Annotated in this window: 52 protein-coding genes and 1 pseudogene (1 of these 53 running past the window's edge); 36 read left to right on the top strand and 17 right to left on the bottom strand. The window is 64.3% G+C overall.

Translation table 11 applies throughout. The features are described from left to right. Nucleotides 1–785 carry the beginning of a beta-galactosidase gene (locus tag F8G81_RS19005; RefSeq protein WP_267276196.1) on the bottom strand. Its footprint begins 1231 nt before the window's first position, so only the first 785 of its 2016 coding nucleotides appear in the window; the start codon lies at nucleotides 783–785; its stop codon lies beyond the left edge, outside the window. 170 nt (nucleotides 786–955) lie between these two features. Here F8G81_RS19005 and F8G81_RS19000 point away from each other — a divergent pair, with 170 nt between their 5' ends. The 6 genes from F8G81_RS19000 to F8G81_RS18975 are packed head-to-tail and all read left to right on the top strand — an operon-like array spanning nucleotide 956 to nucleotide 7523. Beyond that, a complete protein-coding gene (locus tag F8G81_RS19000; RefSeq protein ID WP_267276195.1) occupies nucleotides 956–2245 on the top strand; it encodes an ABC transporter substrate-binding protein in 1290 nt (429 codons plus the stop codon). 45 nt (nucleotides 2246–2290) lie between these two features. Then, on the top strand, nucleotides 2291–3241 hold the full coding sequence (locus F8G81_RS18995; RefSeq protein ID WP_267276194.1) for a carbohydrate ABC transporter permease: 951 nt from the start codon (nucleotides 2291–2293) through the stop codon (nucleotides 3239–3241). After that, nucleotides 3238–4155 carry a carbohydrate ABC transporter permease gene (locus tag F8G81_RS18990; protein ID WP_267276193.1) on the top strand — a complete coding sequence of 306 codons (918 nt, stop codon included), beginning with the start codon at nucleotides 3238–3240 and terminating at the stop codon, nucleotides 4153–4155. Before F8G81_RS18995 ends, F8G81_RS18990 begins: the two co-directional genes overlap by 4 nt. 21 nt (nucleotides 4156–4176) lie before the next feature. Continuing rightward, nucleotides 4177–4881 (top strand): Poxvirus protein I5, encoded by a 705-nt coding sequence (locus F8G81_RS18985; RefSeq protein WP_267276192.1) that lies wholly within the window; start codon nucleotides 4177–4179, stop codon nucleotides 4879–4881. A gap of 52 nt (nucleotides 4882–4933) precedes the next feature. Next, complete coding sequence (locus tag F8G81_RS18980) at nucleotides 4934–6208, top strand: MFS transporter (protein ID WP_267276191.1); 1275 nt, start codon at nucleotides 4934–4936, stop codon at nucleotides 6206–6208. A 28-nt stretch (nucleotides 6209–6236) separates the two neighbouring features. Beyond that, nucleotides 6237–7523 (top strand): pyridoxal phosphate-dependent aminotransferase, encoded by a 1287-nt coding sequence (locus F8G81_RS18975; RefSeq protein ID WP_267276190.1) that lies wholly within the window; start codon nucleotides 6237–6239, stop codon nucleotides 7521–7523. A gap of 120 nt (nucleotides 7524–7643) precedes the next feature. Here F8G81_RS18975 and F8G81_RS18970 read toward each other — a convergent pair whose 3' ends face one another. Further along, the gene (locus F8G81_RS18970; protein ID WP_267276189.1) at nucleotides 7644–8918 is read right to left on the bottom strand and encodes a Gfo/Idh/MocA family protein; all 1275 of its coding nucleotides are present in this window, start codon (nucleotides 8916–8918) and stop codon (nucleotides 7644–7646) included. Nucleotides 8919–9198: 280 nt separating this feature from the next. Here F8G81_RS18970 and F8G81_RS18965 point away from each other — a divergent pair, with 280 nt between their 5' ends. Further along, on the top strand, nucleotides 9199–9948 hold the full coding sequence (locus tag F8G81_RS18965; RefSeq protein ID WP_267276188.1) for a rhamnogalacturonan acetylesterase: 750 nt from the start codon (nucleotides 9199–9201) through the stop codon (nucleotides 9946–9948). On the opposite strand, the gene F8G81_RS18960 is transcribed toward F8G81_RS18965, so the two are convergent. From F8G81_RS18960 to F8G81_RS18945, 4 genes are all read right to left on the bottom strand, one after another. Next, on the bottom strand, nucleotides 9904–10686 hold the full coding sequence (locus F8G81_RS18960; RefSeq protein ID WP_323809208.1) for a GAF and ANTAR domain-containing protein: 783 nt from the start codon (nucleotides 10684–10686) through the stop codon (nucleotides 9904–9906). The two genes, F8G81_RS18965 and F8G81_RS18960, sit on opposite strands and share 45 nt — an antisense overlap. Before the next feature lie 474 nt (nucleotides 10687–11160). Then, entirely contained in the window at nucleotides 11161–11553 is a 393-nt protein-coding gene (locus F8G81_RS18955) for a hypothetical protein (protein WP_267276187.1), read from the bottom strand. Between the two features lie 12 nt (nucleotides 11554–11565). Then, nucleotides 11566–12285: a GAF and ANTAR domain-containing protein gene (locus tag F8G81_RS18950; RefSeq protein ID WP_267276186.1), complete on the bottom strand. Its 720-nt coding sequence runs from the start codon at nucleotides 12283–12285 to the stop codon at nucleotides 11566–11568. Nucleotides 12286–12577: 292 nt separating this feature from the next. Continuing rightward, nucleotides 12578–13621, bottom strand: a complete 1044-nt coding sequence (locus tag F8G81_RS18945) for a LacI family DNA-binding transcriptional regulator (RefSeq protein WP_267276185.1) — start codon at nucleotides 13619–13621, stop codon at nucleotides 12578–12580. A gap of 153 nt (nucleotides 13622–13774) precedes the next feature. On the opposite strand from F8G81_RS18945, the gene F8G81_RS18940 reads away from it, so the two are divergent. The 8 genes from F8G81_RS18940 to F8G81_RS18905 all read left to right on the top strand — a co-directional run bounded on the left by F8G81_RS18940 (nucleotide 13775) and on the right by F8G81_RS18905 (nucleotide 22146). Next, nucleotides 13775–14119, top strand: coding sequence for an L-rhamnose mutarotase (locus tag F8G81_RS18940; RefSeq protein ID WP_267276184.1), 345 nt, complete (start codon nucleotides 13775–13777; stop codon nucleotides 14117–14119). 67 nt (nucleotides 14120–14186) lie between these two features. Then, nucleotides 14187–15365, top strand: a complete 1179-nt coding sequence (rhaI, locus tag F8G81_RS18935; RefSeq protein WP_267276183.1) for an L-rhamnose isomerase — start codon at nucleotides 14187–14189, stop codon at nucleotides 15363–15365. 5 nt (nucleotides 15366–15370) lie between these two features. After that, nucleotides 15371–17410, top strand: coding sequence for a bifunctional aldolase/short-chain dehydrogenase (locus F8G81_RS18930; RefSeq protein ID WP_267276182.1), 2040 nt, complete (start codon nucleotides 15371–15373; stop codon nucleotides 17408–17410). Next, nucleotides 17407–18933, top strand: coding sequence for a rhamnulokinase (locus F8G81_RS18925; RefSeq protein ID WP_267276181.1), 1527 nt, complete (start codon nucleotides 17407–17409; stop codon nucleotides 18931–18933). Before F8G81_RS18930 ends, F8G81_RS18925 begins: the two co-directional genes overlap by 4 nt. A gap of 137 nt (nucleotides 18934–19070) precedes the next feature. Next, nucleotides 19071–20090 carry an acetylxylan esterase gene (locus tag F8G81_RS18920; protein ID WP_267276180.1) on the top strand — a complete coding sequence of 340 codons (1020 nt, stop codon included), beginning with the start codon at nucleotides 19071–19073 and terminating at the stop codon, nucleotides 20088–20090. 311 nt (nucleotides 20091–20401) lie between these two features. Then, complete coding sequence (locus F8G81_RS18915; protein ID WP_267276179.1) at nucleotides 20402–21529, top strand: 3-deoxy-7-phosphoheptulonate synthase; 1128 nt, start codon at nucleotides 20402–20404, stop codon at nucleotides 21527–21529. Nucleotides 21530–21670: 141 nt separating this feature from the next. Next, entirely contained in the window at nucleotides 21671–21883 is a 213-nt protein-coding gene (locus F8G81_RS18910) for a helix-turn-helix domain-containing protein (protein ID WP_267276178.1), read from the top strand. A 164-nt stretch (nucleotides 21884–22047) separates the two neighbouring features. Continuing rightward, nucleotides 22048–22146, top strand: coding sequence for a 30S ribosomal protein bS22 (locus F8G81_RS18905; RefSeq protein WP_003792170.1), 99 nt, complete (start codon nucleotides 22048–22050; stop codon nucleotides 22144–22146). A 146-nt stretch (nucleotides 22147–22292) separates the two neighbouring features. Here F8G81_RS18905 and F8G81_RS18900 read toward each other — a convergent pair whose 3' ends face one another. After that, nucleotides 22293–23111, bottom strand: a complete 819-nt coding sequence (locus F8G81_RS18900; RefSeq protein WP_267276177.1) for an HAD family hydrolase — start codon at nucleotides 23109–23111, stop codon at nucleotides 22293–22295. 89 nt (nucleotides 23112–23200) lie between these two features. Between F8G81_RS18900 and F8G81_RS18895 the strand changes: the two genes are divergently transcribed. Next, nucleotides 23201–23455: a glutaredoxin family protein gene (locus F8G81_RS18895; protein WP_267276176.1), complete on the top strand. Its 255-nt coding sequence runs from the start codon at nucleotides 23201–23203 to the stop codon at nucleotides 23453–23455. 89 nt (nucleotides 23456–23544) lie between these two features. Continuing rightward, a complete protein-coding gene (locus F8G81_RS18890; protein WP_416377069.1) occupies nucleotides 23545–24342 on the top strand; it encodes a redox-sensing transcriptional repressor Rex in 798 nt (265 codons plus the stop codon). Between the two features lie 83 nt (nucleotides 24343–24425). On the opposite strand, the gene F8G81_RS18885 is transcribed toward F8G81_RS18890, so the two are convergent. The 3 genes from F8G81_RS18885 to F8G81_RS18875 form a co-directional block, all read right to left on the bottom strand. After that, complete coding sequence (locus F8G81_RS18885; RefSeq protein WP_267276175.1) at nucleotides 24426–25325, bottom strand: hypothetical protein; 900 nt, start codon at nucleotides 25323–25325, stop codon at nucleotides 24426–24428. 296 nt (nucleotides 25326–25621) lie between these two features. Further along, on the bottom strand, nucleotides 25622–26389 hold the full coding sequence (locus F8G81_RS18880; protein WP_267276174.1) for a hypothetical protein: 768 nt from the start codon (nucleotides 26387–26389) through the stop codon (nucleotides 25622–25624). 268 nt (nucleotides 26390–26657) lie between these two features. Continuing rightward, nucleotides 26658–27206 carry a YceI family protein gene (locus F8G81_RS18875; protein WP_267276173.1) on the bottom strand — a complete coding sequence of 183 codons (549 nt, stop codon included), beginning with the start codon at nucleotides 27204–27206 and terminating at the stop codon, nucleotides 26658–26660. A 215-nt stretch (nucleotides 27207–27421) separates the two neighbouring features. On the opposite strand from F8G81_RS18875, the gene F8G81_RS18870 reads away from it, so the two are divergent. From F8G81_RS18870 to F8G81_RS18825, 10 genes are all read left to right on the top strand, one after another. Continuing rightward, nucleotides 27422–28102, top strand: a complete 681-nt coding sequence (locus F8G81_RS18870) for a histidine phosphatase family protein (RefSeq protein WP_267276172.1) — start codon at nucleotides 27422–27424, stop codon at nucleotides 28100–28102. Nucleotides 28103–28104: 2 nt separating this feature from the next. Then, nucleotides 28105–28731 (top strand): TlpA family protein disulfide reductase, encoded by a 627-nt coding sequence (locus F8G81_RS18865; RefSeq protein WP_267276171.1) that lies wholly within the window; start codon nucleotides 28105–28107, stop codon nucleotides 28729–28731. Between the two features lie 15 nt (nucleotides 28732–28746). Next, a complete protein-coding gene (locus F8G81_RS18860; RefSeq protein WP_267276170.1) occupies nucleotides 28747–29502 on the top strand; it encodes a cytochrome c biogenesis CcdA family protein in 756 nt (251 codons plus the stop codon). Continuing rightward, entirely contained in the window at nucleotides 29502–31241 is a 1740-nt protein-coding gene (gene resB / locus F8G81_RS18855; protein WP_267276169.1) for a cytochrome c biogenesis protein ResB, read from the top strand. The genes F8G81_RS18860 and resB overlap by 1 nt, the downstream gene beginning before the upstream one ends. After that, nucleotides 31241–32362 (top strand): c-type cytochrome biogenesis protein CcsB, encoded by a 1122-nt coding sequence (gene ccsB, locus F8G81_RS18850; protein ID WP_267276168.1) that lies wholly within the window; start codon nucleotides 31241–31243, stop codon nucleotides 32360–32362. The genes resB and ccsB overlap by 1 nt, the downstream gene beginning before the upstream one ends. Nucleotides 32363–32519: 157 nt before the next feature. Then, nucleotides 32520–34484 (top strand): Hsp70 family protein, encoded by a 1965-nt coding sequence (locus F8G81_RS18845; RefSeq protein WP_267276167.1) that lies wholly within the window; start codon nucleotides 32520–32522, stop codon nucleotides 34482–34484. Nucleotides 34485–34679: 195 nt separating this feature from the next. After that, complete coding sequence (locus tag F8G81_RS18840) at nucleotides 34680–36707, top strand: LuxR C-terminal-related transcriptional regulator (RefSeq protein ID WP_267276166.1); 2028 nt, start codon at nucleotides 34680–34682, stop codon at nucleotides 36705–36707. Between the two features lie 166 nt (nucleotides 36708–36873). Continuing rightward, nucleotides 36874–37947: an IniB N-terminal domain-containing protein gene (locus tag F8G81_RS18835; RefSeq protein WP_267276165.1), complete on the top strand. Its 1074-nt coding sequence runs from the start codon at nucleotides 36874–36876 to the stop codon at nucleotides 37945–37947. Between the two features lie 205 nt (nucleotides 37948–38152). Next, nucleotides 38153–39982 (top strand): dynamin family protein, encoded by a 1830-nt coding sequence (locus F8G81_RS18830; RefSeq protein ID WP_267279291.1) that lies wholly within the window; start codon nucleotides 38153–38155, stop codon nucleotides 39980–39982. Continuing rightward, on the top strand, nucleotides 39979–41463 hold the full coding sequence (locus tag F8G81_RS18825; protein ID WP_267276164.1) for a dynamin family protein: 1485 nt from the start codon (nucleotides 39979–39981) through the stop codon (nucleotides 41461–41463). The genes F8G81_RS18830 and F8G81_RS18825 overlap by 4 nt, the downstream gene beginning before the upstream one ends. Before the next feature lie 45 nt (nucleotides 41464–41508). Here F8G81_RS18825 and F8G81_RS18820 read toward each other — a convergent pair whose 3' ends face one another. After that, nucleotides 41509–41937: a hypothetical protein gene (locus F8G81_RS18820; protein WP_267276163.1), complete on the bottom strand. Its 429-nt coding sequence runs from the start codon at nucleotides 41935–41937 to the stop codon at nucleotides 41509–41511. A 462-nt stretch (nucleotides 41938–42399) separates the two neighbouring features. Then, a pseudogene (locus F8G81_RS18815) lies at nucleotides 42400–42756 on the bottom strand (PLD nuclease N-terminal domain-containing protein); the annotation flags it as partial. A gap of 61 nt (nucleotides 42757–42817) precedes the next feature. Between F8G81_RS18815 and F8G81_RS18810 the strand changes: the two are divergent. After that, entirely contained in the window at nucleotides 42818–43174 is a 357-nt protein-coding gene (locus tag F8G81_RS18810; protein ID WP_267276162.1) for a DUF4229 domain-containing protein, read from the top strand. A 9-nt stretch (nucleotides 43175–43183) separates the two neighbouring features. Here the strand turns inward: F8G81_RS18810 and F8G81_RS18805 are convergent, their stop codons facing one another. The 4 genes from F8G81_RS18805 to F8G81_RS18790 all read right to left on the bottom strand — a co-directional run bounded on the left by F8G81_RS18805 (nucleotide 43184) and on the right by F8G81_RS18790 (nucleotide 46799). Beyond that, on the bottom strand, nucleotides 43184–44065 hold the full coding sequence (locus tag F8G81_RS18805) for a 1,4-dihydroxy-2-naphthoate polyprenyltransferase (protein ID WP_267276161.1): 882 nt from the start codon (nucleotides 44063–44065) through the stop codon (nucleotides 43184–43186). Between the two features lie 85 nt (nucleotides 44066–44150). Continuing rightward, a complete protein-coding gene (locus tag F8G81_RS18800) occupies nucleotides 44151–45371 on the bottom strand; it encodes an AMP-binding protein (protein ID WP_416377068.1) in 1221 nt (406 codons plus the stop codon). A 12-nt stretch (nucleotides 45372–45383) separates the two neighbouring features. Beyond that, nucleotides 45384–46337, bottom strand: coding sequence for a 1,4-dihydroxy-2-naphthoyl-CoA synthase (locus tag F8G81_RS18795; RefSeq protein ID WP_267276160.1), 954 nt, complete (start codon nucleotides 46335–46337; stop codon nucleotides 45384–45386). Nucleotides 46338–46358: 21 nt separating this feature from the next. Next, entirely contained in the window at nucleotides 46359–46799 is a 441-nt protein-coding gene (locus F8G81_RS18790) for a VOC family protein (protein ID WP_267276159.1), read from the bottom strand. A 230-nt stretch (nucleotides 46800–47029) separates the two neighbouring features. On the opposite strand from F8G81_RS18790, the gene F8G81_RS18785 reads away from it, so the two are divergent. Genes F8G81_RS18785 through F8G81_RS18770 form a run of 4 tightly spaced genes read left to right on the top strand, consistent with a single transcriptional unit; the run spans nucleotide 47030 to nucleotide 52050 of the window. Beyond that, nucleotides 47030–48307, top strand: a complete 1278-nt coding sequence (locus F8G81_RS18785) for an ABC transporter substrate-binding protein (RefSeq protein WP_267276158.1) — start codon at nucleotides 47030–47032, stop codon at nucleotides 48305–48307. Between the two features lie 3 nt (nucleotides 48308–48310). Then, nucleotides 48311–49255, top strand: a complete 945-nt coding sequence (locus F8G81_RS18780) for a carbohydrate ABC transporter permease (protein WP_267276157.1) — start codon at nucleotides 48311–48313, stop codon at nucleotides 49253–49255. 3 nt (nucleotides 49256–49258) lie between these two features. Then, entirely contained in the window at nucleotides 49259–50176 is a 918-nt protein-coding gene (locus F8G81_RS18775) for a carbohydrate ABC transporter permease (protein WP_267276156.1), read from the top strand. A gap of 26 nt (nucleotides 50177–50202) precedes the next feature. Then, nucleotides 50203–52050: a hypothetical protein gene (locus F8G81_RS18770; RefSeq protein ID WP_267276155.1), complete on the top strand. Its 1848-nt coding sequence runs from the start codon at nucleotides 50203–50205 to the stop codon at nucleotides 52048–52050. 30 nt (nucleotides 52051–52080) lie between these two features. On the opposite strand, the gene F8G81_RS18765 is transcribed toward F8G81_RS18770, so the two are convergent. After that, a complete protein-coding gene (locus F8G81_RS18765; RefSeq protein WP_267276154.1) occupies nucleotides 52081–52827 on the bottom strand; it encodes a CPBP family intramembrane glutamic endopeptidase in 747 nt (248 codons plus the stop codon). A gap of 155 nt (nucleotides 52828–52982) precedes the next feature. Between F8G81_RS18765 and F8G81_RS18760 the strand changes: the two genes are divergently transcribed. The 4 genes from F8G81_RS18760 to F8G81_RS18745 all read left to right on the top strand — a co-directional run bounded on the left by F8G81_RS18760 (nucleotide 52983) and on the right by F8G81_RS18745 (nucleotide 57612). Beyond that, nucleotides 52983–53984, top strand: a complete 1002-nt coding sequence (locus F8G81_RS18760; protein WP_267276153.1) for a metal ABC transporter substrate-binding protein — start codon at nucleotides 52983–52985, stop codon at nucleotides 53982–53984. 5 nt (nucleotides 53985–53989) lie between these two features. Beyond that, complete coding sequence (locus F8G81_RS18755) at nucleotides 53990–54751, top strand: metal ABC transporter ATP-binding protein (protein ID WP_267276152.1); 762 nt, start codon at nucleotides 53990–53992, stop codon at nucleotides 54749–54751. 12 nt (nucleotides 54752–54763) lie between these two features. Then, a complete protein-coding gene (locus F8G81_RS18750) occupies nucleotides 54764–55630 on the top strand; it encodes a metal ABC transporter permease (protein WP_416377151.1) in 867 nt (288 codons plus the stop codon). Nucleotides 55631–55929: 299 nt separating this feature from the next. Further along, on the top strand, nucleotides 55930–57612 hold the full coding sequence (locus tag F8G81_RS18745) for an ABC-F family ATP-binding cassette domain-containing protein (RefSeq protein WP_267276150.1): 1683 nt from the start codon (nucleotides 55930–55932) through the stop codon (nucleotides 57610–57612). Nucleotides 57613–57671 lie beyond the last annotated feature (59 nt).

Below are 57671 nucleotides of genomic sequence, written 5' to 3'. Positions count from 1 at the left end.
GCCATCAGGTTGGTGGTGGCCGGAGTGCCCGGCGTGACCTCCCGCAGGACCGCGACGAGTTCACAGTAGTAGTCCATCAACGCCCAGGAGCTGAACCGCTTGAAGTCCAGCTGCTGCCCTGGATTCAGGGTGGAGGGCGCCGCTCCGGGCGGGAGGATTTCGTCGAAGGATCCGTAGTTTTGCGACCAGAATGCAGTTCCCCAGGCGGCGTTGAGGGCGGAGATGCTTCCGTGCCGCCGCTCCAGCCAGGCCCGGAAGGCAGCGGCGTCCTCCGGCCCGTAGAACTCACTGACATGGCAGCCCAGCTCGTTGTCCACGTGCCACAGCGCCAACGCCGGGTGCTCCTTGTACCTCTCCGCGATGACGCGGGTGATGCCCGTTGCATACCGCCTGTAAACAGCCGACGACGGCGTGTAGTGCCGCCGCGATCCGGGTCCCAGCACGGTCCCGTCAGCCGTCACCGGCAGGATTTCCGGATGCTTGCGCACCAGCCAGGCCGGGGGAGCAGCGGTTGCCGTTGCCAGGGCTACTCTGATTCCCGCGGATGCAAGGTTGTCCATCACCTCGTCCAGCCAGCCGAAGTCGTACGTGCCTTCGGTCGGTTCCAGAAGGGCCCAGGAAAAGATCCCCACGCTGAGGAAGGTAACGCCGGCTTCCTTCATCAATTCCAGGTCTTCAAGCCGGACGCTCTGAGGCCACTGCTCGGGGTTGTAATCGCCGCCGTAGGCGATCCCTTCCACCTTGCTCCAAACACTCTCCGGGCCAGGGGTTTGCTGCAAAGTCATAGGACTCCTTGTTTAGGGGTAAGTAAGAACGTACCCGAAATCGGATGTTTGGAAAACGCTTGCCCATCACGGGAATTGAAGATATTGTATCGTTTCAGAAGGTGTGTAAGCCAGCTCACTGCTCCCAATGGGGGAATAGGGTTTGCACCATATCGAGCAAGGAGGCTCTCATGATCAACCGAAGGAATTTCCTCACCACTGTGGCTGTAGGCACCGCATCTGCCGCAGCTTTGGCGGCCTGTGGCACAGGTTCCAGCACGTCCGGGGAGACGGGCTCAGCGGAAAACCCGGTCAACATTGACTACACCTGGTGGGGCAACGACGACCGCGCCGAGCGCACCCGCAAGGCCATCGCCCTGTTTGAGTCGAAGAACCCGGACATCAAGGTCAACGGCAACTTCACCGACTTCGCGGGCTACTGGCAGAAGCGTGCCACCGAGGCAGCCGGCGGCGGCCTGCCTGACGTGATGCAGTGGGACCTCTCCTACCTGCGTGACTACGGCCAGCGCAACCAGCTCCTGGACCTGGGCACCGTCAAGATCAACACGGACGCCTTCGACAAGTCCCTCCTGCCCTCCGGCCAGATCAGGGGCAAGACCTACGGCATCCCCACCAGCACCAACGCCTTCGCTGTCTACTACGATCCGGCCAAGCTGGCTTCCCTCGGCATTGCCGAGCCGGACGGCAGCTGGTCCTACAAGGAATTCAACGAGTTCCTGACCCAGGTGGGAAGCAAGAGCAACGGCGCGATCTTCGGCGGCACCGACTACACCGGTGTGTGGTGGATGTTCAACATCTGGCTGCGCCAGAACAACATCGAAGCGTTCACCGAAGACGGCAAGCTCGGCTTCACCAAGGACGATATGAAGAAGTGGTGGAACACCACCGCAGGCCTCCGCGGTACGCCGGCCATCGTTTCGGAAGAGCGCGTTACCCAGCTCGCGCCGAAGTCCCCGTTCGGTTCCAACGTGACCGCAACGGAAGTCACCTGGGACAACTTCATGGCCGGCTACCTTTCGGACAGCGGCGCCAAGGAACTGAAGCTGGTTCCGGTCCCCTCGGATGACCAGGACAACCTGGGCCTCTTCCTCAAGCCCTCGATGCTGATGGTGGCCAGCGCCAAGACCAAGAACAAGGACGCTGCAGCACGCTTCATCGACTTTATGGTCAACGATCCTGAGGTCGGCCAGATCTTCAAGACTTCCCGTGGTGTTCCGGCGTCCAAGACCCAGCGTGACGGCACCACGTTCGAAGGCACCGACAAGCTGGTTGTTGACTACGAGAAGTCCATCGAGAAGTACCTCAAGGATGCGCCTGAGCCGCCCATCGTCGGTTTCGGCACGCTGGAGGCTTCCTTCAAGCGCATCAGCTCTGACCTGAACTACGGCAAGGTGACGATCGACGGCGCCGCGGACGCATGGTTCAAGGAAGCCGAAGACCTCATCAAGCAGAACGCCTGAGCAGCAGACTGGCTGCCAGACCTTCACAACTGACGGAATGAACTCGTGACTCAAAGCCCAACCCTGAGCAGGCGTTCGACGCCGTCCGCTCCCACGCTGCGTAAGTCAAAGCAGCGCGGGGCGGACGCCCGCGCCGGCTACACTTTCCTGCTGCCCTGGCTGCTGGGATTCATCGCACTCACCGTGGGCCCGATGATTTCCTCGCTGTACCTCTCCTTCACCAACTACAATCTCTTCGAGCCGCCCAAATGGATCGGGCTGGACAACTACACCACCCTGTTCCAGGACGAACGGTTCCTGCAGTCGGTGGGCGTGACCGTGTCCTACGTGGTGTTCGGTACCCCGCTCAAGCTGGCCGCCGCGCTGGCAGTGGCCATGCTGCTCAACAGCAAGCGCAAGGGCCAGGGCTTTTACCGCTCGGCTTTCTATGCCCCCTCCCTGATCGGCGCGTCCGTCTCCATCGCGATCGTCTGGAAGGCGATTTTCGGCGACGCCGGCCCGGTGGACCAGGGCTTGTCCTTCTTCGGAATCAACCTCGGTGGCTGGGTGGGCAACCCTTCCATGACCATGCCCATGTTCGTCCTGTTGACTGTCTGGCAGTTCGGCGCTCCCATGGTGATCTTCCTCGCCGGCCTCAAGCAGATCCCGGCAGACCTCTACGAGGCAGCGTCCATGGACGGTGCCGGACCGGTGCGGAAGTTCTTCAACATCACCTGGCCCATGCTCTCCCCGGTGATCTTCTTCAACCTGCTGATGGAAACCATCCACGCGTTCCAGATCTTCGCCTCGGCCTACATCATCTCCAACGGTGAAGGCGGACCGGCCGGCTCCACACTCTTCTACACCCTTTACCTGTACCTGCGGGGCTTCAGCGACTTCCGGATGGGCTACGCCTCGGCAATGGCCTGGCTCCTGGTGATCGTCGTCGGCATCATTACCCTGATCTTCTTCCGCACGTCCAAGTCCTGGGTCCACTACAGCGGTGATGCAAAATGACAACCATGGCAACCCCCACCCAGTCGGCGCCCCAGGCGCCGGCCGAACACTACAACCCGAAGTCCGAATCAGCCGGTGCCAAACGGATGAAGAGCATCATCTTCCACGTCGTGGCCCTTGGCCTGACGGCTGTGGTGCTCTACCCGGCACTGTGGATGGTCGCATCGTCGTTCAAGCCAAACTCCGAGATCGGCGGCGCCACGACTGCGTTGTGGTCGAACAACTTCAGCTTCGACAACTTCGTCACGGCCATGGAGGGAATCGGTGGGGTCACCACCCTGCAGTTCTTCACCAATTCCCTGATCCTGGCCCTCGGTGCCGTGGTGGGCACCATCGTGTCCGCCAGCGTCTCGGCCTACGCTTTCGCCAGGATCAAGTTTCCCGGCCGCAACGTGTTCTTCGGCATGATGATCGCCACCTTGCTCCTGCCGTTCCACGTGGTCATCATTCCGCAGTACATCGTCTTCCAGCAGCTGGGCCTGGTGGATACGTACATCCCGCTGCTGATCGGTAAGTTCCTGGCTGCTGACGCGTTCTTCGTGTTCCTGATGGTGCAGTTCATGCGCAACCTTCCGTCTGAACTGGACGAGGCAGCCCGGATCGACGGCGCCGGACACGTGAGGATCTTCGGCTCCATCATGCTGCCCCTGATGAAACCGGCGCTGATCTCCACGTCGATCTTCTCCTTCATCTGGAGCTGGAACGACTTCCTTGCTCCGCTGCTGTACCTGAACACCCCGGAAAAGTACCCGCTGCCCCTGGCGCTGCGCCTCTACCAGGACCAGACCCAGAGCTCGGACTACGGCGCAATGATCGCCATGTCCGTCCTGGCCCTGCTGCCGGTGCTGATCTTCTTCCTGGTGTTCCAGCGCTACATCGTTGAAGGCGTCTCCACCCAGGGCCTCAAGGGCTAGAGAACCGAGGGCTGACAGAATATGAGCATCATGGACAGCACCACACCCGCATCCGGCCGCAATGAACCCATCCCGGTCAACCGCTTCGCGCTGTTTTCCGAGACCCTGCTGGCCGGGCTGCTGGTGCTGGTGCTGTCCATTCCGCTGGTCACCATTCCCGCCGCCTACGCGGCAGGCATCGCCCACTTGGAACGCCACCTCTCCGGCCGTGACGATTCCCTCCGCGCCCTCTGGGGCACCTTCCGCTTAGCCCTTCCGGGCAGCTGGAAGCTGGGAATCACGACGGCGGCAGCCGCCGTCGTGATTGGGCTGAACCTGTTGCTCGCACTGGTGGGGCAGTTGCCCGGCCGGGCGGTCATCCTTCCGGCCACCCTGGTTCTTGCCGCCGCGGCGGCGGTCCTGCTTCTGCGCACCGCAGCAGCGTGGTCCGACTTTTCCGGCGACGCCGCAGGGTGGGGAGCCACAGGGCCAGGAGTCACAGGGGCGGGACCGGCAGTGTCCGGACCAGCAGCGAAAGACACAGCATTGAAAGATACATCTTGGACGGCGGCGTTGGCGACGGCGAAAGTGCTGTCCCTGCGTGACTGGACAGGTTCCCTCCTCCTCGCCGCTGCTCTATTTGCCGCGGTGGTGTTCGTCTGGATGCTCGCGGCCCTGTTTGTGGTGGTTCCGGGCACCCTGATCCTGGCTTCCGCTTCAGTCAAGATGCGCTCCACCCGCACCTAGCTTCCCGGGTGCTTTCCACGCCCTTCCCCATCACTACCGAGTTGAGTCCGACGTGTCTTCCGACCGCCACCAGTCCCCAGAGTCCCTCCGCGTTCCAGAGCCTCCGCCCCGCTGGTATCACCCGCTGGCGCACCGCAATTACCGCCTCTTTCTCGGTGTACAGCTGACCGGCAACGTTGGCGTGTGGATGCAGCGGCTGGCCCAGGACTGGCTGGTGCTCCAGTTGACCGGAAGCCCCGCTGCCGTGGGTGTAGCCGTAGCCCTGCAGTTTCTGCCCATGCTCATTGTTGGGCCGCTGGCTGGATTGCTGGTGGATGTCTTTCCGAAGCGCCGCATCATGCTTATCTGCCAGGCCGTGATTGCCCTCCTTGCGATGGGCCTGGCCGCCTGGGCAGCCAGCGGCACCATCACTGTCTGGGCCGTGTACGCAAGCTGCGTTGCGCTGGGTGTTACCGCCGCAATCAACCAGCCTGCAAGCCATGTGTTCGTGAACGAGGTGGTGGGCGACGCCGCCCTGCAGCCTGCCATCGGCCTCAATAACGCCATTGCCCAGCTGGGAGCAATGGTCGGTCCCGCATTAGGCGGCGTGATCATCGCCCAGGCCGGATCTGCAGTGGCCTTCGCTGCCAATTCCCTCCTATGCCTGCTGGTGCTGGCCATGATTGCAGCCATCCGTCCCGCACAACTGCATCACAGCACACCGGCCGTCCGTGGGCGCGGCCAGCTCCTGGCCGGGTTCCGTTACGTCAGGGACAGGCCCTCACTCCTGCTGATCATCGCCCTGGCCGGCCTCATGGGGGCATTTGGCATGAACGGCCCCGTGGTGCTGGCGGCCTTCGCCGAGCGGGTGTGGCACAACGGTGTGGCCGGATTTGGCATGTTCAACACACTCAGTTCCTTGGGCGCACTGGCCGGAGCACTGCTGGCGGCCCGCCTCAAAAACATGGGCCGCAGGGGGATCGTTGCCGCTGCCGGACTTTTTGGGCTTACCCAATTGGTGGCCGCCCTGATGCCCTCCCTGGTGCTCTTCGCCATCATGCTGGTCATTGTGGGCCTCATGACGCTGCTGTTCCTCACCAGTGCGGTCACCGCCGTGCAGCTGGAGGCCGGTCCGGAAATCCGCGGAAGGGTGATGGCGCTCTACTTGCCGCTTCTGCTGGGCGGGCATGCCCTGGGTGGCCTTTTGGCGGGCTGGCTCACCGAGGCCTTCGGCGTTCGGACGGGACTGGTTGTCACCGGGGCGCTGGGCATGGCGTCGGCCGCGGTCATTGGCCTGCTGTTGTGGATGAATGCGCGGCGCGTTGCGGTCCAGACGGGCCCCTCCTGACCGGGCCTCCGCTGTGAAATGATGAGTCATGCCTCCGATGCAATATTCCAGCAAGCTCCAGAACGTCAAGTATGAACTCAGGGGTCCCATCCTCCAGGCGGCACGAAAGATGGAGGCGGAGGGGCACCGTATCCTCAAAATGAATCTTGGAGACACAGCTCCCTTTGGCCTGGAAGCGCCTGAATCCGTCGTGGTGGACATGATCCACCATCTGCGTGGAGCGCAGGGCTACAGCGATTCAAAGGGCATATTCTCGGCCCGGACTGCCATTTCGCAGTATTACCAGACGCGCGGGCTGATGCAGATCGGCGTCGAGGACATTTTCATTGGCAACGGTGTCAGCGAACTCATTTCCATGACCCTCCAGGCGTTCCTGGAAAACGATGACGAAATCCTGGTCCCCGCGCCGGACTACCCGCTCTGGACAGCTGCCGTGACGCTGACTGGTGGGCGGCCTGTCCACTACCTCTGTGATGAGGACCGGAACTGGTGGCCGGACATGGCAGACGTCGAGTCCAAGATCACCAGCCGGACCAAAGGGATCGTCATCATCAATCCCAACAATCCCACAGGCGCGGTCTATCCCAGGCGCATCGTGGAAGAGTTTGCTGCCCTGGCCCGCAAACATGACCTGGTGCTTTTCTCTGACGAGATCTACGAGAAAGTCAGGTATGAGGATGCCGAGCACATCCATACCGCTGCCGTGGCAGAAGATGTTTGCTGCCTGACGTTCAGCGGACTTTCCAAGGCTTACCGCATGCCGGGATACCGGGCGGGCTGGGTAGCCATCACCGGTCCCCGCACGGCCACTCTGGCGTACCGGGAAGCGCTGGAATTGCTGGCCTCGCTGCGGCTGTGCCCCAATGTGCCCGCCCAGCACGCCATCCAGACGTGCCTTGGCGGCTACCAGAGCATTGATGAACTGATCCGGCCCGGTGGCAGGCTCCGGGAACAGCGGGACTTGGCCCTGGAACTCCTCACTGCCATTCCGGGCGTGACGTGCGTTCCCGCTGCCGGTGCCATGTACCTTTTCCCGCGGCTGGACCCGGAGGTTTACCCCTTCGAAAGCGACGAGCAGTTTGTCCTTGACCTTCTGCGGGAACAGAAGATCCTGGTGTCCCACGGCTCGGCGTTCAATTGGCCCAGGCCCGATCATTTCCGGTTTGTGATTCTGCCGGCTGTCCAGGACATCAGGGAGGCGGTTAGACGGATTGCAGCCTTCCTGGCGTCCTACCGGAACTCGGAGGCTGTGACGGAACGGCTGCCGCAGCCGGAGCTCACGCCGGTTCTTGCTGCGACGCCTGATCCGGCGTGAACTTCCACCTTCCCGGCTGATCCTCAAGCGCCGCGCCGTTGCGGCCCTTTGAGGTGACGCCTGAAGGGCGCCGCTTAAGGCAGCGGCCGCCGTCGTACAGGCAGTTACTGCCGCTGGACGTTATCTGGGGCCGGACGCTAACTGGGGCCGGGCAGGATGGGGTGCTGCGCCGGCCGTGGCCTTTCCGGGGAGTGCCCAGGGGAGCCCGAGTTCGCTGAACGTTGCCTGCTCCTGCACGGCACGTTCCAGCGCGTCTTCGATCCCGACCACCACCGCGTGGGCGGCCTCGCCGTCGCCTTCCCAGCGCACGAAACCGGGATCTATCGGGGCCGGAGGTGGTGCGGTGCGGATGGCCTCAAGGACCAGCATGAAGGCACCGCTGTCCAGGAGCGGGCTGATGAGTGCAGTGCCATGGTTGCGGTGGGCGATCAGATTCTCGGTCAGATCGTCACGGCTGAACACCTGCTCGGTCCAGCTTTCTTTGGTGCTGACTGTGAGCCGATCCTCCGTGTAATGGAAGATGGCCGTCCCCGCCGATCCCTGCAGGGTGATGTACGGTTCCACGGATTCGCTGGCGCACAGCGTCAGCGCGCAGGTGACTGAGATCCCGGACGCCGTGCGGATCCGGATGACAGAGGTGTCATCGGATTCGATCTGGTTGGCGTGGTACAGGTCTGTTACCACCGATGCGACGTCATCCACCGTCCGTGCGCCAGCAATCCGCAGGGCGGTGGCTACCCCATGGGCCAGCGGGTTGGTGGCCACACCGTCCACCACGTCAACACCGTCCAAGCGCCGCTTTCCTGCCCAGCGGGAGCGCTGGTAGTAGGCGCGGTCCCGCACCCACCGGCCTGTTGCCGAGACGCCCTGGAGGGAGCCAATGGTCCCGGCCGCCAACAATTCCTCGATGGCCTTTAGTGCCTGCGAACCGAGGCTCTGGAAGCCAATCTGTACGCTCCGGCCTGAGGCCGCGGCAGCGTTCCGCAGCTTGTTGAAGTCTGCCAGGGAGGCAACGGGCGGCTTCTCCAGGTAGAGATCTGCAGCCGTTGCCAGCGCGGCAAGGCCCAGCGGTGCGTGGGTTTGGATAGGGGTGGCCACGATAATGACATCCAAGTCCGGGGTTTCCGCCAGGAGTTCAGTGAGCCCGGGAAAAACAGCAGCTGTTGCGGGCACGGAACCTGGTGAGGGCGGCTGCGGATCGGCCACAGCCACGAGGTCCACGAGGCCTTTCGCCTGTAGGCGTTCAAGATTGCGCAGATGATGGGTACCAAAGCCATGGACGCCTACCAGCGCAACGCGGGTTGCCGGCCTGCCCTCCCGCGTGGTGGGCTGGGTGCGGGCCGAGTGTGGCTCCGCGAAAGTTGGCTCGGCGTCGGCGCCGGATGGCGTTCCCATGGGTCTCCGTTTCTCCCCGGCAGGGGCACAAGCTTCAGTACCTGCGGCTGATGCGGCTTCAGGACGATGTGCTTCAGGACGAATTGCTTCAGGGCTAGCCGTCTCTTAGGTTCGGCAAGCGCTTTCCCTCTTTTCCAGTGTGAACCAGGGGATGGCCCCGAGTCCAGTCCTGTAACGATTCAGAATGTGCTTGACGTTCCGGCGTTTCGAGTTTAGTTTCTTGTGAGAAACCGATTACCCGCCGGGTGGCTGCTAGCCGTCCACCAACAGAGGGCACCTGATGAAAATCCTGCTGGCTGGAGATTCCACGGTGGCGAACTGTCCCACCCACGAGTACCCCATGAGTGGCTGGGGAGCTCAGCTACCCCGGCACGTATACACCTGGGCTGCCGTGCACAATTTCGCCAAGGGCGGTGCCAGCACGGAGTCTTTCCGCGCGGAGGGGCTGTGGCGCCAGCTCCTGGAGTCGGTCGAAGAAGGGGATCTGGTCCTGATCCAGTTCGGCCACAACGACCAGAAGAAGATCCATCTTGCGGCCCGGACTGGATATGCCGCAAACCTGCGCACCATGGTGGCGGAGGTCCGCGCGCTGGGGGCCAGGCCGGTGTTGTGCACGTCGGTGGAGCGCCGGCACTTCCTTCATGACGCCGGCGCTGGCGCAGAGCTGGACGAGACCCTGGAGGACTATCCGGAAGTGGTCCGCGAGATTGCCCTCGAACTGCAGCTGCCCGTCGTCGACCTCAATTCCTGGACCCGTGACCTGTATACAGACCTCGGCGTTGAGGGATCAAAACAGCTGTTCTGCCATTTCGGACCTGGTGAGCACGCCTTTTGGCCGGCAGGGCTGACCGACAACACCCACTTTTCCGAGCGAGGGGCAGCCCTGGTGGCTGAGCACGTCGCCAACCAGATCGCCTTGCTGGGCCTCGCCCCTGAGAGCGGGGAACCTGAGAGCGTGGGAACCTTCCGCTCGCAACTTCCCGCGCTAGGCGTCGAAGTGGGTGAGGACGTTGGGATCCCGGGACACTGAGGTGACGATTGAGTTTGCGACGTCCCGGAGTTTCATGTTGCGCGAACTCGATGCGATTCTCAGGATCTGGAATGCCGCATCCTGGCTGCAGCGGTTCTGGGCCATGATCGCGCCGGCGGCAAGATCGATGGTGGTGCGGGATTCCATTGCCGCTTTCAGGTTATTCCGGTCGTCGGTGAGCCGGGCGATTCGGACGGCCAGGCGCAAGGACTTGGAAGCCTGTTCGGCGTAGGCTTCGGCTTTTTGAATCTCCTCGCCGCTGAAGGCGTGCGTCTGAGCCGAATAGACGTTCAGAGCGGCGTTCGCTTCGCCCTCGAGGGGGAGCGGAACAGCCAGGATTGAACCGACTCCGTGCTTCCAGGCTGCGGCGATGTAGCCGGGCCAGCGGTGTTCCTCCCTCAGATCCGGGACGTGCATCGTGGTCAGCTCCCGGATTGCAGTGAGGCAGGGTCCGTCGCCAAAGCCGTACTGCAGTTCATCCAGGGGAAGGGCGCGGTGATCGCTGGCGGCTACGGTGGCTGCCTTCTTTTTCCGCATCAACGTGACGCTGCAGAACACCTCATCACGAGTGGAAAGGCTGGAGGCCGAGAAGGCCGCGAGTTCGTTGAGGAGCTCCTCGACGTCGGCGCACTGAAGGACTAAGTCCTGGAGCTGCTCCGCGACGTCCATTTGGGGCAAGCTGTTGGGTTCCTGGGCCATGGTGGCCTCGATCCTGGTTGATCCCTTCGGGAGCGGCACTTGGACCAAATATCCGTCAGGGTGACGAAATCCCAGTCTACGCCCGTGCAGTTGCGGTGAGATTGGTACACAAGAGAGGTGGCAGAAAACCCATTGTCTTCGGGGCCTTCAAGTGCTATCACGTTGGTATCAAAAGTTGCAGCGAAAAATTCGATACAGGTCAGCAGAGACGGATTTCAGCGGCATCGCCGCCCCACACGGGAGCGGCCAGTTGATCGGAGTCCCGATGGGTGCAGAGTCGATCCTCGCGTTGATCGGCGGGTATCTCGCAACGGCCATCACAGTGTTCCTGTTGTACTCGCCCGTATTGATCCTTGTGGTTTTGCTGCTGTTGATAGCGGGCGTTCTGCAGCTTATTGCTTTGCCTTTCATCGTCCTGTTTCACAGACTCCGGCGACGGGGAAAGTCCGAATCGCCGTCGGACGGAACGTGGCTTTTCCGGTGATGCCTTCCGGGCCGGGCTGGAGGCCGTTCCTACGTCCGGGGCGGTTCCTGGCCGTGTTCGTCCTCGCCCGTGCCCTGATCCTTGCCCGGCTGGCTCAGTTCTCCGCCCAAGCCGGTTTGGTCCCGTTCGCCACGATTCTCTTCGGTTGGTGCGGTGAGGTCGTCTGAATCAAGGTCGTCTGAATAAGGTGCGTGGATCCGCGGAACCCTGTCGATGAGTTCGTTACCCGCCATGGCCAGCAGATCCCGTTCAGTGGGCGGGAGCGACAAAAGGCCCTGCAAGTAGGCCTCGACTTCATATTCGCCCACACTGCCGCCAAGGCTGAAGTAATTCAGCCATAGCTCCCCGATGCCGAGGTCTGAGGCTTTGAGCGCTTCCCGAAGCCGGCGGCTTTGTTCAGGTTCATGGGGATCGAAGCCCACGGCGGTACACCTTTAGTTCCGGTTGGCCGGCGTTCCGGCGATTGTGTCAGAGCTGGTCTGCGGCAGGGTTTGTCCTGCGTCGCGGGCCTGACGCATGAGCTGCTGCAGTGCCTGCTCGTAACTCATGCCATGCCGTTCCATCAGGATCCCGCAAGCACGGTTGACTGCATCCCTGCTGCGCAGCGCGGCCTGCAGCCCAGCACTCAAACGGTGTGGTGATTCGTTGGTTTGGATGTGGGACAGCAGTGTCGCCGCCGGGGCCGCAAACAGCTCAAGGAGTTGGCCCGTGCCGGAATCGTAGACAGAGGGAAGGGCGGCGTAGACCTTTAGGGCGCCGACGCATTCCTTCCCTGAGACGAGCACTGTACTGACCACAGAGCGGACCGGCAGGGCTTCCACTGCAGCACTCCAGTCCGGCCAGCGGGGATCAGCCCGGACGTCATCAACAAGCACAGTTTCCTCGGCTGCCCAGGCAGTCAGGCAGGGGCCCTGTCCAAGCTCATACTGCAGGGCATCCACACGTTCGACAATCCGATCCGTAAATCCGGCACTGGTCCTGCGGCCCTGACTGTCCAGAAGGGAGACGCCTGCCCCTATGGTCCCTGGTATCGCGTCCTTGATCGCCCGGGCCAGAAGGTGCACAGCGCGGTCTACTTTTTCTTCCGTGAGAAGCAGGCCCGTGATCCTGCCAATCACAACGGAGAGTTCATCAAGAGGGAGATTCTGCTCCATCGCCTTTCCTCCGGCCAGTGTTTGGCGAACCAGCACTCGGAACGATCCGCCAGACGACGCCTGTACACAAAACACACGTTATCTTCAGGATAACCTTCCCCGGCCTGGCGGGACCGGTGAAGCGATCAAGTGCGGCTGGTGTGCGGGCTGTAGTCCGGCGATGAGCCGGTCCGGTAGCACTACCGGCCCGGTTCCTGCTGGAGGGTACCGGAAGGAACCGGGCGGCACTTTAAGCTAAGCACCCTTACTATTTTCTCACAAGAGGTGGTTGGTCACTGTGCCGACGGGCCAATCAGTGCGGGTGAGCCAGGGGATTGAGCCCCGTGGTGGGTCCGGTGCTCTGGCGGATCACCAGCTCCGGTGTAAAAATCACTGCGCGGTGCCTGGGGTTTTCGGATTCCACTTCCTCGGCCAGCAGTTCTATGGCAGTGCGGCCAAGAGCTTCGGTAGGCTGCCGGATGGAGGACAGCGGGACCACGGCCGAGACTGCAAAATCGATGTCGTCATAACCGATCAGGGCGATATCTTCCGGGATCCTCAGGGAGTGGGTCATGGTGAGGGACTGCATCACTCCCAGGGCGAGGAGATCGTTGGCGCAGAAGATCCCGTCCGGCAACTCCGCCCCGCTGCGCTCTACCAGGGCATTGCCCACACTGCGCCCAGCCAGCACTGTCTGCCCGTCTGAATCCAGCACCTCAAGCGTGGCGTCCGGCTCCTCCTTCACGGCTCGTTGGGCACCTTGCAGACGGTCCGCCACCTGACGGATCGATGCCGGGCCGCCCACAAAGGCGAGCCGACGGCGGCCGGTGTCCAGCAGGTGCCGGGCAGCGAGGTAACCTCCGGCGTCGTCGTCAACGGAGACTGAACTGTACTTGCTCTCATCGGCGAGCCGGTCCACCAGAACGGTGGGAACCCCGCGCTCGCGGAGCAGGTCCAGCCGCTCGGTGATGTCGCCCACGGGGGAGATGAGCAGGCCCTGGACACGTTGTTCCTGGAAAAGATCGATGTAGTTGGACTCACGGCTGGCATCATGCCCGCTGTCGCCCAGCAGCACCGCGCTGCCCTGCAGCGCAGCGGCGTCTTCCGCGGCTCGCACCACGGACGTGAAGAAGGGGTTGCCCACGTCCAGGACGATCAGGCCGATGGTCCGGCTATGGCCGGCGCGAAGCTGCCGCGCAGCATCATTTCGGACGAAGCCCAGCTCGTCGATGGCCCGGAGTACCCGCTCCTTAGTCCGCTCGGATACGCGGTCAGGGTAGTTCAGGACGTTGGATACGGTACCCACTGCCACGCTCGCATGGTTCGCGACGTCCTTGATACTGGCTGAACGATTCATGGTTCTCCGTGCTTGTATGCCACGTGCTGCAGCGGCCCCAGGCCCGGCTTTCGGCCGTGCGCTGGAATTTGCTTGACACCTACTTATCTACCAGAGTACTTTGAATCGTAACAATGAAACGATTCAAAAAAGGGGAAGTTCGGTGAGTTGCAGATGAGGGTGTGTTTCCGCTCCTCGGTCAGGCCGGAGGTGATCGACGAATACCGGCGTCGGCATGCCGCCGTGTGGCCGGAGATGCTGGCGGAGCTCAAGCAGGCCGGCTGGAACAACTACTCGCTGTTCCTTGGATCTGACGGCCTCCTCATCGGCTACGTCGAATGCGACGATTTCGACGCCGTCCGCGCCAGAATGGCGCTGACAGAAATCAATGCCCGCTGGCAGGCGGAAATGGCCGCTCTTTTCAACAACCCGGACCAGGCGCCCGATGAGGGGTTCCAGGTCCTGGACGAAGTTTTCAATCTTGATGACCAGCTCGCCGCGGCAGCTGCTGAGCCCTAGCGGCTCCGGCCGCCACCGTACTTGAACCCAGACCGCAGCAATAAAGACACCGGAAAGAACCATCATCATGAATGACGTAGCAACGGCGCTGGGCAGGCTCGGGGAGCTTGCCATCGAGGTCCCCTCGTGGGCTTATGGAAATTCAGGCACGCGTTTTAGGGTGTTCGGCACGCCCGGCACGCCGCGGACGGTGCAGGAGAAGATCGCGGACGCCGCCAAAGTACACGAGCTGACCGGTCTGGCGCCCACCGTTGCCCTTCATATTCCGTGGGACAAGGTGGATGACTACGCCGCGCTGAAGGAGTACGCGGCCGGGCTGGGTATGGGCCTGGGCACCATCAACTCCAACACCTTTCAGGATGACGAGTACAAATTCGGGTCGCTGACGTCCTCCAACGAGTCAGTTCGCCGCCGCGCCATCGACCACCACCTGGACTGCATCGAGATCATGCACGCCACGGGTTCGAAGGACCTGAAGATCTGGCTGGCGGACGGCACCAACTACCCGGGCCAGGATGACATGCGTGGCCGCCAGGACCGCCTGGCCGAATCGTTGCAGGAGATCTACGCCGCCCTGGGCGATCAACAGCGGCTGGTGCTGGAGTACAAGTTCTTCGAGCCGGCTTTTTACCACACCGATGTCCCGGACTGGGGCACGTCCTACGCCCAGACCCTGGCCCTGGGCGAGAAGGCTTTCGTCTGCCTGGACACCGGCCACCACGCCCCGGGCACCAACATCGAGTTCATCGTGATGCAGCTGCTGCGCCTGGGCAAGCTGGGCTCCTTTGACTTCAACTCGCGCTTCTATGCCGACGACGACCTCATCGTGGGTGCCGCGGATCCGTTCCAGCTCTTCCGCATCATGTATGAGGTCATCCGCGGCGGTGGCTTCGGAAGGAATTCGGACGGAAATTCCGCTGTCGCGCTGATGCTGGACCAGTGCCACAACCTGGAGGAGAAGATTCCGGGCCAGATCCGGTCCGTGCTGAATGTCCAGGAGATGACGGCCCGGGCGCTGTTGGTGGACACCGAGGCCTTGGGCGAAGCCCAGCGTGCCGGTGATGTCCTGGCAGCGAACGGCATTTTCAACGATGCCTTTTACACTGACGTCCGGCCCCTGCTGGCCGAGTGGCGTGAATCCCGCGGGCTGCCTGCGGACCCGATGGCTGCCTTCAAGGCCAGCGGTTACCAGAAGAAGATCAACGAGGACCGCGTGGGCGGCCAGCAAGCCGGATGGGGCGCGTAACTGCAATGACAACCAATAAGACTGTTGAAGAGCTGATTTCCCGTTCCAACCGCCTGGGCGCGGACAAGCGGAACACCAACTTCGCGGGCGGCAACACCTCCGCGAAGGGCACGGCAAAGGACCCGGTCACGGGCGAGGACGTCCAGCTGCTGTGGGTCAAGGGCTCCGGCGGGGACCTGGGCACCCTGAAGGCGGAGAACCTTGCGGTGCTGCGCCTGGACCGGCTGAACGCGCTGAAGAACGTCTACCCGGGCGTGGACCGTGAAGACGAGATGGTGGCCGCCTTCGATTACTGCCTGCACGGCAAGGGCGGTGCCGCTCCCTCGATCGACACCGCCATGCATGGACTGGTGGACGCCGCGCACGTTGACCACCTGCACCCGGACTCCGGCATCGCGATCGCCACCTCAGTGGACGGCGAGGCACTGACCACCAAAATCTTCGGCAACAAGGTTCTCTGGGTTCCCTGGCGCCGTCCCGGTTTCCAGCTGGGCCTGGACATCGCAGCGATCAAGGAAGCCAACCCGCAGGCCATCGGCACCATCCTGGGCGGGCACGGCATCACCGCCTGGGGCGCCACCAGCGAAGAAGCAGAACAGAACTCGCTGTGGATCATCGAACAGGCGGAGAAGTACATCCGCGACAACGGCAAGGCCGAGCCCTTCGGCCCGAACCTGCCCGGTTACGCGGCCCTGCCGGAGGCCGAGCGCAAGGCTAAAGCCGCAGCCCTGGCACCCGTGATCCGCGGCCTGGCCTCCACGGACAAACCGCAGCTGGGGCACTTCAGCGATGACGCCGTCGTCCTTGACTTCCTGGAAGCCGCCGAGCACCCGCGCCTGGGCGCCCTGGGCACCTCCTGCCCGGACCACTTCCTGCGCACCAAGGTCAAGCCGCTGATCCTGGACCTGCCCGCCGACGCGTCCATTGAGGACTCGATTGCGCGGCTGCACGAGCTGCACGCGGACTACCGCGAGGATTACCAGGCCTATTACGACCGCCATGCGGACGAAAGCAGCCCGGCACTGCGCGGCGCGGACCCGGCCATTGTGCTGGTGCCCGGCGTCGGTATGTTCTCCTTCGGGGCGAACAAGCAGACCGCCCGCGTTGCCGGCGAGTTCTACATCAACGCCATCAACGTGATGCGCGGCGCCGAGGCGATCTCCACCTACGCGCCGATCGAGGAATCCGAGAAGTTCCGCATCGAATACTGGGCGCTGGAGGAAGCCAAGCTTGCCCGGCTGCCCAAGCCGAAATCCCACGCCACCCGCATTGCCCTGGTCACCGGCGCAGCCTCCGGCATTGGCAAGGCCATCGCCACCCGCCTCGCCGCTGAAGGCGCGTGCGTGGTCATCGCCGACCTGAACCTGGAGAACGCTGAAAAGGTGGCCGAGGAGCTCGGCGGCCCCGACGTCGCCATCGGCGTGCAGGCTGACGTGACGGACGAGGCCCAGGTGGCCGCCGCCATCGACGCCGCCGTCCTGGCGTTCGGCGGTGTGGACCTGGTGGTCAACAACGCAGGCCTATCCATCTCCAAGCCGCTGCTGGAAACCACCGAGAAGGACTGGGACCTGCAGCACAACGTCATGGCCAAGGGCTCATTCCTGGTGGCCAAAGCCGCGGCCAGGGTCATGATCGCGCAGGGCCTGGGCGGGGACATCGTCTACATCTCCTCCAAGAACTCCGTATTCGCCGGCCCCAACAACATCGCTTACTCCGCCACTAAGGCAGACCAGGCCCACCAGGTGCGCCTGCTCGCGGCCGAACTCGGCGAATACGGCATCCGCGTCAACGGCATCAACCCCGACGGCGTGGTCCGCGGCTCCGGCATCTTCGCCGGCGGCTGGGGCGCCAAGCGCGCCGCCGTGTACGGCGTGGACGAGGAAAAACTGGGCGAGTACTACGCCCAGCGCACCCTGCTCAAGCGCGAAGTCCTGCCCGAGCACGTGGCCAACGCCGCCGCAGTGCTCACCAGCAACGAACTGTCCCACACCACCGGCCTGCACATCCCCGTGGACGCCGGAGTGGCCGCAGCCTTCCTGCGATGAGCACCCAACGCACCAACGAAACTGCCCCGGTCCAGGCCGGGGCAGTTTCCGCAGGGCCCCCCAAGGTATTCGCCGCCGTCGATATCGGTGCCTCTTCAGGCCGGGTTATCCTGGGCCGGGTCACCAGCGGCGCCGACGGTGACGGCAGCGTGCAGCTCGAAGTGGTCCACCGCTTTCCCAATGGCGTTGTGGAGTTCGACGGCGGCCTCCGCTGGGACTTCGACGCCCTTTTTGCTGAGGTGCTCGAGGGCCTCCGGGCGGCGTCCACCGTCGCCGCCGCGCAGGGCGAGCAGGTGGCGAGCATTGGTATCGACACCTGGGCAGTAGATTATGGGCTGGTCAACGCCGCAGGGGAACTGATGGCGCAGCCCTTCAGCTACCGGGATGACCGCAGCCGCACCGCCGTCGAACCGGTCCACCGGAAACTGGACCCGGCGCGCCTCTACGGCACCACCGGCCTGCAGTTCCTGCAGTTCAACACCATCTACCAGCTGGCCACCGAACCGGACCTGGACGGGCTGCAGGCACTGCTCATTCCGGACCTGATCGCGTTCTTCCTCACCGGGGTTCGGCGGACCGAGGCCACCAATGCCTCCACCACGGGTCTCTTCGACGCCGTCGCAGGGGAGTGGGCCACCGAATTCCTCACAGCCCTGGGCCTACGGAAAGACCTCTTCCCGCCGCTGATCCAACCCGGTGAAACTGTGGGCACCCTCCTGCCGGCCATCGCCGGGCAAGTGGGGTTGCCGCAGGAAACGACGGTGGTGGCAGTGGGCTCGCACGACACAGCGTCCGCCGTAGCGGCCGTCCCTGCCGCGGCAGCGGGAGAGGGGCAGCGAGATTTCGCCTACATCTCCTCGGGAACGTGGTCGCTGGTGGGGCTTGAGCTGCCGCGCCCAGTACTCACCGAGGCCAGCCGGGAGGCGAACTTCACTAATGAACGTGGCGTGGACGGCACCATCCGGTACCTGCGCAACATGGGCGGGCTCTGGCTCCTGAGCGAATGCCAGCGGGAGTGGTCCCACCAGGGCTACGCGGCAAGCCTGGAGGAACTGTTGGAGGCAGCCGCGGAGCTGCCTTCGGGCGGTCCCAGGATCAACGCCGAGGATCCGTCCTTTATTGCCCCGGACAACATGCCCGAACGCATCCGGGCCGCGGTGCACAACGCCGGGGGACTGCTCGCGGACCATCCCGCGGCCATCACCCGCTGCATCCTGGACAGCCTGGCCGCAGGCTACGCCAAGGCCATTTCAGCGGCGGAACGGCTGGCGGACCGTCAGGTCGAGGTGGTGCACGTGGTGGGTGGCGGCTCGCAGAACCGCCTGCTCTGCCAGCTCACGGCGGACGCCACCGGAACGCGTGTGGTGGCAGGCCCGGTGGAAGCCACAGCCCTGGGCAACGTGCTGGTCCAGGCCCGGGCGGCCGGGGCTGTCTCCGGCGGGCTATCCGAGCTCCGGGCCCTGGTGGCCAATGCTGGCGGGCTGCAGGAGTTCGCACCGCAGCTTGCGCGAACGAACACTTGAGGCCCCAAAAACATCAGCAAATAGGGCCCCAAGTGCTCGTTGGCGCTTAATGTGGAAGCGGATCAGTCAACGTAGCCAGAACCGACAGAGCCCGCAAGGTCAACCAACCACCAGAACCGACAGGACCGGACTGCACCATGCCCCTTTTTGACCTTCCCCTCGAGCAGCTCCGCGGGTACACCTCCGCAGTGACGCCGCCGGCCGACTTCCAGGCCTTTTGGGACGCCACTATCGAGGAAGCCCGGATATTTCCCCTTGGTGCCACTTTTGAGCCCGTCGAGAACTACCTGTCGGTCATCGACACGTACGACGTCACCTTCGCCGGCTACGGCGGTGCCCCCATCAAAGGGTGGCTGCACCTCCCGGCGCACCGCGCGCCCGGAACACAGCTGCCCGTAGTCGTCAATTACGTTGGCTATTCCGGCGGGCGCGGCCTGGTCAACCAGGACACCAAGTGGGCGCAGGCGGGCTACGCGCACTTCATCATGGATACCCGGGGCCAGGGCTACGGCGGAACCCTCGGCGAGACGGCCGACCCCCACCCGAGCGCCGGTGAGGTGGCCTACGCCGGGCTGATGACCCGTGGGGCCGGGACCCGCGAAGACTACTATTACCGCCGGGTCTACGTCGACGCTTTCCGGGCCGTGGAGGCCGCCCAGTCCCACCCCGCGGTGGACCCGTCCAGGGTGGTTCTGGCCGGGGTCAGCCAGGGCGGCGGCATAGTTGTTGCCGTTGCGGGACTCGTGCCCGGACGGCTCGACGGCGTCATCGCCGCGCTGCCGGACGTCCCGTTCCTGCAGGACTTCCCCCGCGCCATTGACATCACCCCGCGCGGCCCGTACCCGGAAATTGCCGCCTTCCTTGGCCGGCACCGTGACCGGTACGAGCCAATGCTCGCGGTGCTGAACTACTTCGACGGCGTCAACCTGGCCCGGGCGGCCACGGTTCCGGCACTGTATTCGGCAGCCCAAATGGACGATATTTGCCCTCCATCGACCGTGTTCGCCAGCTTCAACGCCTACGGTTCCGGAGTGGCCGGCTCTTCAAACACCGGGGCGGTAAAGGACATCGAGGTGTACCGGTTCAACAACCATGAGGGCGGCCAGGAACACCACTGGATCAGGCAGCTGGAGTTCCTCCGCAAGCTCCTGGGCTGACGCGCGGCCCACGAACAGCCCGCGCGAACTGGCAGGTAATGACCTTTCCCAAGGAATTTGAGGGCATTATCTGCCAGTTCGCGCCATGTTACTGGCGGATTTGGCGGTGGCCGCAGGGTGGGGTTATGGTCTTGGCTATGACTAACCGTTGGTATGCGTATTTTTCGTTGGCTCTGGAGGGGCCCGCGTCTAACTGACACGCATCCAACTTTCCTTCAGAGCCAACAGGGCAGAGATCATTCTCTGCCCTTCGCCATTTCTTCGGCGGGTTCTGATCTGGGCCCGCTTCCCTTCTGGAACAGGACCCCACCATGAGCACCGCAACAGCCGCCACAACCGGCACCACACCCACCGGCAAGTCAACGTCCAACCTGCGGGTCAGCGAGTTCACAGCCCTGCCCACACCCCAGGAGCTCATCGCTGAGCTGCCCATGGACGCCCGGGTGACGGACGTCGTCGAGCGCGGACGGGATGAAGTCCGGGCCATCATGGATGGCGTGGACGACCGGCTGCTGGTGATTGTTGGCCCCTGCTCCATCCACGATCCCAAGGCAGGCCTGGAGTACGCCCGCCGGCTTGTCAGCCAGGCGGAGAAGCACAAGGAAGACCTGCTGATCGTGATGCGCGCCTACTTCGAGAAGCCGCGCACCACCGTTGGCTGGAAGGGCCTGATCAACGATCCCCGGCTGGACGGCAGCCACGATATGGCCACCGGGCTCCGCGCGGCACGCAGTTTCCTGCAGCAGGTCACGTCACTGGGGCTCCCCGCCGCCACCGAATTCCTTGAACCCATCAGCCCGCAGTACATGGCAGACCTGGTTTCCTGGGGAGCCATCGGGGCCCGCACCACCGAGAGCCAGATCCACCGCCAGCTGGCATCCGGGCTGTCCATGCCAATCGGCTTCAAGAATGGTACCGACGGCGACCTCCAGGTGGCGGTGGACGCCTGCGGTGCAGCGGCGGCCGCGCAGGCTTTCCTGGGAATCGACGGCGAGGGGCGGGCAGCCCTGGTGGCCACCGCAGGGAACCCAGACACCCACGTCATTCTCCGAGGCGGCCGCAAGGGGCCCAACTACTCCTCCGCCGACGTCGAGGCCGCATCCTCGAAGCTCGCCGGCAAGCACCTGAACCCAAGGCTGATCGTGGACGCAAGCCACGCGAACAGCGGGAAGAGCCACCACCGGCAGGCCGAGGTGGCACTGGAAATCGGGGCGCAGCTTGAGGACGGGGGAGCGGCCGCACAGGCCATAGCCGGTGTCATGCTGGAGAGTTTCCTGGTGGGCGGTGCCCAAAACCTGGACGTGGCCGAGCATGCAGCCGGCCGGTCCGGACTGGTCTACGGGCAGAGCGTAACGGACGCCTGCATGGAGTGGGATGTCTCGGTTTCCGTGCTGGACCAGTTGGCGGCGTCAGCCCGCAAGCGCCGGACTGCGAAATGATTACCCGGCATGACTTTCACAATGGCCACATGAACCTCTAGAGTATCTAGCACATGGTTGGTGGATGGCTCAGCATCGGCACACCGCAATGGCATATACCTGGGGTCAGTGTTGTCCATCCGTCAGCAAAGGAATAGGGAAATGTCCGCAGAACAGAACTTCTCCAACGCGAAGTTCCTGACCGTGGCCGAAGTGGCCGAGGTCATGCGCGTCTCCAAAATGACCGTGTACCGGCTGGTTCATTCCGGCGAAATGCCCGCGGTGCGTTTCGGCCGTTCATACCGGGTGCCGGAAAAGGCCGTCGAACAGTACCTTAAGGGTGCTGTGGTGGAGGGCCACTCCGAAACTGCCTGACGTGCCGCACCGGGAGCGGCTGTCAGTGGGCCCTCCCGATAAGCGGTACCCTGTTAAGGAACGTTTTACGTCATTGTAAGAATCTGTCAGTTGTTCAGTCTGTAGCTCTGTCCACGGACCATTTCCATCAGACAGGTACTGCATCTAGTTTGTAAGGAACTTTCGTGGGTTCAGTTATTAAGAAGCGTCGCAAGCGTATGGCCAAGAAGAAGCACCGCAAGTTGCTTCGCAAGACCCGTCACCAGCGCCGTAACAAGAAGTAGAGATACTTCGAACAGCGTAGAAATGCCCGTCGCCTTCCGAGGCGGCGGGCATTTCGTTTACCTGCTCGAACTTCCTGGCCTTGTTCGCGAATCCTAACCGTCATGGTTCGGATTGGCGAACAAGCTTATGATCCGTGGGATAGGTCCTAAACCCGGGGGCCGCGGATGCGGGCGAAGCCTTTCCAGAGGCCGTAGACGGCGCCACCGGCGGTTGCAGCCTTCAGCCCCAGCGTGGCGGCCCGGCGGCCAGAACGGAAGTCGTAGACCGGCCAGTTGTTGTCACGGGCATGGCGCCTAAGCCTGGAATCCGGATTGATGGCCACGGGGTGGCCCACCAGGGTCAGCAGCGGGATGTCGTTGAAGGAATCGCTGTAGGCCCAGCACCGCTTGAGGTCCAGTCCTTCGATGTCGGCGATGCCCTGGACGGCCACTGCCTTTGCTGACCCGTGCAGGATATCGCCCACCAGCCGGCCGGTGTACATGCCGTCGGCGACCTCGCCCACAGTTCCGAGGGCGCCGGTCAGGCCAAGCCTGGTGGAGATGACGGTGGCTACCTCGATGGGCGTGGCGGTGACCAGCCACACGCGGCGTCCGACGCGGAGGTGCTGCTGTGCCAGGGCCTTGGCGCCGGGCCAGATCCTGGACGCAATCATTTCGTCATAGACCTCTTCGCCCAGGGCCTTGATGTCCTCCACCGTGATGCCGGCAGCGAGGGTGAGGGCGGAATCGCGGACCGCATGGACATCATCCATGTTCTCCCCGCGGGTGACGAACTTGAACTGCTGCCACGCGAATCCGGCAGCCTGTACGAACGTGAAAGCTCCGCGCTGGTGCATTTTTCGTGCCACGTGGAACAGGCTGGCACCCCTCATCAGGGTGTTGTCGACGTCGAAGAAGGCGGCCTCGCCGGTCTGCGGCATCGCGACCGGCTGGGTGACCACAGCGACGTACTTCTCCTCGGGCATGTGCATGAGTCTAGTCAATGCTCAGGGCCACTACCGTCCGCGCCGCCCTCGGCCGCGCTGTCGGAGTTAAAGGGCGATACGGTTAAACCATGGCCAAACCGGAGGTTGTCCTCATCACCAAAGCAGACTGTCACCTGTGCGCAGAAGCGCGCGACGCCGTCGGGCGGGTAACTGCGTCACTGGGACTTGAGTGGACCGAACAGCTGGTTGACGACTTGCCGGAGCTGCGCGAACGTTACGCCGAGGAAATTCCGGTGGTGCTGGTGGATGGCATCCAGCGTGACTTCTGGAAAATCGACGAGCTTAGGCTGGAGCGGGTCCTCCAGCGCGCCATGGCCGGGTAGGCAGGCGATCCCACGCAATGGCACAGCTTTGTTGGCACGCATGAGAGGGCTCTAGAGTGGAGTCACGACGCGACGCGATGGAGGGGAAAGTGACTTCACTGGATTCATCCCCTGCTGCTGTCCCCGCTGCCCCCGGCCTTCCGGGTGTGCCCGCGCTTCCAGATGTTCCGGGTGTTCCAGCCACTCCGGGTGTTCCCGGCGCCGTCCAGGGCGACCCAGCAGTCCAGGGCGACAAGGGCGCCACCGGAAAACAGATCCCGCCTGCTGCCGTAGCCCGGCTGACCCTGTACCTCCGCGCCCTGAACACGATGCTTGCAGAGGGTGTCGAAAGGGTTTCCTCGGAATCCCTGGCGGAAGCCTCAGGGGTGAGTTCGGCAACGCTCCGCAAGGATCTTTCGCACGTTGGCTCGTACGGCACCCGAGGTGTGGGGTACGAGGTGCAATACCTCAGCCGTCATATTGCCGCAGCCCTGGGACTCACCCACGACTGGAAAGTTGCCATTGTTGGTGCCGGTAACCTCGGCAAGGCCCTGGCGCGCTATGGCGGGTTCGAATCCCGGGGCTTTGATGTGGTGGCCATCTTTGACGCCGACCAGATGGTGGTGGGCAATGAGGTGGGCTGGCTGCGCGTCAGCGACGTCGCAGACCTTGAAGCAGTCCTGGAACGGACCGGCGCCAATATGGTGGTCCTGGCGCTGCCGGCAGCTGTTGCCCAGGCGGTCTGTGACCGGGTGGTGGCGGCGGGTGTACGCAGCATCCTGAGCTTCGCGCCCGTGATGCTACAGGTCCCCGACGGCGTCAACCTCCGGAAGGTGGACATGGCCACCGAACTTCAGATTCTCGCCTACCACGCACAACGGGCGCAGACCCCGGGCCAGACCGCCTAGTTTCCAGCGGCTGCGGGATCCACGCCCGTGGGAGTGGTCATGCTGTTTATCTGGGCCTCTGCCTGGGCGCGGGCCTGCTGAGGCTAGCGGCCGTAGGGGTTGCCCGGTGCGCCGTACGGATTGGCGAAAGGCTGCTGCTTGCGGAAGTAGGGAGCGGCTGCCGGAAGGTAGAGCAACACAATGGCTACGATTCCTGCCAGGGTTCCCAGGGTGCCGAAGCTCGGGGGGCCGAACACTCCGGCGACCGAAATGGCGGCCAAGACGGTACCCAGGATCCGGGCCCAGTTCTTACCCTTTCGGACGAAGAACGCCACCAGCGCATAGAGCCCGGCGCCGATGATGGCTATCACCACCAGGGTTCCGGCGATCACGCCCTTGATGTCTTCAAACGCAACTTCGCCCGCGGCGCCACCACTGGCCATGGCGTCCTCAAACTGGCGCCGCATTGTCGGATCGTCCAGCATGGCGAGGCCCATCAGCATGGAGATGACGTAGATAACGCCGGATGCAATCAGCAGCCAGAACGAAATATTGACCAGCTGGGGGACCCCGGAGGATCCTGAGCCCTGCGGCTGCTCGGAGGGGTACTGACCATAAGGCGACTGCCCGTAGGGCGACTGACCATACGGCTGCTGGCCATAGGGGGCCGGCGGGTTCTGGCCGTAAGCGGGTGGCTGTGAGGGGTTCTGCCCGTACTGCGGTGTAGCCGGGTTCTGGCCGTATTGCGGCGCGTTCTGCCCGTACTGCGGACTGTTGTCCCCGGATTGAGGGGAGTTTTGGCCGTACTGTGGGGCGTTCTGCCCGTATTGGGGGGCGTTCTGGCCATACTGCGGTGCGTTCTGCCCATACTGAGGGGCGTTGTCGCCGGACTGTGGCGACGGGTGACCAAACTGGGGCGCATTCTCGCCGTAACGCGGAGCCTGCGGCTGGCCGCCGGACTCAGGCTCGTTGGGAGTCGGAGGCGGGACAGGAGGAGTGCTCATGGACGGTCCTTTGCATGTCGAGTTGTTGACGGCTGCCGGGATCGGTTCACTGGCCCTACCCCAGCGTGGCTTAAGTCCACCGTACCCCCGGGCGGGCCCGCAGTGGGTCATTCCAGAGAGGTATTCCGCTGAACATGGTTTCGCACGGTGAGCAGGGGCTATGGGGGCAGGAGCGTTGGCGGGGGAGCGGACCGGCCGGGCGATCTTGTCCGCCGGAACTGAAGCCGCCACAAGAAAGGCCGCAGCCGGTGATCCGGGCTGCGGCCTTTGTAACGTGAACCCCACTGAGGGCGGTGTTAGCCCTTGAAGTGTTCCTGGGATTGGGGCAGCCACATCATGACCGCAGCGGCCACGGCAGCCGCGGAGCTGAGGAGGCTGAGATTGAAGAACACAAGGTTTGCGAAGAAGCCCATCACGGCCAGGCCGCCCAGGATGGAGAGGACAAGGCGGGCCCACCGTGCACCCTCCTTCAGCCGGATGGCGATGAACACGTACAGGGCCGCGAAGATGAGCTGGAAGACAAATCCGCCAATCCCTGCCCCCATCATCATGCCGCCGAAGGCGCTGCTGACGGTGAACATGTTGACCAGGCTGAAGACGATCCCGAGCGCTGCTGCAGCGATCCAGAGCCAGTAGGACGTGACCAGCTGCTGCGGCACACCCTGGGTGTCAATGAACCGCTGCTGAATGTTGTCCAGGCTGAGGCCAAAGACGTTGCGTGGAGGGGCGGCGTAGCCCAGGCCCGACGGCGGGACATTGCTCGGGGCGGCGCCGGCACCATAGCCGGGCTGGCCGTAAGGCTGACCTGGCGGCGGGTAGGGCTGATTCTGCGGCGGGTACGGCTGTCCGTAAGCCTGGGGCGGTGCCTGATAACCCGGCGGCGGCTGGTAGCCCTGGGACGGTGCCTCATAGCCCTGCTGCGGCGCTTGGTAACCCTGCTGTGGCTGGTGACCCTGTGGCGGCACCGCGCCGGCTGGAGGAACGTTGCCGGCGGGGGGAACGTTGCCGGCCGGAGGCTGGGCACCCGGCTGCGGGGGCTGCGGTACTTCACTGGGGTTGGTCATGGCTCTCACTGTAGACCGGGCACCCACTCTTATCCAGGAGATTTGCGGCGACATGTCGGGGAACAGCAGGGGTTGTTCCAGACGAGTGACTTGCCTGGGACATGCGCTTGGCTAAGGCACAGGCGCACGGCCTGGAAGGGGGGCGCTAAACGATGAGGGCGTTAAACGGCGAGGGCGTTAAACACAGCGCCCCGGCCTGTCTGACTCCTGGGGAACCAGCGGCCGGGGTGCGGTGGGAAATCAGCGGTGGGAAATCAGGATGGGGAAATCAGGCTGCCGGTGCGATGAAGGCGAGCTCGAGGTTGATGGCAACCTTGTCGCTGACCAGGACGCCGCCGGCTTCCAGGACGGCGTTCCAGGTGAGGCCGAAGTCCTTGCGGCTGATGGTGGTCTCGGCGGAAACGCCGGCGCGGGTGTTGCCGAACGGGTCCACGGCCACACCGTTGAACTCGGTTTCGAGGGACACGGGGCGGGTGACGCCCTTGATGGTGAGGTCGCCGGTCAGCTCGTAGCTGTTGCCGTTGGCCACCAGACCGTTTGAAACGAAGGAGATTTCCGGGAACTTCTCTACGTCGAAGAAGTCTTCGCCGCGGACGTGGCCGTCGCGGTTGACGTCTCCGGAGTCGAAGCTGGAGGTCTTGATGGTGGCACTGATCTTGGAATCGGCCACGTTTTCAGCCAGGTCCAAGGTTGCTTCGGCATCCTTGAACTGGCCGCGGACCTTGCTGATGCCTGCGTGCCGGACGGTGAATCCGATTTCGCTGTGCGAGTTGTCGAGGGTCCAGGTGCCGGTGGTGACGTCTGCGGGAAGTGCCATGGTGTTCTCCTTGATGTATGTCGGGTGAGTAGTGCCGGGTTGATTGACGCTTCATCTGTTGAAGTATCAACTAACTGCTGCATCCAGTATAAACATGCATTTGCATGTTTTGTTCCCCGTTCCGGAACATTTTTTGAAAAACTTCAGTTCTACTGTTTGTAGAAAGCTGTGCAGAAGATTTCGGATAGCACGCCATCTTTGAGAAACTGGTAAACATGCCCCAAGCCACTGTCCATCTGCTCCGCCACGGCGAGGTCCACAATCCCGACGGCGTTCTGTACGGAAGGCTGCCCGAATTCCACCTCTCCGCGTTGGGCCGGCAGATGGCTGAGATGCTCGCCCGGCACTTCAGCGACCGCGCCGCCGCAGGCGCCCGGATCGTCTACCTCGCATCCTCGCCGCTGGTAAGGGCACAGGAAACGGCGGCCCCCACGGCCGAGGTTTTGGGCCTGGAGATCCATACGGACCCGCGGATCATTGAGGCCGAGAACTACTTCGAGGGCATGAAGGTCAGCAAGGCCGAGCTCCGCCGTCCCAAGCACTGGCCGCGGCTGGTCAACCCGCTGAAGCCGTCCTGGGGCGAGCCGTATAAGGACCAGGCGGCCAGGGTCAGGGCCGCTGTCCAGGACGCCCGGCTCCGCGCGATCGAGCTCGCGGGCGGCGACTACGGAACAGACGGGCCAGAAGCCATCATGGTCAGCCACCAGCTCCCTATCTGGGCCACCCGCCTCAGCGCCGAAGGCCGGCCGCTGTGGCACGATCCCCGGAAACGCGAATGCACGCTGACGTCCATCACCTCCCTGGTGTTCGACGACGACGGCTCGCTCCTGCGCGTTCAGTACACTGAGCCCGCTGCCGCCCTTCTTCCCGGTGCTGCCAGCACCCCCGGAGCCTAGTCATGCCCATGAAGCCGGCCGGGTCCACCCCGGCTACCTCGCGCCGCAGCCTGCTTGCAGCCGGCGGCGTGGCCCTGACAGCCCTTACCCTGGGGCTGTCTGCCTGCGCCCAGGAGGATGCCCTGGCCAAACAGGCCAAAGCCGGAGACAACAAAAACTACGTTGCCGGGGACGGCTCCGTCACGGAGTTCGCCCCCGCGGACCGCAAGTCCGCCGTCGAAATCAACGGCACACTCTTCAACGGCACGTCCGTGACCCCCGCCGATCTCCAGGGCAAGGTGACGGTCCTGAACTTCTGGTTTGCCGCCTGTGCGCCGTGCCGGGTGGAGGCTCCGCAGCTCGAAGCCCTGCACCAGGAATTCAAGGACCAGGGCGTGCAGTTCTACGGCGTCAACCTCCGGGACGAAAAAGCCACCGCCGAGGCATTCGACAAGTCGTTCAACCTGACCTATCCCAGCTTTGACGACAAGGACGGTGCCGTGCTCCTGGCCGTGTCCGGCATTGTTCCTCCCGGTGCCGTCCCCACCACGCTGGTGCTGGACAAGCAGGGCCGAGTTGCCTCGCGTGTCCTCGGCGAAATCCAGAAGGGCACCCTCAAAGCCCTCATCACCGCCGCAGTGGCAGAGTAGCGGCGGCCCCGGACCGTGAACAGCCCCTTCGCCGAAGCCATCCTGAGCGGCTCCCTGCTCCTCGCCATTCCGGTGGCGCTGCTTGCCGGACTCGTGTCTTTCCTGTCGCCGTGCGTGCTTCCCCTGGTGCCGGGGTACCTGGGCTACGTCACGGGACTGACCGGCGTGGACCTGCAGAAGCAGAAGCGTGGCCGGATGTTCGCGGGGATTGGGCTGTTCGTATTGGGGTTCTCCGCGATTTTTGTGCTCCTGGGCGGTGCCTTCGGGCAACTCGGCACGCTGATCACGGGCTCCCAGAACGCCTGGATCACCCAGCTCCTGGGTGTCCTGGTGATCGTTATGGGTGTTGTGTTCATGGGTGGTTTCGGCTGGCTGCAGCGTGATGCGAAAATCCACGCCAAACCGCCTGCCGGGCTATGGGGTGCCCCGCTGCTGGGCATAACGTTCGGGCTGGGCTGGGCGCCGTGCATCGGCCCCACCTATTCCGCTGTCCAGCTCCTGAGCCTCTCCGGCGGCTCGTCCGCCGCCAAGGGCGCGTTCCTGGCCTTTGTCTACAGCCTGGGCCTGGGCATCCCGTTCCTCCTGATTGCCCTCGCGGTGCGCCGCGGGATGGGCGTGATGTCCTTTTTCCGTACCCACCGGCTGGCCATCCAACGGACCGGCGGAGCGATCCTGATCGTGCTGGGCCTGTTGATGGCCAGCGGCGTCTGGGGCGCCTGGGTGACCGGGCTCCAGTACTGGTTCCAAACCGATGTGAAGTTGCCGATCTGATGAGCGAGCGAGTGAACGCAGAGAATAAGTCCTCCACCCCGGTGGCCGAAGCCAAGGCTGATGCCGCGCTGCCGGCCCTGGGCCCCAAGGAAATGCTGCGCTGGGCGTGGACGCAGCTCACCAGCATGCGGACGGCGCTTTTCCTGCTCCTGCTGCTGGCGGTTGCCGCGGTGCCTGGCTCGCTGTTCCCGCAGCGCCCCGCGAACCCTTCCACCGTCACGGAGTACATAAGGAACAACCCGGGCTACGGCAAGCTGCTGGACACCCTGCAGCTGTACGACGTCTACTCGTCCGCCTGGTTCTCCGCCATCTACCTGCTGCTGTTCATTTCCCTGATCGGCTGCGTGGTGCCCCGCGCCATGGCCCATTACAAGGCGATGCGGTCCCAGCCGCCGCGTACCCCGAAGCGGCTCTCCCGCCTGCCCGAGTACGGCACGCTGGTGGTGCCGGCGGCGGCCGGCCTCCCGGCGTCGGACGCTATTCACAGCGCCGCCGGGCTGCTCAAGAAGCGCGGCTACCGTGTTGAGGTGAGGGACGACGACGGCGCGCGGCCGTCTTTGGGGGCCGAACGCGGCTTTATGAAGGAAGTGGGGAACCTGCTGTTCCACACATCCCTGATCGGCGTGCTGGTGTCCGTGGCGGTTGGCGGGCTCTTTGGATACAGCGGGCAGCGCATCCTGGTGGAAGGCGACACGTTCGTGAACACCCTGGTGGGTTACGACCAATTCATGCCCGGTACCAATTTCCAGTCCAGCCAGCTGCAGCCGTACTCTATCCAGCTCGATAAGTTCGACATCACCTTTGACCGGGAATCCAGGGGTAAGTTCGGCCAGCCCATCGACTTCTCCGCAGCAGTGACCACCAAGGAAAACCCTGACGCGCCGGCGCGGCAGGAAACCCTGAAAGTCAACGATCCCGTCACCTTGGGCGGCACCAGCATCTACCTCACGGGAAACGGGTACGCCCCGCTGGTCACCGTCCGCGACGGAGCGGGCAACGTGGCTTTCCAGGGCCCTGTGGTGGGCAAGCTGCAGGGCGAGAACTACTACTCGTCGGTGGTCATCAAGGTTCCCGACGCCAAGCCGGACCAGCTGGGCTTCCAGGGCTTCTTCCTGCCCACCGCCTTCGTCACCCCTGAAGGTGTGTCCTTCAGCGGGGACCCCGAACTGTTCAACCCGCAGCTGACGTTGAACTCGTACTACGGGGACCTCGGCCTGGACGACGGCGCCCCGCAGAATGTCTTTGAGCTCAACGTCAAGGACCTGACTCCGCTGAACGCCCGGAACCTCGAGGCCGGAGGCCTCACGTTGACGCCCGGTGCCAGCCTCACCCTGCCCGACGGCAAGGGGAGCATCAGTTTTGACGGCGTAAAGCGGTACGTGGGCGTGGACATCCACCACAACCCCGGCCAGCTGTACGCCCTGATCTTTGCCCTGTTGGCTGTCGCGGGGCTGGTCATGTCGCTCTACGTAAACCGCCGCCGCGTCTGGATTCGCACGGGCACGCACGAGGACGGCCGCACCATGGTGGAATACGGCCTCCTGGCGCGCGGTGAAGACCATCGGCTCGCCGCCGAGTCCGCCGTCCTCCGTAAGCTCCTCTCCGAGGAATGGCAGGTGCCTGCCGGTCCTGCCGACGAGTCCTCCGGAACCCAGCAAACTCCCAGCCGTTATGACGATAATGGCGCAGACTCTGTCACCACCCCAGCTGGCCCCAACGGGCCGAAAAAGGACCAGTAATGCCCTTCGCCATCAACGAAACCATGGGCCAGTACAGCGAGCTGTTTATGCTGCTCGCGGCCGGCACCTACACCGTGGCCTTCATCGCCTTCGCCTGGGACCTGGCGAAGAGCAGCAAAGCCCTCCGCGCCGTTGACCTCAAAGCGGCCCAGGCGGAGCGGACGTCGAAATTCCCTGTAGGTGCAGGTGTAGGTGCGGGCGCAGGAGCAGCTGCTGCGGGGGCGGGCGCCGACAGGACTGAATCGCACCTGGCCGGGCCGGCCGGACGGGCCGAGCGGCCGTCGTCGTCGGTCACCATTCAGGGCGGCGCGCCTTCCGGGGCGGGAAAGACTGCCGACGCCGACATGCGCTATGCGGCCGAACGGCGCGTTCCGGCGCGGGTGGCGGTGGCGCTGACAGTGCTTGGCGTGCTCATCCACGCTGCCGGTGTAGTCACGCGGGCGCTGGGCGCGGGGCGTGTGCCCTGGGGAAATATGTACGAATTCCTCACCACCGGTGCTTTTGTGGCCGTTGCCGTGTTCCTGCTGGCGCTGATCCGGCGGGACCTCAGGTTCCTGGGGACCTTTGTGGTGGGCTTGTCCATCATCATGCTGGTGGCCGCCTCGGTGGCGTACTGGACCCCGGTAGGCCACTTGGTGCCGGCCCTGCAAAGCTACTGGCTCATCATCCACGTCTCCATTGCCGTGTTGTCATCGGCCCTGTTCACCCTCACCTTTGCCATGTCCGCGCTGCAGCTGGTGCAGGCGCACCGGCAGAAGACCGTGGCTGCAGGTGGTGCGGACAAGCTGGGCTTCATGCGCCTGGTGCCGTCTGCCCTGAGCCTGGAAAACCTGTCCTACCGGATCAACGCGATCGCCTTTATTGGCTGGACTTTCACCCTGATGTTCGGTGCCATCTGGGCCGAGAAGGCCTGGGGACGCTTCTGGGGCTGGGACACCAAGGAAGTGTGGACGTTCGTCATCTGGGTGGTCTATGCCGGGTACCTTCACGCCCGTGCCACCCGCGGCTGGACGGGGACCCGCGCCGCCTGGCTGTCGATCGTCGGCTACCTCTGCGTCATCTTCAACTTCACGATTGTGAACCAATTCTTTAATGGTCTGCACTCCTATTCAGGCCTCTGAACAGGGGTTACTCGGATAGCGCTGAAGGTGCCGCCGCTAAATAACTAATCGGTGTAGCAACAAGGGTGTCGCCCGCGAAAGGGTGATGCTACGTTGGTTGGAGCTCGCCTGTGATGCAGTTTGCAGGCGACTCGCCGCATGTTTTTTCGAGGTACCTATGAGCTACGTTCTCGCCGTCGATGTCGGGACCAGTTTTACGGCCGCTGCAGTTATCCGAATTGATCAGAATGCTCCACGTGTTCCGGAGAGCCTCCCGCTGGGGCTCCGCGGAACCGCTGTGCCCTCTGTGGTGTTCTATCCGGACGAAGGGCCAGTCCTGGTGGGGGAAGCCGCCGAGCGCAGGGGCCTTGACTCCCCTGAGCGGGTGGTGCGCGAATTCAAACGCCGGGTGGGTGACGCCGTTCCAATTTCGGTGGGCACCCTGTCGTTGCCGGCCGAAGATGTCTTTGCCACCATGACCCGATGGGTGGTGGACCGGGCGCAGGAGCGCGAGGGGCAGCCGCCGTCGAACATCATCCTGTCCCACCCGGCGTCGTGGGGCGGACACCGCACCAAACGCATTCTGGATGCCCTGTCCTCGGCGGGACTGCCTTCCGTCACCCTGATCAGCGAGCCCGAAGCCGCAGCGCTGTACTACGCCTCCCAGGTGCGTGTGGAGGACGGCAGCACTATCGCCGTTTACGATCTGGGCGGCGGGACATTCGACACCGCCATCCTGAGGAAGGCCGGCGCCGGCCACTTCGAATTCCTGGGCCGCCCCCACGGAATTGAGGGTCTGGGCGGCGCTGATTTTGATGCGGCTGTGTTCCGCCATGTGGCCGAACACACGGGTGCTGCCCTCGCTGGCCTGGACCCGGAATTACCCGCCGCACGCGCAGCGCTGGCCCGGCTGCGGCGCGAATGCGTGGAAGCCAAGGAAGCCCTCTCCTCTGACAGCGAGGCAAGCATCGCGGTGATGCTGCCAGGAGTCCAGCAGCAGGTGCGGCTGGTCCGGTCCGAGTTCGAGGCGATGATCGAGGAGCCTGTCCGCGAGACCGTGGAGGCATTGGAGCGCTCCCTTCAGGATTTGGGACTCGACCCCGGGGACCTGTCGGCCGTGCTGCTGATCGGAGGATCCTCCCGCATCCCTCTGGTGGCGCAGCTCCTTTCCGAAACGCTGGACAGGCCCATAGCCGTGGACGCGGATCCCAAGTCGTCCATTTGCTGCGGGGCTGCCGTTGCAGCCGTGCGCGCGCAGGATCGTGCGGCGCATGAGGTTGTTGCGGCGGAGCAGGTTGTTGCGGCGCAGCAGGTTGCCGGCCAGGAGGTTGCCGGCAAGGATGCTGCCGCAGGAGTGGCGGCATCCGCTCCCGCAGCGGCACCTACTGCCGCAGCGTTGGCAGCCCACAGCGCCAGCCGGTCCCGGAAGCCTGGCACCCACGCGAACAGGCCCACCGTGCGGGTGACCGCCGTCGCCGCAGTGGCCGCGCTCTTTACGGTGCTGACTGCCACCGCGGCCCAGAGTCCTGGGGGCATTGCCACGCTGACGGGGATCTTCGCTCCGCAGGAAGCGGGTGCCGGAACGGGGCCGGAGGCTGCAAACGGCTCCACCGGCACCACCGAAGCTGGCAGCGACGATGCCGCCGGTGGGACACAGGCTGGACAGCCGGGACTCGAGGCCAGCGCCCAGCGGAGCGTCGGCCAGCCTGTCGGTGGCACGGGACTGCAGGCGGCGGTGCCCACCAGCAAGCCAACTTCCGGGCCATCGTCCCAACCTGCCGCGGGTGGTACCTCCGTTGGCCCCGCCAGTTCTTCTGAAGGTGAAGGCGGCGGTGCGGCGGCAGTGGCTGATCCTACCCAGGCCGCGGGAACGGCTTCGCCCACCACACCATCGGCTCCAGCAACAGCTAATCCGACCACCACAGCCCCGCCGGCTACCGAACCTCCACCAGCCACGGCGCCACCACCCGCTACGGCAACTCCACCAGCTACTGTGGCTCCGCCGCCGCCCACCACACAGCCGCCCGCCACGGTGACTCCGCCGCCGCCCACCACACAGCCGCCCGCTACGGTGGCCCCAACCGCCACTGCCCCCGCCCCACCGCCTGCGGATCCGGTGTCAGCGACAGAACCGGCGGTGTAACTCATGACCGGACACGATACAGCGCCTTCCGGAGCCGTCCAGGGTCATGGCACGGAAGAACCGCAGACCCGACCGATGACTGACCCTGCAAGCGCCGGCGGCTCCCTATCAGAGGTCGGGTTGCAAAACGGAATCCAGAACGCGGGCGCTGAAAGCCCTCCAAGCGGGCCGGAAGAGCCAAGGGTCCAGCCGCCAATGCACGGCAGCGCCGAGTACATGGCGAAGCAGTTGCGGGGTGAAAATGCCGCTGTGCGGGAGCTGCTGCTCGCCCTGTCAGTTGGCTTCACGTTGCCTGGCCCACTGCCGCGGGAACTGCAACGGAGGCTGGAAAGCTCCGAAGTGGAGGGCCTTGACGCCTTGGTGGCCAGGGCAGAAGCGTCAGGCCTGCTGGGGCCTGGCGGCACGGTAGTAGGTCCTGCACAGCACGCCCTCCTGACCGTTACACCGACGGCCAGGATCCACGCGCTGCAAAAGGAACTTGTATCAAACTTCGCCGCGGAAGGGCGGCCCTTGGGTGATTTCGCCCGCGAACTGGCACGGAGCGGCCTGGCAGATCCCCGGGTGGCCGAGGAACTTGAAAAAGCGGCGGACAAAGCGCTCGAGCGTGACCCGGGCCTGGCCTTCCAACTCTATGACGAAGCTTTGCTGGCCGGGGCAGATGAGCTGGCAACGGCAGCCCGCCGTGCGCAGGCTGCCGCAGCAACGGGGGACCTGGATGCTGCCGGACGCATCGTTGATGAACTTCTGGTGGCGCCGATTGCTCCCGACCTCCGGCTGGGGGTGGACGTGGCAGCCGCGGTGTGGGCGCAGCGTGGCATGCTGGCCCGCGGCGCCGATGTCTACAGTTGGCTTGGCCGGGAGAGAGTGGGGCCTTCAGCGCCCCTCGCCGCAGTGGCTTTGGTGGGATGCGGTAACCGGGAGGGCGCCGAAACCATGTTTTCCCTGGACTCAGAGCCTGCTTCTCCCACGCTGCTGGCTGTAGGCCTGACCCAGACGGGAAAGGGCATCCTTGAGTCACTTGCCAGCGAACCCCACCAAGGGCTGCCCGTGCTGATTCATGCTTCCGACTTGCTCAACTCAGCTGGAGCGGCGCACCCGCTTCCGGACACCCCGGGGGCGCTGGCCGCGCTGCTGGCGCTGCACACCGGGGAACCCCACCTTGCTGACACCATCCTCCGATCAGCTATCGCTGCCGGCCAGGGAGGTGATGCCGCCAAGCCGCGGCTATGCCTGCTTAAGGCCTGGTCAGCCATGCAGCAGGACAATCCTGACGAAGCCCGCCTGGCCATCAACGAGGCCTCGAAGGCGAACCACTGGCCACTGGTGCCGCGCGACGAGTTCCTGTGCGCCACCTTGGAAGTCGGCCTCGCCCGGAGAAGCGGTGAAGTCCATGGCCTGGTCATGGCATGGGAACGCGCGCGGGAAGCAATGCTGCACACCACGGTGGATCTTTACAGCCTGTTGCCGTGGGGTGAGCTCATGATTGCCGGTGCCCGCCTGCGGGAAAGCCGGCGGGTGTCGCCTTACCTTGACGAGGCGTGGAAACTGTTGGCAGGGCTTGGCGAGCCTCCCCTCTGGGCCGTGCCCCTGCATTGGGCTGCAGTCCAGGCCGCACTGCTGAACGAGAGCCCCGCTGCCCTGGCACCCCATGCTTCGGCACTGGTACGGGCAGCAGGACACAGCCATCTGGCGGCGGTGCTTGCAGGGGCAGGCAAGGCATGGGTTTCAGTCCTTGCCGGCCGCTTCCAGGCTGCCGCCGTGGAGCAGGCCGCGCACGGGCTTAATGCCGTTGGCATGCCCTGGGAAGGTGCACGACTGGCGGGACACGCAGCGGCCCGGGCCGATGACCGCAGGGACATGGTGAGGCTGCTGGCGTGTGCCCGGGACCTGCATCCGCAGGGGAACCCCGCCGGAACCGGGACAATACGTCCTGCGCCCCCGTCTGCCGGATCTTCATCTTCTGAGATCCGTGATGGTGCCGCACCGGAGAACAACGTCCGCCAGGCGGCCGCACCCGTCCTTAGCGATCGAGAGAAGGAAGTGGCCCGCCTGGTCCTTGAGGGCAAGACGTACCGCGAAATAGGGGAGACGATCTACATTTCGCCCCGGACTGCTGAGCACCACATGGCACGGATTCGACGCCGGTTAGGAGCCGAAAACCGCTCGGATCTCCTGGTTCGGCTTCGGCTGGTCCTGGGGCCGGAGCACCCGCCGCCGGAGTGATTCCCCTATTTCCCCTAAAGCCCCAGCAAGCAATCCCCTAGCGGGGCCGGCCCGGTAGGGGGCCGCAACCCGATGCCCGGTCCTTGGGTGGGACCGTACGTTTTATTCAAGCCCGGCGACGATGCCGGGCGATCCGAAACTTAGAGAAGATATGAGGTCCACCCAAATGCCTACTCTTGCAAATCAGCTCGTCCAGTTCCTGATGAGCCTATTCAACAACCCTGTCGCCGCCCAGGAATTCCTGAACGATCCGGAAAAGGCCCTGGACGATGCCGGGCTTGGCGGTGTTTGCTCAGCAGATGTGGACGCAGCTATGCCAGTCGTCCTGGATTACGCCCCCATCGCGGTCAACGCCGCCTCGTTCGATCGTGAGTACAACACTGGTGGCAACACCGCCTGGACTGGTCACAATGGCGGCAGCGGCGGCGCCGGCGGTCGCGACCCCGGACACGGCGGTGGACATGGCGGCGGTGGCGGCGGACACCACGAGGACCACGCCCACGCCGTACAGCAGTTGCACCATGTGGTGAACAACTACTCCTACACCACAACGGTGGATGACAGGGACACGATCACCGACCAGTCAGTCAACCAGAACATCTGGGCCGACGGCGACGTCAGGCAGTTCTTCGACAACGACGCCATCATCGCCTCGGGCGACCAGGCCATGGCGGCCGGTGACGACATCGACGTCGACGATTCCTTCAACGTGGAGGACTCGTACAACACGGACAACTCGGTGGATCACTCCACGGACAACTCCATCGTCGCCGGCCGTGACGCAGTGGTTGGCAACACCGAAATCGACGTGGACGAGTCCTTCAACACGGATAAGTCTGTCGACGATTCCTACAACACAGAGGTCGACATCGATGCCGATCTGCAGAATGTTGGCAACACCGACAACTCCGAACACACGGCGATCGTGGGATCCTTCAACGATGACCACTCCACGGAGACGGAGGTCGAGATCGACGCGACCCTGAGCAACGTGGGCAACACAACAACGAACACAACAACCAACACCACAACAACCAAGACCAACATCGAGGACAACGTCGTGGTCGCGGACAACAACATCGACTACACCAACGTCGAGGACAACACAGTTGTTGCCGGCAACACGGTGGTTGCTGACAACGAGTTTGAGTACACCGAAATTGATGACATCACGGTCATCAAGGACAACGAAGTGGAGATTGAGAACAACACCGCAATTGATCACTCGGAAGCAGGCTAAGCGTCAGCGCCCGGTAACGGCAACGCCCGGCAGGGGGACCAACAACCTCCTGCCGGGCACTTGCCCGCTTACGGTGCTTACGCATTCATGGACTTGACGCGAAGGACAGATCGTGGCTGAAACGCAACCATCCGGGGGGCTGGCAACAAGGATTACTCCGGCGGGTTCTGTCGGCCAGGCAGGCCATGCCAAACCCGTTCAGCCGATCCAGTCAGTCGAACTGACAAAGCTCGTGGAGCAGGGCATTGAGCTGGTGGGGGCGGGAGACAGGGCAGACCTTCGCAGGCGGCTGGACCAGACATTGCGCCGCCTGAAGGATCCCAGCATCCGCGTGATCGTGGTGGGTGAATTCAAACAGGGCAAAAGCAAGCTCATCAACGCTCTGGTCAACGCTCCGGTGTGCCCCGTCGACGACGACATTGCCACCTCGGTGCCCACCGTCGTCCGGCACGGTGACAGCGCCTCGGCGGCAATACTGCTGCCCAAGGTTGACGCTGAACCCGGCGAGGAAGGGGTGCTGGAGCGCCAGCCCATCAACATTGAAGACCTTGCCGCCTATGTCTCGGAACGCGGCAATCCCGGAAATGGAAAGAAACTCGTGGCCGCGGAAGTCTTCCTTCCCCGGAAGGTGCTCGCCGGCGGCCTGACGGTCATCGACTCGCCGGGCGTGGGGGGACTGGGATCCACGCATACCCTGACCACCCTGACTGCCCTGCCAACAGCGGATGCCATGCTGTTGGTTTCCGATGCATCACAGGAGTACACCGAACCTGAAATCCGTTTCCTGCGCCAGGCCATGCGCATCACGCCGAGCGTGATTGGAGTGGTGTCCAAGACCGACCTCTATCCGGAGTGGCGCCGGGTGGTGGACTTGGACCGCGGCCACCTCGCCGAGGTGGCGCCGGATATCCCGCTCTTCCCCGTCTCCTCCGATCTCCGGCTTGAAGCAGCGCGGCTGCGGGACGCGGAACTGAACACGGAATCAGGCTTCCCGGATCTGGTGGCCCACCTCCGCAATGAAGTGGTGGGGAAAGCGGAACGCATCCAGCGCCGGTCCGTCAGCCAGGACCTGCTTTCGGTGACGGAGAATTTGCGTCTGTCCCTGCAATCGGAACTGGGAGCGCTGGAGGATCCGGAAGGTACACCCCAGATGATTGCCGGCCTGGAAGAGGCCAAAGCGCAGGCCGACGAGCTGCGTAAACGGTCCGCGCGGTGGCAGCTGACCCTCAACGACGGCATTACCGACCTGATAGCCGACATGGAGTATGACCTGCGGGACAGGCTGCGACGTATCCAGCGGGAAGCCGAGACAGCCATTGACCAGGGGGACCCGGGCCCCACCTGGCCGGAATTTTCATTGTGGCTTGAGGAATGTGCCGCCGCCGCCGTTTCGGACACCTTCGTTTGGACGAGCGAGCGGGCTCAATGGCTGGCAGCGCAGGTGGCGGACCACTTCTCCCAGGACGAGGTGGCCCTGCCGGTGCTGCATGTGGCCGACACAGGCGATGCCCTGGACCCCGTGGACGAGATGCCAACCTTGGACGACGGGCACATCAAGCCCATGCAAAAGGTCCTGATCGGCATGCGCGGCTCATACGGCGGAGTGCTGATGTTCGGCCTGTTGACCGGGATTTTTGGAATGGCGCTTATCAATCCGCTTTCCGTGGGTGCTGGACTGCTGCTGGGGCGCAAGGCATACCGCGAAGACCAGGAGGCCCGGCTCAAGCGACGCCAGGGCGAAGCCAAGGCACTGGTCCGGCGACAGGTGGACGACGTTGTCTTCCAGGTGGGGAAGCAGCTTAAGGACAGGCTCAGGATGGTCCAGCGGACCACACGGGACCATTTCACGGAGATCGCGGACGAGCACCACCGGTCGCTCGCGGACTCCGTGGCGGCGGCACAAAAGGCGGCCACCACGTTCACGCTGGAAAAGGACCGGCGCATCCGCGAGATCAAGGCTGAACTCACGAGGGTGGACGCCCTGCACCGCGCCGCCGAGGTACTCGCGACCGAATCGGCGGTGGTTGCTGCATGACGCAAGAGACCATCACAGGGGTGTCCGAACTCGTCCAGGAGGCCCTCCACGTCTACCGCGATGATCCGGCAGCAACAAGGGCATTGGAGGGGTACGCCCGGCGGCTGGCCGAACCGCTGCGGATCGCCGTTGCTGGCATGGTGAAGGCAGGAAAATCCACGCTGCTCAACGCGATTATTGGCGAGGAGATCGCTCCTACCGATACTGGTGAATCGACGAAGATCATCACCTGGTACCGCTACGGGCTTTCGCCTCGGATCACCATGTATCCCGTGCACGGCGAGCCAAGGGCCCTGCCTGTCAAACGCGTGGATGGCCGTCTCGTGTTCGTCCTGGGCAGTCTGGGCCCGGAGGATGTTGATCGCCTGGTGGTGGACTGGCCGTCCCGGAACCTCCGGGATGTCACGCTTATTGATACTCCCGGGATCGCGTCGCTGTCCGAGAAGGTGTCGGCGCTGTCCACCGGTTTCCTGACCCCTGCCGATACTCCCTCTCAGGCCGACGCCGTCATATACCTCATGCGGCATATGCATGCAGCGGATCTTCGGTTCCTTGAGTCATTCAAAGACACAGAGGCGGGAAGGTCAGGGACCGTCAACGCCCTGGCTGTCTTGTCCCGGGCGGACGAGATCGGTGCCGGCCGCATCGATTCCCTGCTTTCCGCCGGGGATATTGCGGAGCGGTACCGTCGGGACCACAGCCTGCGCAAGCTGGCATTGGGGGTGGTCCCGGTGGCCGGGCTGTTGGCGCAGAGTGCCCGCAGCCTGCGGCAGTCCGATTTCGAGTCTCTGCAGCTCCTTGCCGGCATGGACCGGCCGGCCCGGGAGCGGATGCTGCTCTCAGCAGACAGGTTCCTGAGGGCTTCCGTGCCCGAGGGTCTGGACCAGGAGGCACGGGCCTCCCTCCTGGCGCGGTTCGGGCTGTTCGGCATCCGGCTGGGCGTGGTGCTTATCAGGAGCGGATTCACAGAGCCCACGCCGCTGGCACACGAACTGGCGCGCCGCAGCGGCCTGGATCCGCTTCTGGACATGGTGAACCGCCAATTCCAGGCCAGGGCCGACACGCTGAAAGCCCGGACCGCGCTGGTGGGAGTTGAGGCACTGCTCCGAAGTTCGCCGCGGGACGGCTCCGAACAATTGGCGGCAGCTTTGGAACGGATACAAGTCAATGCGCATGAGTTCAGCGAACTCCGCCTGCTGGCAACTTTGCGCACCACCGGGGTGGCGCTCAACCATGATTTGGCTGACGAAGCGGAACGCCTGGTGGGCGGCTGGGGAACGGCACCATACCTGAGGCTGGGGCTGCAGCCGGAGGCAGGCACGGACGAGATCAGTGCTGAGGCGCGCAGGTGCCTGCAGCGGTGGCGGATGGTGAGCGAAAGCCCATTGACGGACCGTTCCGCGGCAGATGTATGCCGTGTGGTGATGCGAAGCTGTGAGGGTGTTCTCGCCGAATGCGCCGCGCTGCAATTGAACCGTTAGGCACAAAGCACAGTATTGAACCTTTTCGGGGAGTTTGCCGAATATTTATAGCCGCTGCCGGGAGCGGAACCACGCCCCGCTGGAAGGCAAAAAGAGCAGCACCAGGCCAGCGAGGGCCAGGAGCAGCTGAGCTGCCCAGAGCAGCACCACGTAGCTGCCGGTGGCGTCTGCAGGTACCAGGAACGCCCCCGCCACCAGCATGGCGCCGATATGGGCAAGAAGCAGCGGAATCATGACCCAGCGGGCCCAGCCGCGCTGGTTCATGGCACTTCCCAGGACCATAGCCTCCAGGAGGATAACCACAACCATGGCGCCGAGGCTGCCCCAGAACACGATGGCCACAGACGTTGTCAGGGCCTCGGCTTCGGCCCCGGGCGCCATCTGGTCCACTACGCCGCGAAGGCGCTCCAAGTGGGCGTCGCGGGAGAAGAATGATGATGCGAGCACCGCCAGGCCGCACAGAAAGCTCAACACCCACAGTGTCCTTCCCAGCCTGACCATCCGCGGGGGCGGCTGGGTCACCTTTATGGGAGCGGGGGCGGAGTAGGACAACCCTGGCCGCGGAGGGGGACTGGCAGGCGGCTGGCTGGCAGGGGAAGGCGGCCCGCCTGACGGAGGTTCGGCGTCGGAAGCCGGTAACTGGTGTTCTCCGTCGGGTCGCTGGGCCATCGGTTCCTACTTCAGTTCATCAGTATCGTGCGCGTCCGCATCGCCACTGCCCGCACCGCCGGCGCCTTCCTCATCCAGCGGGCCGTTACCCTTACCGGCATCGCCGCGGGATCCTGAAGCGCCCGCTCCTGAACCGGCGGCACCTGTTGCTGGGGATCCAGAAGCTGAGGATCCTGAAGCAGGAGATCCTGAACCGCCGGAACCTGCTGGGCCGGAACCTGTAGAGCCGCCGCCGGAACCTGGCGAGCCGGAAGTGCTTGGGCCTGGGCCTGCAGAACCGCTGCCTTCGGGGCTGGGCGCCGGTGCGTCCAGGCCATCCTTGATCTTTTGGAGGCGGGCCGCTTCGGCCTGGTTGCGGCGCCGGACTTCCAGGTTGCGCAGGAAGGCGGGGTCGTCGTCGGGGGCCGTGGGGTGGCTGTAATTCTGACGGACTTGGGGAGTGCCGCGCGGGCGGCCGATCAGGAGCCACAGGATGGCGCCAAGCACCGGCAGGACAATCATCACCACTATCCAGGCGGGTTTGGAGATGCCCCGGGTGAGGCGTCCGTCAGTGCGGATCACGTCCACCAGGCCATAGACAAAAATGGCGAGTACTGCGACGGCGAGAGCCACACGGAAGAGCATGCATAAAGTCTATCGTTCGGACGGGGCAGGGCCTTCGGCGGGCGGCGGCTAAACTTGAATAGTGGCCTTTTTGAAATATTCCCTGATCCGTTTGGCGCTCTTCGCGCCGCTCTTCCTGCTCTTCAATTTCCTGGGGCTGGGTGCGCTGATGTCCGTCGTCTGTGCGGCCCTGATCGCCTTCGCGGTGAGCTACCTCTTCTTCCAGAAACAGCGTGACGAGGCCGCCTCGGCGCTCCAGCACCGGTTCTCAGGCAAGGCGAAGCCGCTCCGCTCGGCGGGTGAGGTGGAGGACGCGGTTGCCGAGGATTCCCTCCTGGACGCGAACCCGGACGCTGTCATCCGCACCGACGCCAAAGACCCCAGGGCCAAAGACAGCAGGACCCAAGACAGCGGGGCCAAGGGCCCCGATAACAGCTGAGGACCGGCTTTAGAACCCGTGGCTGAGCGCAAGGCCCAGTGAGAAAAGCAGGCTGTAGCCGAGGTTGATCAGGCCGGTCTGCTTGAGCACCGGAATAAGGCTTTTGCGCTTGCGGCCGTTAATCATGAGCCAGGCCGGCATCAGGCAGGCCGGAATGAGCAGCAGGACAATCAGCATCCATGGCCTTCCCGGGGCCAGGATAATCACCAGCAGGATTGCCACGGCCAGCATCAGCACGTAGCTTTCCCGGGCATGTTTGTCACCCAGCCTGACAGCCAGGGTCTTCTTGCCTGCCCGCATGTCCGTGGGAATGTCCCGGACGTTGTTGGCCATCAGCAGGGCCGTTGCAATCAGCCCGGTCCCGATGGCGCCGATGATGGACGCCAGGTTTATCTGCCCGGCCTGGGTGTACGTGGTGCCCAGGGTGGCCACCAGGCCAAAGAACACAAACACAAACACATCGCCCAGGCCCTTGTAGCCATAGGGGTTCTTGCCGCCGGTGTAGCCCCAGGCAGCCAGGACGCACCCTACTCCCACCAGGATCAGCCACCAGCTCTGCGTGATGATCACCAAAGCCAGACCCAGCACCATGGCTGCCGTGAACGCACCAAACGCCGCATATTTGACCTGTTCGGGGCGGGCCGCTCCTGATCCCACCAGGCGCAGCGGGCCTACCCTGTCGTCGTCCGTGCCGCGGATGCCGTCTGAGTAGTCGTTGGCGTAATTCACGCCGATCTGCAGGAGGAGCGCCACCAGGGCCGCCAGCACGGCATTGACCGGGCGGAACGAATCCATTTCGAACGCAGCGGCGGTGCCGATCAGTACGGGGGCGATCGCCGCCGGCAAAGTGCGGAGGCGGGCGCCTTGGATCCATTGTGCGGCTGTGGCCACGGTGAGTACCTCGTGTTGGGTCGGAAAAACGGTGAATCAGTGACGGTGCAGCCGGTCCCGATAGGGCCGGAGGTGCAGGTCTACTCTACTTTCCCTGATGCAAAGCGTTGAGCCGCTCCGTCATAGCCAGGCGGTCCGGCTTCCCATTTGGCAGCATAAGAAGCGCCGAATCGGCGAGCACTGTCTTGGGGGCAAGGAGTCCCAGGGCCTGGCGCCACTCCTGTTCGAGGACGACGGCGTGATCCCCGGGGCCGTCGGCTCCGGCCGCGCCGGCAGGACGGGCAGGGCCGGCAGGGTGGCCGGCCAGCGCGACATACGCGGCCACGGCCTGCCCCCATTCCGCTGACGGGACGCCGGCCACAAAAGCCGCCAGGACGCCGTCGGACTTTTCCAGCTCAGCCTGAACGTGCCCGGCCGAAACCTTCACGCCGCCCGTAACAATGACGTCGTCGGCCCGGCCCAGCACCGTCAGCCGTCCGTCCGCATCGAGGACGCCCAGGTCGCTGGTGCGGAACCAGCGGACACCGTCCTCCTCGAAGAAGGTGTCGGTGCTTTCAGGCGAGTCCATGTAGCCCGCCGCCACGGTGTCGCCGCCCAGGAGGATGCGGCCGTCCGCCTCCACCCGGACGTTCACCCCTTCCAGCGGCCAGCCGTCGTACACGCAGCCGCCGCAGGTTTCGGCGGATCCGTAGGTGGTGATGACGCGCACTCCGGCCTCCCTGGCGGCATTCAGCAGATCCGCCGAGGCCGGGGCGCCGCCCAGCAGGATGCCATTGAAGCGGCGCAGCACGGCCAGGGTCTCCGGAGCCGGCGAGGCCAGCAGCCGCTGCAGTTGGGTGGGCACAAGTGACGTGAACCTGATTTTGTCCGTCAGTTCCAGAGCGGCCGCGGTAAAGGCCTCCGGCGTGAAGCCTCCGGACATGTCCATCACCCACGGACGCGTGCCGGCGAACAGTGAGCGCACCAGGACCTGCAGCCCCGCCACATACTGCACCGGCAGTGCCAGGAGCCACTGGCCCTCGCCCCGCAGTGCCAAAGCAGTGGCCATGGAAGACGCCGCCAGGGCCTCCACCGTCAGGACGGTGGCCTTGGGGGCGCCGGTGGATCCGGACGTGCGGACCACAGCGACGGCGTCGTCACAGCCGGGAGTCTCAATGTGTCCCACCACCAGGTTCCCGGCAGGGCCAACGGAAAGTTCGACGGCGGGGCCCTCGCCATGGAGGGCAGCTGCGAGTGCCTTGAGAGCAGGGTCGATGTCCACGGGGCCAGCGTTCATGGGGCCCGGATTCACGGGTTCGAAAGTCATGGAAGTCCTGCCTTAGAAGTAGTGCGGGAAACGGGACCAGTCGGGGTCACGTTTTTCCAGGAACGCTTCCTTGCCTTCAACGGCTTCGTCCGTCATATATGCCAGCCGGGTGGCCTCGCCTGCGAAGACCTGCTGGCCGGCCAGGCCGTCGTCGGCGAGGTTGAACGCGAACTTGAGCATTCGGATGGCCTGGGGGGACTGGCGGGCGATGTCGGCCGCGTATTCCAGTGCAACGTCCTCCAGCCGGTGGTGGTCCACCGCCTCGTTGACCGCGCCCATCCGAACCATGTCCTCCGCGGAATATTCGCGCGCCAGGAAAAAGATCTCCCGGGCGGCCTTCTGGCCGATCTGGCGGGCAAGCAGCGCGGAGCCATAGCCGGCGTCGAAACTGCCCACGGTGGCGTCTGTCTGCTTGAACTTCCCGTGCTCGCGGGAGGCGATGGTGAGGTCCGAGACCACGTGCAGGGAGTGCCCGCCGCCGGCCGCCCAGCCGTTGACGACGGCGATGACCACCTTGGGCATGGTGCGCATGAGCCGCTGGACTTCCAGGATGTGGAGCCGGCCGGCACGCGCGGGGTCGATGGTTTCCGTCGTTTCGCCGTCGGCATAGCGATAGCCGTCCCTGCCCCTGATCCGCTGGTCACCGCCCGAGCAGAAGGAATGGCCGCCGTCCTTCGCGGACGGGCCATTACCGGTGAGCAGCACGGTGGCTACGTCCGGCGTCATCCGGGCGTGGTCCATGGCGCGGTAGAGCTCATCCACGGTGCCGGGGCGGAAGGCGTTCCGCACCTCCGGACGGTTGAACGCGATCCGGACGGTGGGCAGGTCCCTGATCACCGAGCCGTCGGCTTCCCGCTCCACCTGGCGGTGGTAGGTCATGTCCTGGAAGTCGTCGAAGCCGGACACGGTGCGCCAGCGGGAAGGATCAAAAACGTCGGACACCTTGGCGGGGAATTGGTTGCTCACCGGACAAGTCTAGTAATCGGCTCAGCTGATGCAGAACTCGTTCCCCTCGGGGTCTGCCATGGTGTGCCAGGAATGCGGGCCCTGGCTGGCGGTCCAGAGGAACGTGGCTCCGCGCGCTTCGAGTGCCTTTCTTGCTTCATCCTTGTCCCGTCCCGCAAGGTCCACGTCCCAGTGCACCCGGTTCTTGACGGTCTTTCCTTCCGGCGCAGTCTGGAAGAGGAGGCGCCTGGTGGGCTTGGCCGCCTCGAGCTCCTCCGGTGGCCGGATGGCGCAGCCCTCGCGCCAGACGAGCTTGCCCTTGTGGACAAGGGTCTGGTCTTCCGTGGCAAACCCCTGGTCGATCATGGACCGGATGAAGCCTTCGTCCTGCGGTTCCACCTCCCATTCCAGGGTTTCGGCCCACCAATCAGCGAGCTGGTGCGGGTTACTGCAGTCGGTGACAATCTGAATGTTCAGTCCCATGGACCCAACCTACGACGGCGGCGGGCCCGGCCGGTAGACCAGGCCCGGCTTTCTTCAGGCGGACAAAATGCAGGCACGTTTGCTTGACAGATTGTCATGACATAAGTCACAGTTGGGAGCGAGGGAAAGGCTTTTCCCAAGCATGGCAGGTGGCCCCGGCTTCCATCCATTTTTCACCCAGCCCGGTCCGCAGGCAGCGGCCCACCCCCCGCAAGAGACAGGACAGAGCATTGTCAGAGCAGACAAGAATCTCAAGCATCAGCCGCAGGCAGTTCGGTCTGACGGCGTTCGGCCTTTCGGCCCTTGCCGCCGGGCTCACCGCCTGTGGCAGCGGGGGCGGAGGCGGCACGTCTGACCCTTCCAAGCCCCTTCAGCTGATCCTCTCCGGCGACACCAACCAGGGCGGCGCGTTTGCCGCGGCCGCCAAGAAGTACAAGGAAGCCACCGGCATCACCATCGAAGTGGTGGACGTCCCCACGGCGGACATCACCACCAAGCTCAAGAACGCAGCCACCGCCAACGATCTGCCGGCCCTGGCGCGCGTGACCAGCATTGACCCGCTGTGGGTCAACCAGCTCCAGGACCTGACGGACATCGCCAAGTCCCGGAACATCGACGAAAAGTTCCTGCAGGAGGCCCCGGACGGAACCATTCCGGCCATCCCCTCCGACCTCACCGCCGTCGGACTGTTTGTGAACAAGAGCCTCTTTGACAAAGCCGGCGTGGCCTACCCCACCGCTCTTGAGGACGCCTGGACCTGGGATGAGTTTGTCGCGGCCGTCACCGAGGTCCGCGAGAAGGCCGGCGCTAAATACGGCGTGGTCATGGACCGCTCCGGCCACCGCCTGCGCGCCATGATGTACGAGTTCGGCAGCAGCGCCTTTGCCAAGGAAGGCGACAAGTACGCCGGCGACGACAAGGCCGTGGAAACGCTCGAATACTTCCAGAAGATCAACGACGACAAGACCATGCCGAAGTCGGTCTGGCTCAGCGGCGAAGACGGCAATGCCATGTTCAAGAGTGGCCAGGTGGCCGCGTACTACTCCGGCAGCTGGCAGGTTGCCGACTTCAACAAGAACATCAAGGACTTCGAATGGCTCTCCGTGCCGCTGCCCAAGAAGGAAGTCAGCGCCACTAACCTCGGCGGCGGCTTTATGGTCGCCTTCAAGGACACCGGCGCTGACGAGGAAGCCAAGAAGTTCATCGAGTGGTTCTACGATGACGCCAACTACACGGAGTTCGCCAAGTTGGGCGGTTACCTGCCCGTCAAGGCAGACCTGAAGGTGGAGTACCCCTTCCAGCAGGCTTCCTTCGAGCTGTACCAGAAGCAGATTGCCGGCAACGAGGCGAAGGGTGACAATGCCATCAAGCGGGTGGTGGCTGAAGCGTACGCCGAGACCCCGTTCTCCGGTGACCCGCTGCGTGAGGAAACCGTCAAGATGCTCGGCGGCAGCCAGGACGCCAAAACCACGGTGGACAACATCGTGAAGCTCTACAACGGCGGCTAAGCCGTGGCTACTCCAACCACGGGATCCACGGTGGCGCCTGAGACGCTCCGCACGCCAGCCGTGCGGAGCAAGTCCCAGCAGAAGCGCCACAACCGCTACGTCATTGCCCCGCTGGTCCTCATCGGCGTCAACGTGGTGCTCTTCCTCGTGTTCTTTGTCTGGCCCGGGGCATTGGGCCTGATCTACTCGTTCACGGACTACCGCGGTGTGGGCCGGTTGAACTTCATCGGCCTGGCCAACTTCCAGAAGCTCTTCGCGGACAGCACGTTTTACGCCGCATTGAGCCGCACGTTCCTGTACACCCTGCTGTCGGTGCCGCTGATCTACGTCTCCTCCCTGGGAGTTGCGGCCCTGCTCGTCAGCAGGGCCGTCAGGGGCCGGACCGCTGCCAAGATCGTGATCTTCCTGCCCTGGCTGATCTCCCCGATTGTGGTGGGTGTCATCTGGAAATGGATGTTCGGACAGGACTTCGGCTTCGTCAACTTCGTGATCTCCACGCTGGGCGGAAGCCCGCTGCCGTGGTCCAGCAACGCCAACCTGGCCCTGACAGTGGTGATCTTTGCCGCCGCCTGGGGCGGAACAGCCTTCAACATGCTCCTGTTCATCGCAGCGCTGAAGAACATTCCGGAAGCCTTGCTGGAGGCCGCCGAGCTGGACGGGGCCAACGCCTGGCAACGGTTCCGGCATGTGACACTGCCTGGCATCGCACCGACGTCGTTCATGGTTATCCTGCTCTCCACGATCCATGCGATGAAGGAATTCGCCATGATCCAGGCGCTGACCAACGGCGGCCCCGGCACGGAAAACGTCCTGATCGTCCAGTACATCTACAAGACCGGGTTTGAGCAGTCCAAGGTGGGTTACGCCAGCGCCGCGTCCATGGTGCTGATGGTGGTCCTGCTGGCTATCGCGCTGATCCAGCTTCGCTTCAACAAGAAGAAGGGCTGACCCATGGCAACAGCTGCCAACCTGCCTCCCGTCTCGGACGAAGTGGCCGTTCTAGGGGCCGAGGAAGCCGCCCGCACCGCGGACCAGCGGAACATGCGGAACGGACGGGCCAAACTGTCCGCGCCGCTGACGGGCCTGATGTGGCTGATCGTGGCCATCTACGCGCTGCCGCTGCTGTGGTTCATCCTCAGTTCGTTCAAGCCGGGCAGCGAACTGTTCACGTATCCGCTGTCCATGATTCCGAGGGAATGGACCTTCCAGGGCTTTATTGACGCCTGGGAGCGCGTTGACTTCGCCCAGTACTTCCTGAACACCGCCACCGTGGCGCTGGTCACCACCGTGCTGACTGTCTTTTTCAGCGCCTGCACCGGCTACGCCCTGGCCAAGTACAACAACCCCGGCACGCGCCTGTTCTTCGTCTGCATCCTGGCTACCACCATGCTGCCCACCGAGGTGATCCTGAACCCCACGTTTACGGTGATCCGGGATCTGGGCCTGTACAACTCGCTGTCGGGCATTATTGTGCCCTCGGTGCTGACGGCCACGGGGGTGTTTATGTTCCGCCAGTTCTTCCTGACGGTCCCCGATGACCTCCTGCATTCAGCCCGGATCGACGGTGCCAGCGAGCTGACTATTTTCTTCCGGATCATGCTGCCGCTGTCCCGGCCCATTCTGTTCACGCTGGCCATCTTTTCGTTCCAGTGGCGCTGGAATGACTACATCTGGCCGCTGATCGTGCTGAACGACCCCAAGTGGTACACCCTTCAGGTTGCATTGCGGAGCATCGTGGGCGCCGAGAACATCGACTGGCCTGTCCTCCTTGGTGCGTCGGTGATCTCCATCCTGCCGCTGGTCCTGGTGTTCTTTGTCTGCCAGAAGTACGTCCTCAACGCCGATGTCAGCGCCGGCCTGAAGGACTAGCTCCCTTGCCGCTTGGAAAAGAAGGAATGTTGAACGAACAGCAGACGGCCGCAACAACCGATATCGCTTTTCTTCACCGGGTAGTGGATGAAGCGGACAGGCATGTTGGCACCCTCCTTGAAACGTCCGACGGCGGCGTTGCGGCTCTTCCCCATCGCGGCGCCATGAGCCGGCTGCTGGCCCTGGTGACGGTGTTTTCGGAGCCACGATCCGCCTATTACGGGCAATCCGGGCTGCAGGAACCGATGGGGAGATGCCTGGACCGGCTTGAACGCCTCCAGGGCCCTGCCGGCCTTTTTGACGGCACCAACCTGAGCTCGCCGCCTGACACGGCCTTCACCATCAATGACGCGTGCCTGGCCTTATGCCTGATCGACGCCCTGGCCGACGGGGCGCCGGAGGGCGTCTTGCGGGACGGTGTTTTGCGGGACGGTGTTTTGCGGGACGGTGTTTTGCGGGACGGTGTTTTGCGGGACGTCCGCCATAGGCTGAGGCAGATCGTTGCCGGTGCCACGGGGTCCCTGGTGGGCGGCGGAGTCCACACCCCCAACCACCGGTGGGAACTCTCGGCCGCGCTGGCCCAGATCCATCAGCTCCAGCTCCGCGAGGGTGCGCCGCGGCCGGAGATCGAGGCCCGCATTGGGCAATGGCTGGCCGAGGGGATCGACCAGCTTCCGGACGGCATGTATTCCGAACGCAGCCCGCTGTATGCCACGGCGGTCACCAACCCCTCGCTCCTGACCATCGCGGACAGTGCCGGCAAGCCCGATCTGCTGGACCATGTCCGCCGGAACCTGGCGGCATTCCTGCCTTGGTTTAACTCCGATGGCAGTGTGGAATCCGTCTTCTCCCGGCGCCAGGACCAATGGCTGACCTTTGACGCTACCGTCTTCCTGATGCTCTACCGCCGGCTGGCCAACCAGGACGGGCGGAAGGATTTCGCCGCCGCCGCACGCTGGCTGGAGCAGTTCCCGCTGTACGCACCGGACAAGCTGCTTGCCAGGACTCGGCTGGATCCCTGGCTGGCGGAAACCCTGCCGGGTGCTGGCAGCACGGGAGCGGGCGCTGGCGCCGGCATGGACGACAATGTTCCGTTGCCGGACGCACTGGCCCCTGCCGAGGCCTCACTGGACAGCTGCGGCGTCTACCGGTTCCGGCGGGGGGAGGCAGTCACCACCGTCTACGGCGGCTGCGATGAACTGGTGCCCGGTGTGGTGTCAGGGCTGTCCGCCAACCCCACCTTCCTGCGTTTTGAGCATGGCTCAGCCCTCCTGTCCGACGTCCGGCTGTCCCGCAGCTTCTTTGACCTCGGTCCGTTCCGGAGCCAGGAGACGGCTGCCGACGGGAGCTCCCAGGTGTCCCTGTCCGAGACCCTTGCCGCCAACTTCTACCTGCCGCTTCCGCCTGAGAAGCACTGCGGCGACGGCATCTACAGCCTCACCCACGAGGGCCGCTTCAGCGCCAGCATGGACTTTTCCAGCAGGCCCGCGGTGGTGCACAGTCTCACCACGGATGTTGCGGTCCATGTCGGCGAGAATGAAACCGTCCTGGAGATCGGCTTTGACGGCGCTGACACCTCCTTCGCCCTGGAACTCACTTTCAGGCCCGGGGGCGTGCTTGAGGGTGCCGAGCCTGCCGGAGGTGCCGACACCTTTCAGCTCGTGGAAGGAACAGGCAGTTACCGGGTGGGCGGGCACGGCATCGAGTTCGGTCCGGGCAACCCCACGGACCCCGACAACCCGCCGGTGTACAACCCGGGTGAGGCCTACCGCTACGTCAATGGAACCAACGCCACGGACGGCGTAAAGGTCTACATCACGGGCCGGACCCGGGGCACCCACACGTTCACCCTGCGCGGGATCTCCCTTCCCTAGGCAGTTCGTCCGCGGGATCTAGGCCTGAACCTACTGGATCTGTTCGTAGACCTCCGGCGGTATCGCGTAGATAAAGATCACGGCGAGCAGGTTCTTGGCTGCGTGCACAAGGTAGGAGAACATCAGGTTCTTCCCTGTCCACACGTAGACAAGGACGAATGTGGCCCCCATCGCCAGGTAGGGCAGCAGCACAGTGAAGGTGATGCCCTCCCGCACAACGTGCAGGGCGGCGAAGAGCACTGTGGACAGGATGCAGCACAACCAGATGTTGACCCGCCGGCTCAGCTTGCCGATTAGCAGGTGGCGGAAGAGGTATTCCTCCACAAAGGGTCCGATCACTACCAGCACCGGAGCCGTCAGCCAGGCCGGAATGCGCTGCATGAGCGCCTGTAGCCCGGCCTGGTTCTGGGAGGTCTCCACTCCGCCCGCGGCCACCACCACAATCGCCGTCAGGATCATCATGGCCACGACGGCGGCCGGCACCATCAGCAGCGTGAACCAGGGGCGGGTAGCGAGCACGCGGAGGTCCCGGGCCACCACATGACGCGCGGCGAACAGGGCCAGCGCTGCGACCAACGCATAAAAGACAAAGGTAAGGCCGTATGAAGCGGCCAGCCGGGAGGGTCCGAGCTGCGGCAGGAGTGGCAGCAGCAGTTGCCCGGCCAGGGCGATGAACACAGCCAGGCCGACGTAAAGGCCCACGGTGGCGAAATCCAGGCTGGAAAACCGGTAGAGCTCAGGCTGCAGAGGTGGTGGTCTCCGACGTTGTGTAGCCATAGGTTCAGCGTATCCCCACCCCATCTAGGTAGCGCTAACTGTCGTTTTGCGGATCCATAAAGACAGTTAGCGCGACCCAGTTGGGGTAGAGGAGGCGTGCAGGCGGGCAGGCGTAGGTTTGCAGTCCAACTTCGGCGTCCCGTAGAATATTCGGTATGCCTAACTTTCTGTTTCGGTGCGCCAAAGTAGTCCGCCGAACCTCAGCCCGGCGATCGGTGGCGTCACGCGCCATCGGCGCCGCCGCCGTCGTCCTCCTGTCCCTTTCCCTGGCCGCCTGTGGCGGCGCCGCACCGGGTGGTACATCCGGCAGCGGCGACGGGGAGAAACCAGTTGTGCTGACCACCTTCACGGTGCTGGCAGACATCGCCCGCAACGTCGCCGGCGACAAGCTGACGGTGGAGTCCATTACCAAAGCCGGAGCCGAAATCCACGGCTACGAGCCCACCCCCGGCGATATCCGCAAGGCCTCCAAAGCCGACCTGATCCTGGACAACGGGCTGAACCTGGAGGCCTGGTTCGGGCAGTTCGTGGAGGGCCTGGACGTCCCCCATGCCGTGGTGAGCGACGGTGTCCAGGCGATGTCCATCAGCGAGGATTCCTACCAGGGAAAACCCAACCCGCACGCCTGGATGTCGCCGGTGAACGTCCAGATCTATGTGGACAACATGGTGAAGGCCTTCTCCGAGCTGGACCCGGATAATGCCGGGGAATTCCGGAGCAACGGCGACGCCTACAAAGCCGAGCTGCAGGCTGTGCAGGACGAGATGAAATCGAGCCTCGCCGGCGTCCCGGAGGCGCAGCGTGCCCTGGTGACCTGTGAAGGCGCCTTCTCCTACCTCGCCCGCGACGCCGGCCTGCACGAGGTCTACATCTGGGCGGTCAACGCCGAGCAGCAGGCCACACCCCAGCAGATCACCCGGGCCATCGAGTACGTCAAGGCCAACAAGGTCCCCGCAGTCTTCTGTGAATCCACCGTTTCAGATGCGCCCATGCAGCAGGTTGTGGGCGCCACCGGCGCCAAGTTCGGCGGAACGCTGTACGTAGATTCGCTCTCCGAAGCCGATGGTCCCGTTCCCACCTACCTCGACCTCATCCGGCACGACGCCCAGGTCATCACCAAGGCGCTTACAGGGGCGTCCACAACTGCAGCACAATGATTACCATGAGCACCCCAGCAATCCTCGTGGAGAACGTGACCGTCCACTACGGTGAGGTCCTGGCGCTCGACTCCGCCTCCCTGACGCTGGATGCTGCGCGGATCTGTGGCCTGATCGGCATGAACGGCTCCGGAAAGTCCACGCTGTTCAAAGTCATCATGGGAATGATTAAGCCCGACGCCGGCCGTGTCCTGATCAACGGCCAGTCACCTTCCAGGGCACGCAAGGAAGGTGGGATTGGCTACGTGCCGCAGAGCGAGGATGTGGACTGGCAGTTTCCGCTGTCCGTCCGCGATGTGGTGATGATGGGCCGCTACGGGCACCAGGGGTTCACCCGGCGCCCGTCGAAGGCGGACCGCGCCGCCGTCGACGAAGCTCTGGACCGGGTGGAACTGGGCGAGTACGCCGGACGCCAGATCGGGCAGCTCTCCGGCGGCCAGAAAAAGCGCGCCTTTGTGGCCCGCGGAATTGCCCAGGGCGCCACCATGATGCTCCTGGACGAGCCATTTGCCGGCGTGGACAAACGCTCCGAGGCCACCATTACCAGGCTGCTGCGCGAACTCGCCGCAGACGGCTGCACCATCCTCATCTCCACCCACGATCTGCACGCCCTGCCCCAGCTGTGCGACGAAGCCGTGCTGCTCATGCGCCGGGTCCTGATGCACGGTGCCCCGGAACTGGTGCTGCAGCCCGAGAACCTGGCCATGGCGTTCGGCCTGGACGTGCTGAACCGCGACAAGCCCGCACGCACCGAAAGCAGGGGCTGAACCGTGGATCTTCTGGACATGCTGCTGGAACCGCTGAGCTACGACTTTATGGTCCGCGCCATCATCACCACCGCGCTCGCCGCCATTGTGTGTGCCGTCCTGAGCTGCTGGCTGGTGCTGATCGGCTGGTCCCTGATGGGCGACGCCGTCTCCCACGCCGTGCTCCCGGGGGTGGTCCTGGCGTACATCGTGGGGGCTCCGTTTGCCCTGGGCGCCCTGGTGTTTGCGCTGATCGCCGTGACGCTGATCGGGGTGGTCCGCAACACCAGCCGGGTCAAGGAGGACGCCGCGATCGGCATTGTTTTCAGCTCGCTGTTTGCCCTGGGCCTGGTCCTCATCTCGGTCACACCCAGCCAGACGGACCTGAACCACATCATCTTCGGCAACCTGCTGGGCGTCAGCATTCCTGACCTCATCCAGGTCGTCGTGTTGGGCGTGGTGGCATTCGCCATCCTCATCCTGAAGCGCCGTGACCTCACCCTCTACGCCTTTGATCCCACGCACGCCCACGCCATCGGACTTTCCCCGAAACGGCTCGGCGCGCTGCTGCTGGGCCTGCTGGCGCTGACGTCGGTGGTGGCGCTGCAAACCGTGGGCGTGGTGCTGGTGGTGGCCATGCTGATCATCCCCGGCGCCACGGCCTATCTGCTGACTGACCGCTTCTCCCGGATGCTGGTTATCGCCCCCGCCATCTCGGCGGCCTGCTCCATCGCCGGAATCTACCTCAGCTACTACCTGGACACCGCGTCCGGCGCCATGGTGGTCCTCACCCAGGGTGCGGTATTCGCCGTCGTCTATCTCTTCAGTCCCCGGCAGGGACTGATCGGTACCCGGCTCGCGAAGGCCCGCCGCAAGAAGGCGGCCGTCCTCGCTGTCTGACCCTGAGGCTGAGCGCGAACTGGCACGTAATGCCCGCAGATCCGACTTTTGAGGGCATTACGTGCCAGTTCGCGCGGGGGGATGGGGTGGGGAGCCTCTCAACGCGACGGACAAAGCGGGCGACGGCGGCAGCCACCTTGACGTTCACGGCGTCACCGGGCAGGCTGGAGCGATGAAGTCCTAGCCAGCAGCCCAAGCAGACCGGGCTGTTCCACCGATGCCAGGGCCCCCCGTTGAGCGTTTACCTGAAGTCACCTTCAGCTCCGGCGGCCACACTGCGGATTATTCGAGGACTTTTGATGACTGAACACCTCAGCCTTGTGGGCGTTTCCCACGGCTACGGAGACCGCCAGCTGCTGGACAACATCAGCCTGGCCATTACCGCCCGCGAGCATGTGGCCATCGTCGGCGAAAACGGTGCCGGCAAATCAACACTCCTGCGGCTGATGGCGGGCCTTGAGGCACCGAACGAAGGAACGGTGGCGAGCCCCGGCCGGGTGGGCTACCTGGCCCAGACTCACGGCCTGCCGGAGTCTTTCACAGTCGGCGCCGCCATCGACGAGTCCCTGGCGTCCCTGCGCGCCATCGAGGCGGAACTTGACCGCCTGGAGACCGGGCTGGCCGAGGCCGAAGCGGACGAACTGGAAGCCTACGGCGCTTTGCAGACCGAGTATCAGCTGCGCGAGGGCTATGCTGCTGAGTCCCGCGTGGAGGCAGCCCTGGACCGGCTGGGGCTGGGCGGCCTGGACCGGAGCCGGGTGCTCGGCTCGCTGTCCGGCGGTGAGCAGGAACGCGTGGCCCTGGCCTGCATCCTGGCGGACCCGGCCGACATCCTGCTCCTGGACGAACCCACCAACCATCTGGACGCACGCGGAACAGCCTGGCTGGAGGACAGGTTGGCCGCCCACCGCGGCACGGTGGTGGTGGTTTCGCACGATCGGGTCCTCCTGCGGAAGGTGGCCAGCACCGTGATCGAGGTGGATGCCGAGCGACGCTCCGTGACCCGTTACGGCAACGGCTATGAGGGCTACCTGAAGGAGAAAGCAGCCGAACGCTCGCGCTGGGTACAGCAGTATCAGACCTGGGTTGACGCGATGGAGGCCGAACAGCGGCAGGCGGACACCGTGGCCGGGAAAATGGGCTACGCCCGCAAACGCGACGGCGACAAAATGGGTTTCGACTTCAAGGCCGGCACCTGGCAGAAGGCGGCCACCAGCAAGGTCCGCAACGCCCAGGAGCGCCTCCGCCGGCTGGAAGCCAGTCCGGTGGACCGTCCGCCCGTCCCGCTACGCCTTGCCGCGGAGCTTGACGTTGGTCCGGATGCGCCCCAGCTGGCGGTTCCCGTGCTCAAAGCCCGTGGGGTGGCCGTGCCGGGCCGCCTGGACACCACGAACTTTGCCGCCGCCGCCGGGGAGAAGATCCTCATCACCGGCCCCAATGGCGCAGGCAAATCCACGCTCCTCTCGGTGCTGGCAGGCACGCTGGAGCCCGCGGCAGGCACCGTGACCCGCCCTGCGCGGGTGGGCTACCTGCAGCAGGAGCTCGAGCTCCCGAAGCGGCCCGGGCTGCGGCTGCTCCCCGCGTTTGCCGCAGGGCTGGGGGGAAACATCGACGAGCACGCCGAGGCACTCCTGCGCCTGGGGCTGTTCCGCACCAGCGAATTCCATGTGCCGGTAGGAGGCCTGTCCGCCGGCCAGCAGCGCCGCCTTGCCCTGGCCAGGCTTTTGCTCGGCGGCTACGGAACCCTGATTGTTGACGAACCCACCAACCACTTGGCACCGGTGCTTGTGGAGCAGCTCGAGGAGGCGCTCGCGGGCTTTGCCGGGACGCTGGTCATGGTCAGCCACGACCGCGCCCTGCGGGAGTGGTTCGCCTCCTGCGCGCGAAAGAGCGACAAGGCAAGAACGGACGACGCCGGCCGCTGGGTCAGGTACTCGATGGAGAATGGCGCACTCGCGGAGGAAGCCCGAACGAACACTTGAGGCCCCAGTTGGAGGGGCCTCAACTGTCCGTTCGCGCTATTGGCGTGCATCGCTAGCCT

Origin of the sequence: Arthrobacter sp. CDRTa11, from assembly GCF_026427775.1 — a bacterium.
In the GTDB taxonomy this organism is placed as follows: domain Bacteria; phylum Actinomycetota; class Actinomycetes; order Actinomycetales; family Micrococcaceae; genus Arthrobacter.
The sequence above is the reverse complement of the archived record's forward strand: the minus strand, read 5'-3'. Positions and strand labels throughout refer to the sequence as shown.

Coding starts and splice junctions, on each gene's coding strand:
- F8G81_RS18765 (WP_267276154.1), bottom strand. CDS start 52,827: ATGGCTACACAACGTCGGAGACCACCACCTCTGCAGCCTGAGCTCTAC.
- F8G81_RS18825 (WP_267276164.1), top strand. CDS start 39,979: ATGACGCAAGAGACCATCACAGGGGTGTCCGAACTCGTCCAGGAGGCC.
- F8G81_RS18925 (WP_267276181.1), top strand. CDS start 17,407: ATGAGCACCCAACGCACCAACGAAACTGCCCCGGTCCAGGCCGGGGCA.
- F8G81_RS18755 (WP_267276152.1), top strand. CDS start 53,990: ATGAGCACCCCAGCAATCCTCGTGGAGAACGTGACCGTCCACTACGGT.
- F8G81_RS18875 (WP_267276173.1), bottom strand. CDS start 27,206: ATGGCACTTCCCGCAGACGTCACCACCGGCACCTGGACCCTCGACAAC.
- F8G81_RS18760 (WP_267276153.1), top strand. CDS start 52,983: ATGCCTAACTTTCTGTTTCGGTGCGCCAAAGTAGTCCGCCGAACCTCA.
- F8G81_RS18930 (WP_267276182.1), top strand. CDS start 15,371: ATGACAACCAATAAGACTGTTGAAGAGCTGATTTCCCGTTCCAACCGC.
- F8G81_RS18920 (WP_267276180.1), top strand. CDS start 19,071: ATGCCCCTTTTTGACCTTCCCCTCGAGCAGCTCCGCGGGTACACCTCC.
- F8G81_RS18845 (WP_267276167.1), top strand. CDS start 32,520: ATGAGCTACGTTCTCGCCGTCGATGTCGGGACCAGTTTTACGGCCGCT.
- F8G81_RS18990 (WP_267276193.1), top strand. CDS start 3,238: ATGACAACCATGGCAACCCCCACCCAGTCGGCGCCCCAGGCGCCGGCC.
- F8G81_RS18915 (WP_267276179.1), top strand. CDS start 20,402: ATGAGCACCGCAACAGCCGCCACAACCGGCACCACACCCACCGGCAAG.
- F8G81_RS18885 (WP_267276175.1), bottom strand. CDS start 25,325: ATGAGCACTCCTCCTGTCCCGCCTCCGACTCCCAACGAGCCTGAGTCC.
- F8G81_RS18940 (WP_267276184.1), top strand. CDS start 13,775: ATGAGGGTGTGTTTCCGCTCCTCGGTCAGGCCGGAGGTGATCGACGAA.
- F8G81_RS18840 (WP_267276166.1), top strand. CDS start 34,680: ATGCACGGCAGCGCCGAGTACATGGCGAAGCAGTTGCGGGGTGAAAAT.
- F8G81_RS18895 (WP_267276176.1), top strand. CDS start 23,201: ATGGCCAAACCGGAGGTTGTCCTCATCACCAAAGCAGACTGTCACCTG.
- F8G81_RS18900 (WP_267276177.1), bottom strand. CDS start 23,111: ATGCCCGAGGAGAAGTACGTCGCTGTGGTCACCCAGCCGGTCGCGATG.
- F8G81_RS18835 (WP_267276165.1), top strand. CDS start 36,874: ATGCCTACTCTTGCAAATCAGCTCGTCCAGTTCCTGATGAGCCTATTC.
- F8G81_RS18790 (WP_267276159.1), bottom strand. CDS start 46,799: ATGGGACTGAACATTCAGATTGTCACCGACTGCAGTAACCCGCACCAG.
- F8G81_RS18870 (WP_267276172.1), top strand. CDS start 27,422: ATGCCCCAAGCCACTGTCCATCTGCTCCGCCACGGCGAGGTCCACAAT.
- F8G81_RS18910 (WP_267276178.1), top strand. CDS start 21,671: ATGTCCGCAGAACAGAACTTCTCCAACGCGAAGTTCCTGACCGTGGCC.
- F8G81_RS18865 (WP_267276171.1), top strand. CDS start 28,105: ATGCCCATGAAGCCGGCCGGGTCCACCCCGGCTACCTCGCGCCGCAGC.
- rhaI (WP_267276183.1), top strand. CDS start 14,187: ATGAATGACGTAGCAACGGCGCTGGGCAGGCTCGGGGAGCTTGCCATC.
- resB (WP_267276169.1), top strand. CDS start 29,502: ATGAGCGAGCGAGTGAACGCAGAGAATAAGTCCTCCACCCCGGTGGCC.
- F8G81_RS18745 (WP_267276150.1), top strand. CDS start 55,930: ATGACTGAACACCTCAGCCTTGTGGGCGTTTCCCACGGCTACGGAGAC.
- F8G81_RS18970 (WP_267276189.1), bottom strand. CDS start 8,918: ATGGGAACGCCATCCGGCGCCGACGCCGAGCCAACTTTCGCGGAGCCA.
- F8G81_RS18945 (WP_267276185.1), bottom strand. CDS start 13,621: ATGAATCGTTCAGCCAGTATCAAGGACGTCGCGAACCATGCGAGCGTG.
- F8G81_RS18800 (WP_416377068.1), bottom strand. CDS start 45,371: ATGACTTTCGAACCCGTGAATCCGGGCCCCATGAACGCTGGCCCCGTG.
- ccsB (WP_267276168.1), top strand. CDS start 31,241: ATGCCCTTCGCCATCAACGAAACCATGGGCCAGTACAGCGAGCTGTTT.
- F8G81_RS18950 (WP_267276186.1), bottom strand. CDS start 12,285: ATGGAGCAGAATCTCCCTCTTGATGAACTCTCCGTTGTGATTGGCAGG.
- F8G81_RS18985 (WP_267276192.1), top strand. CDS start 4,177: ATGAGCATCATGGACAGCACCACACCCGCATCCGGCCGCAATGAACCC.
- F8G81_RS18770 (WP_267276155.1), top strand. CDS start 50,203: ATGTTGAACGAACAGCAGACGGCCGCAACAACCGATATCGCTTTTCTT.
- F8G81_RS18975 (WP_267276190.1), top strand. CDS start 6,237: ATGCCTCCGATGCAATATTCCAGCAAGCTCCAGAACGTCAAGTATGAA.
- F8G81_RS18965 (WP_267276188.1), top strand. CDS start 9,199: ATGAAAATCCTGCTGGCTGGAGATTCCACGGTGGCGAACTGTCCCACC.
- F8G81_RS19000 (WP_267276195.1), top strand. CDS start 956: ATGATCAACCGAAGGAATTTCCTCACCACTGTGGCTGTAGGCACCGCA.
- F8G81_RS18775 (WP_267276156.1), top strand. CDS start 49,259: ATGGCAACAGCTGCCAACCTGCCTCCCGTCTCGGACGAAGTGGCCGTT.
- F8G81_RS18880 (WP_267276174.1), bottom strand. CDS start 26,389: ATGACCAACCCCAGTGAAGTACCGCAGCCCCCGCAGCCGGGTGCCCAG.